Raw genomic sequence first — 57,205 nt, 5'->3', positions numbered from 1 at the left:
CAGCGCCTACGTCGAGGAGCACGACATCGAGGTCGTCATCCCGACCTTCGAGGAGGTCTTCTACCTCGCCGCCCGTGCGGCCGACCTGCCCCCGGGGGTGCGCCTGTACGCCGGAAGCTTCGGCGACCTCGCGCGCCTGCATGACAAGGCGAGCTTCCAGCGCCTCGCCCAGGGTGCCGGTGTGCCCATCCCCGAGACGGTCGTCGTGACCTCGCCCGACGAGCTGCGCACCGCCATCGCCGACTTCCCCCGGTACTTCGCCCGCGCGGCCTTCTCGCGCGGCGGCGTGGGTCTGTTGACCAACACGGGCCCTCTCGCGGGCAAGGTACCCGTCGAGGACTGCGTGCCGACCCCCGAGCAGCCGTGGCTCGTGCAGCCGTTCGTCGACGGCCCCATGGTCTGCACCTACAGCGTGGTGGTCGACGGCACGGTGCAGGCGCACACGACCTACCGGGCGGCCGAGCAGTGGGCGCACTCCACCGCGATCGCGTTTGTCGCCGTCGACAGCACCGACACCCTGCGCTACACGCAGCAGCTCGTCGCCGCCCTCGACCCGGGCTTCACGGGTCAGATCTCGTTCGACTTCGTCGACCACGGCACCGAGGCCGCCCCCGACTACAAGATCATCGAGTGCAACCCGCGCCCCACCAACGGCGTCATCCTGCTCGAGGCCGACGACGTGGCCAAGGCGATCCAGGGCGAGCTCGCCGAGCCGGTGGTCGCCATACCCGGTACCGAGAGGCAGATCACCCTCGCCGTGATCGCCGACGCGTTCACCGAGCCGCTGTCGCACCTGCCGAAGACCCTGCACGATCTGCTGCACGTGCGCGACGTCGGAGCCGGGTGGTGGGATGACGCCGCGATGCTCTGGAGCCCCGCGACGATCGCGCACGGAGCGAAGATCTCGCACGGCGACCGCAAAGAGGTGCTCGCCGCCCTCGGCGACGACATCGTATGGAACGGCGAGCCGATCGAGGGCATGAGCGAGACGGATGCCGCTGCGCTGGAGGCCGTGCACGCCGGACGCGTCTAACACCGCGGCATCCCCCGCATCTCTGTGGCGAGCGTCCAGAACACGCCGCACCGGCTCGGAGAGTGCGGCGTGTCCTGGACACTCGACGGCAGCGGCCGGCTCCACGTTGCGCGCGGGGCCGGCGGGGAGCGCGTCAGGTGCCGGGGCGCAGGACGACCTTGATGCAGCCGTCCTCCTTCTTCTGGAACGTCTCGTACAGGCCGGGGGCGTCTTCGAGCGGCGCGTGGTGGGTGACCAGATCCATGACGCCCAGCGGGTCGGCGGGGTCCTCGACGAGCGGGAGCAGATCGTCGATCCACCGCTTGACGTTGCACTGGCCCATGCGGAAGTTCAGCTGCTTGTCGAACATCGTCTTCATGGGCAGCACGTCTGCCTCGCCGGCATACACCCCGCTGAGCGACACGGTGCCCCCGCGGCGCACGAGGTCGATCGAGGCGTAGACGGCGGCGAGCCGGTCGAGCCCCGCCTTGTCCATGAGTTTCTGCGCGAGGGCGTCGGGGAGCAGCCCGACGGCGCTCTGCGCGAGGGCGATGCCGCGGTTGCCATGGGCCTCCATGCCGACGGCATCCACCACCGCATCGGCTCCACGGCCCTCGGTGAGGTCGACGAGCTCGTCGACGACCGTATCGGTGAGGTCGTAGGTGAGGACGCCGTGGCGCTCGGCCATCGCGCGGCGCTCCGGCTCGGGCTCGATGGCGAGCACGCGGTAGCCGAGGTGCACGCCGATGCGGGCGGCGAACTGACCGACCGGGCCGAGTCCCATCACCGCGAGCGTTCCCCCCTCGGGGACGCTCGCGTACTGCACGCCCTGCCACGCGGTCGGGACGATGTCGCTGAGGAAGAGGTAGCGGTCGTCGGGCAGGTCGTCGCCGACGCGGATGTGGTTGTAGTCGGCCAACGGCACGCGCAGGTACTCGGCCTGGCCGCCCGGCACCTGGCCGTAGAGCTTGGTGTAGCCGAAGAGTGCGGCACCGCTGCCGTACTCGCGCACCTGGGTCGTCTCGCACTGCGACTGCAGGCCGCGGCGGCACATGAAGCAATGCCCGCACGAGATGTTGAAGGGGACGACGATGCGGTCGCCCACCGCGAGGTTCGTCACGGCGGAGCCGACCTCGACCACGACGCCCATCGGCTCGTGCCCGAGCACGTCGCCCTTGTCGATAAACGGGCCGAACAGCTCGTACAGGTGCAGGTCGGAGCCGCAGATCGCCGTCGAGGTGATCTTCACGATGGCATCCGTCGGTTCGAGGATCTCGGGATCGGGTACCTCCTCGACGCTCACGTTGCGCTTGCCCTGCCAGGTCAGTGCCTTCATGTCGTGCCTCTCGTTCCGGGGACGCCCAGTGTGCGCCCCGAGGCGGCGGCGCGCCGAGGTGGTTGACGAGCCCCCGGTCGATGCGTCAGGCCCCGGGCGCGGCCAGCGAGGGAGCGTCGATCCAGGCGTGCACGCGCGCGAGGAACGCGGCGTATCCGGCGGGGGTGCGCCCGACGAGGCGGCCCGACGTCTCGACTTCGTGGACGTCGCTCGCGCGCTCGGTCGCACCGATCTCCCGGGCCGCGCGCACGAGGGCGACATCTTCGTGCGCGGCCAGATCCGGGATGCCACCGGCCTCGAGATACGTGCTCGCTCGAACGCCGAGATTGGCACCGTGGACGTTGCCGCGCGGGTGGCCGCGGTGGTGCGTCGCGCGCCAGTACGCGACGTGCCGGGCGCTGAGGTCGGCGAAGTCGGGGCGCACGGTTCCGAGGACGAGGTCGACGCCGACGTCGGCGAGATCGAGCTGATGGCTGATCCAGTCCGCGGGGACGACCGTGTCGGCATCCGTCATCGCGATCCAGGTGTCGTGCGGGCTCGCATCCAGCGTCGACAGGGCGTGCGCGACGCCGGTCCGACGGGCGGCGCCGACCCGGCGGGCGCTGATCTCGACGGCCTCGACCGGCCATCGTCCCACCTGCAGTCCGGTGCCGTCGGTGCACGCGTCGAGCACGACGACCACGACCGCGGCGAGGTCGGGGGTGCGCTCGCGCGCGTGCGACACCGCCCTCCCGACCGATGACAGACACCGCCCGATCAGGTCTTCTTCGTCGTGCGCGGGGATGACGACCGCCACCGCTCTCACGGCGCGAGCCCCGCCTCGGTCGCCACCGACCGCGCCCCGGGGCGCGCGAACACCTCGAGCACGAAGTCTTCTTCCTCGTGCCGGACCAGGCGCACCAGGTCGGCTCGTTCGGCGAGCGCATCGTGGACGCTGTCACCGGTGCGGGGGTACTCCGCGACCGGATGCCGCCAGTGGCAGGCCACGAGGTGACCGTCGGCGCTCAGTGAGGCGACGGCGGCGGTGAGCCCGCGATCCAGGTCGGCCCCCGCCCAGTAGTAGGCCACCTCCGACAGCACCACGAGGTCGAACTCGCCCGCGGGCCAGTCGTCGGGGAGGGTACCGCGGCGCAGCTCGACGTTCGCGTCGTCCGGCATCCGTCGGCGAGCGCGGTCGAGGGCGGCGGCGGCGAGGTCGACGGCGAGTACGCGATCGCTCCGGCCGGCCAGCTCCACCGTGAGCGCGCCCGTCGAGCAGCCCGCCTCGAACGTGGCCCGGTACCGGCGCCGCGGGAGGGCGGCGAGCAGCACGGCGCGCTTGCGCTCCTCGTACCAGCGCGAATCGAAGCCCCACGGATCGTCGTGCCGGGCGTAGATATCGTCGAAATACGCCTGGCCGACGGTGGATTCCGGGGCGGGCGCGGGCGCGGGCGCGAAGAACACCTCGGCATCCCGCTCGAAGTGCGCACGCATGAGCGCGTGCACCATCGGCTCGTCGCCGGGCGCCGGCGACAACGGCTGGAGCTGACTGGCGTGGACGTCGAGGGCGCGGGTCTTGGCATCCCGAATCTCCGCGTCGAGCACGAGACGCTCGGCGGCGTCCCACGGCACGTCGTCAGGTCCGCCCCAGTGCCACAACCAGATCGGGAACGCGCGCGAGCGTACGCCGCGGGCCCCGCACACCTCCTCGACGATCTCGCCGACGACGCGGTGGTCGCGGTGCCCGTCTCCGATCCAGGGCGACAGCACCAGCACGCGGTCGGAACCGGCCCGGTCGAGAGCGTCGCCGAGAGCTGTGGCGATGGCATCCCGATACTCGTCGGTCCCCCCGTCGGGGAGGCCGAGGAACAGCGGTTCGGCGCTGAGCCCGAGCGTCTCCACGGCGGAGCGCAACTCGCGACGGCGCAGCAGCGCGAGCGTGGCCGGTGAGTGCGTGGGCGAGGCGGGGTGCGACCGTTCGCCGTCGGTCACGACGATCAGCTCGACCCGGATGCCGCGAACGGCGGCCGTGGCCAGGATGCCCGCCGCCCCGAGGGTCTCGTCGTCGGGGTGCGCGGCGACGACGATCAGACGGTCGATGTCGAAGTCGAGCGCGGGGAGATCGCGGCGGAGGGCGGCGGTCCAGACGCCTTCGTCGGTACCCGGATCGCGGTGGTCGAAGCTCACCATGCTGCCCCTCCCCGTGCCACGTCGCCGCCGATCCTCGCGAGGTCGCGGTCGCCGTGGTGCTGCCGCACGTACACCTGCAGGTCGGAAACCCGCCGCGCGTGCGCCTCGTCGGCGACGAGGGGCGAGGGACCCAGGGCGTGGGCGGCCTGGGAGATCGTCGTCTCGACCGCGTCGGCCACGACGGTGCGCGCGCGGGCGGCGCGGAGTCCCTCGGATGCCGTGCCCCCGGCGTCGAACGCCCGCGCGGTCTCGACGAGCACGGCGCGGGCGGCCCAGAGAGCCGTGTCGGCTCGGCCGAGGTGCACGCGCGAGACCTGATCCGCGCGGTCTCTTGCGGCGGCGGCGGCGAGCGCTCCGCGCAGGGGCATCGCCCCGCCCCACCAGCACGCCGCGACCCCCACCCCGCCGTGGGCGAAGCCGGGCCGACGCAGATACCACCCGGCATCGCCCACCGGCACGGCTCGGGCACCCGCGACGTCGATTGGCGCGCTGACGACGCGGTCGAGTCCGCGGGCGTGCCACGGGCCCGGGCGCGCCGTCACGGTTGCGTCGCGCAGGTCGAGCGCGAAGAGCTGTCGTCGCTCATCGTCGATCCAGGCCGTGACGAGTGCGCGGTCGAGGTCGGCGGCGAGCGAGCACCACGGCTTGGTCCCGTGCAGCGTCCAGGTACCCGCGTCGAGTCGCGCCTCGAGCCGCATGCCCGGACCCTCGGCGGCGAAGACACCCCAGGTACCGGTCGCGTCGACCTCGATCGCGAAGCCCGACGCGGCGGCCTCGCCGAGGATGGTGAGCGCGTCGAGGTGCGGCTCGAGCACGCGGGCGGCGGCGACGTCGCGTGCCGCCACCGACGCGAGCAGCTCCCACGTCGCCGCGACCGAGGCCGGCCGGGCGATGTCCACCACCCACGCGAGGGTGGCGACGATGTCCGTGCCGAGGCCGTCGACGGCATCCGCCCGCTCCAGGGCGACACGAACGCCCGCGAGGCCGGGGGTGTCGTCGGGCACGAGGAGCGGGAAGGGGGGATGGTCGCCGTCGGTCACGTCGCCAGGATCCGCGCGCGCGCGTGTTTCGGGCAGATCCTTGACACCGACGTCCGGTCCCGACATGGGGCGGTCCGCACGGTCGCCGCATGGTACGGTCGGCGCAGGACGAGCCGGATTCGCCAGATGCGCGCTGTTCCGTCCTTCATGTGACACGGCGACGTTCTGATCTTCGCCCGCTCGAACCCGAACGGTGACCTTTCGTCGCCGAGAAGATCACCGTCATGCCGCCGCCATCGGCAGATCCACGGCGCCGATGGCCGGTGTTCTCGATCAAGACGCCCGCCTCGATCCTCGACACCCGATCACCACACTCATCACGGTTCTCCGACACCGCGAGTACGCGCATCCGGAGAACGTCACGGGGCGTCCAGCTGCTCGGCATCGCTCCCACCGGCACACTGCCGCAACCGGTCGAACGAACCGGCGGGATACGTCCGCACTCCCGGGAGCAGCCAGAACCCCCACGGACGCATCAGCTCGCGCGCCGACCGAACGGAGAGGCAGACATGACCGAGACGACCCCGGTGGAGGGTCCGGCGGGAGAAGCTGTGCCGGCTGTCGCACCGGCCGTGAGCCGGTCCGTCGTGTCCGACCCTGACGCCTCGGCGCGCACACCCGTCCACCCGCAAGAGGGTGTCCGCAGACGCGACCGGCGCGCGAATTCCACGCGCGTGGACGAAGCGACGCTGCTCCGCGTCGCAGCGTCGGTCCCCTTCGGAATCGCGGCGATCCTCTGCGCGGGCGCCGAATGGTGGTTCGCGACCGCCGCCATCGGCGTGACGGCGGTCGCGCTCCTCATCTCGACGTTCCGTGCCGCCGCGGCCGTCGTGCTCGTCGTCGGTGCAGCGCTCGTGATGCGGGCGATGGTGGCGTTCTTCTCGAAGCATGAGGGCCTGGCACGGGATCGATCGGATCGGGCGCACGGCTCACCGCGACGGCGACGGCGACGGTAGACGTCAGGCCAGGCGTCGCACGACGAGTGGGAGCGGCGCGCTGCGGGCGGGATGCCGCCGCGGGAATGACGTCTCAGCCCGGCCGGCTCATCGTGCCCGCACGCGGCGGCGCAGCACCGCGTCGAGATGCGCGACGTGCAGCAGCAGTCGAGGGAACGACGCCGACACCCCCTTTCGCGGCAACCGGTCGAGGGCCGCCTCGTCGCCGTGAAGCAGCGCCTGCTGCCCCCGCACGAGCCGCCGCGCCACGTTCAGCAGAGCGAGGGGGTGGGTGTCGAGGGCACTGTGTCCGTTGCGGATGCGAACCAGCGTGGCATCCGGAGCCGACGCCGCCACCCGCTCGGCGACCGCCGGAGGCGTGCGCAGATCCCGGTCGCCCGAGAGCACCACGAGCGGAAAGTCGAACGAGCCCACTGCCTCGACGAGATCGTACGGCTCACGGTCGAACGCCGGGAAGCCGGGCGCGAGCGGCAGGTACGTCGACGCCGGGTCGAGCGGGTGGCCGTCGGGCGTGCCGGCGTAGCCCAGCTCGCGGAACGCGATCGTTCCGACCAGATCGAATTCGTAGATCCCGGGGATGCGCGGAAGTCCCCCATCGCGCGTGGCGTAGGCACCGAGCGCACGCCACGTGAGGCCGGGCCGATGCCGCAGGAGCGGACGGACGAGGTCGGGGCCGCCCAGCTCGTACGCCGCGCGCACGATGTCGAGCACGACGCGCGGTGTGACGCCTCCCGCGATGAGGCGCCTCACACCGCGGGACATGTCGTCGTCGGCATCCCAGAACAGCTCCCGCAGGCGCACACGCTCCAGGCCGACGTCGCGGGTGGACTGCAGAGCCGAGTCGAGCAGCATGGATCTCACGCGCTCCGGATGCCGCACCCCGAACGCCATCGAGAGGTAGCTGCCGTACGAGGAACCGACGACCACCGCGCGGTCGATCCCCTCCGCGTCGAGCACGGCCGCGAGGTCGTCGAGCACCGCGGTGATGCGCATCGCCTCGGGCGGCAGGGGCCGGCCGTCGAGATCACGGCGTGAGCGGCCGACACCGCGGTGCTCGACCATGACCACGTCGAGGCCGCCGCTCGCCGCCCACCGCCGGAGACCCCGATACGGCAGCACCGACGCGAGCCCCGGTCCTCCCGGGATGACCAGCACGGGCGTCGCCCCCCGGGGACCTGAGCGCACGTACCCGAGATCGAACGCCGGCGCCCCTCCGGCCGCGGGGCGGCGGAGGGACCGCAGGATCTCGGGCATGCCAGCACGCTACTCGCGTGCGGGGGCAGCAGGGCGGGGGGCACGGGGTTCCGGTTGGCTGTGAGTTCTGACGCGGACGGCCCCGGCCGGGCCCGGCATCCATAGGCTCCGTTCGTGCCCTCCGCCTCCGTTCGAACCCGCGACCTGCCTGCCGCCGTCGCCGCCGTCGGCGCGACCGCCCTCGGCGCCGGGCTCGGCGAACTCGTCGCGGCCCTCGTCGCCCCCACCGCGAGCCCTTTCGCGGTCATCGGCGGCGGAATGATCGACATCGCCCCCGCGTGGGCGAAGAACCTCGCCATCAGCCTCTTCGGCACCGGCGACAAGGCGGCGCTCCTCGTCGGCATCGCGGTACTGCTGCTCGCGGTGGCGGGTGCGGCCGGAGTGCTCGAGTGGCACCGGCCCCCGTGGGGCCGCGTGGTCCTCGGCGCGCTGGGTGTCGTGGGCGCGATCGTGGCGCTGACCCGCTCCGACGCGGGCATGCTGTCGCCCGTACCCTCGATCGTCGCGGCCGGCGTGGCCTCGGCGGCGACGGCGTGGCTCATCGGACGCCTGCGTCGAGGGCCGCGCTCCGGGCTCGCGGCCGACGAGGGACTGACCCGCCGGAGCGTGCTCGCGCTCTCGGGCATCGCGGTCGCGGCCGGGGCGCTCGCCGCCGCCGGCTCGTTCGCGCTGAGCTCCGGCGCTCGCGCGGTGAGCGCCGTGCGCGCGGCCCTGCGCCTTCCGACACCGACGACGACGACGGACGTGCCGGCGGCGGCGGAACTCGGCATCGACGGCCTCTCGCCGGTCATCACCCCCACGGCCGACTTCTACCGCATCGACACCGCCCTCGTCGTGCCCCAGGTCGACCCCGCCGACTGGACCCTGCGCGTGCACGGACTCGTCGAACAGGAGGTCGTGCTGCGCTGGGACGACCTGCTCGACCTCGCCCCGAAGGAGACCGTCGCCACCTTGACCTGCGTCTCGAACGAGGTGGGCGGGTCGCTCATCGGAACCGCCCGCTGGCTCGGCGTGCCGCTGCGGGAGGTTCTCGCCCGCGCACGGCCGACCGCCGAGGCCGACATGGTGCTGTCGCGCTCGATCGACGGGTTCACGGCATCCAGTCCTCTCGAAGCACTCACCGACGACCGTGACGCGCTCCTCGCCATCGGCATGAACGGCGAGCCACTGCCGATCGAGCACGGCTTCCCGGTGCGCATGGTCGTCCCGGGCCTGTACGGGTATGTCTCCGCCACCAAATGGGTGACCGAGCTCGAGGTCACCCGCTACGACCGGGCCGAGGGGTACTGGACCCCGCGCGGCTGGTCGGAGCGCGGCCCCGTGAAACTCCAGTCGCGCATCGACGTCCCGCGGGCCGGCGCCCGCGTCGAGGCGGGCGCCGCCGTGATCGCGGGCGTCGCCTGGCAGACCCACGTGGGCGTGTCCGGGGTCGAGGTGCAGATCGACGACGGGGCGTGGCAACCGGCGACCCTCGCCGCGGCCATCTCGGCCGACACCTGGGTGCAGTGGAGCCTGGCGTGGGAGGCGACGAGCGGCTCGCACACCGTGCGCTGCCGCGCCATATCGGCCGACGGTCAGACGCAGACCGACGCGCCGGCGCCGCCCGCCCCCGACGGCGCGACGGGATGGCACGAGCTCACCGTGACGGTGGCCTGACCGCCGTCGCGCCGGGGCGTGAGGGGTCGGTTCCTGTCGCCGAGCGTGGGCGGAAGCGACAGGTACTGACCCCTCACTCCGCTCAGGCCGACAGCACGTGCCGGAGCTGTTCGACCGCCCAGTCCAGCTCGGTCGCACGGATCGTCAGCGGAGGGGCGATGCGGATCGTCTGGCCGTGCGTGTCCTTCACGAGCACCCCGCGCGTCAGCAGCTTCTCGGCGACCTCGCGGCCGGTGCCGTAGGCGGGGTCGATGTCGACTCCGGCCCACAGTCCGGCGATGCGCACGGCGGTCACGCCGTGGCCGATGAGCGCCTGCAGTGCGGGCTCGAGGTGCACTCCCAGCGCCTTCGCCCGGGTCTGGAATTCTCCGGATGCCAGCATCTCGACCACGCGCAGACCCACGGCCGCGGCCAGAGGGTTGCCGCCGAACGTCGAGCCGTGCTCACCGGCGCGGATGACGCCGAGCACGTCCTCGTTCGCCACGACGGCCGACAGCGGGAGGATGCCGCCGCCGAGCGCCTTGCCGAGGAGGTACACGTCGGGCACGACGCCCTCGCGATCGCACGCGAACGTCTCGCCCACGCGGCCGAGGCCCGACTGGATCTCGTCGGCGATGAAGAGCACGTCGTTCTGCGTGCAGATCTCGCGCACCCGCTGCAGGAACCCCTCGGGGGGCAGGACGACCCCGGCCTCGCCCTGGATGGGCTCGAGCAGCACCGCGGCGGTGTTCTCGTCGATCGCCGCGGCGATGGCATCCGCATCTCCGTACGGCACGTGCACGAAACCGGGCGCGTAGGGACCGAAGTCGTCGTGGGCTGCGGGGTCGTCGCTGAAACCGACGATCGTCGTCGTGCGCCCGTGGAAGTTGCCGTTCGCGACGATGATGGTCGCCGCGTCGGCGGCGATGCCCTTCGTGCGGTAACCCCAGGCGCGCGCGACCTTGATCCCGGTCTCGACGGCCTCGGCACCGGTGTTCATCGGCAGCACCATGTCTTTGCCGCACAGCTGCGACAGCGCCGTGGCGAACGGGCCGAGACGGTCGTTGTGGTACGCCCGGCTGGTCAGCGTCACACGAGCGAGCTGCTCGCGGGCGGCGGCGAGGATCGCGGGGTGCCCGTGGCCGAAGTTCAACGCCGAGTACGCCGACAGCAGGTCGAGGTAGCGCTTGCCCTCGACGTCGGTGACCCACACGCCCTCGGCCCGCGAGACGATGACCGGCAGCGGGTGGTAGTTGTGGGCGAGGTGGGCGCCCTCTTCGGCGATGAGGCGCTCGCCGAGCGCGTCGACGGTGGTACTCATCGGGCACCGCCGCGGAGCTCGAGCGTGCAGCATTTGATGCCGCCGCCGCCGAGCAGCAGCTCCGACAGGTCGACCATCACGGGGGTGTATCCGCGCTCGCGCAGCTGCGCCTCGAAGCCCACGGCACGGGGCGAGATGATGACGTTCTTGCCGTCGCTGGCGGAGTTGAGACCGAAGACGGAGCCGTCGCTGTCGGACACGCGGATGGCGTCCGGGTAGCGCTCGCGCAGGATCGCCTGACTGCGCTCATCGAACGCGGTGGGCAGGTAGGCGATGTTGGCCTTCTCGACGCCGCCGGGGCCCTCGACCGGGTCGAGCACGGCGATCGCCGTGTCGAGGTGGTAGAAGCGCGGGTCGACGAGCGTCAGGGAGACGACCTCGCGCGCGAACACCTCGCCCACCTCGCGGTGGCTGTCACCGGTCGAGCGGAAGCCCGTGCCGGCGAGGATGGTGTCGCCCACGAGCAGGAAATCGCCCTCGCCCTCGTTGACCTCGACCGGTTCGGCGACCTCGAAGCCGGACGCTGCGAACCAGTCGATGAACGCCGGCGCCTCGGCCGCGCGCTCACGGAAGCGGAACTTCGGACCGTACGCGACACCGTCGATGACGAAGCCGCCGTTGGCGGTGTAGACCATGTCGGGCAGACCCTCGACCGGGTCGATCAGTTCGATCTCGTGCCCGAGCGAGGTGTACGTGTCGTACAACGACTGCCACTGCTGCAGGGCGAGGTTCGTGTCGGTGGGGCGCGAGGGCTCCATCCACGGGTTGATGCTGTAGCTCACCGTGAAGTGCACGGGCCGGCACATCAGGTACCGGCGGTGCTGCTGCACGCGCTCGGTGGAGGTGGCCTCGGCGGTGGTGGCGGTAGGGGTGGCGGACATCTGTGCTCCTCGGAGAAAGGTGCGGCGGACGCTGTCCTGGGGCCCGGTGGCCCTTCGAACCCGGCGGCGCCGTGGCGCCGTGCGGGGAAAGGTCGGTCCGAGCACGCCGTGGCCATTCTGCCACGCGTGCGCGCGCGGACGCGAGTGGGCGCTCACGCGGCACACCCTCAGCGATCCGCACGAAGTCAGCGGCATCCAGCCCGATTCGACCGGGATCGCGCGAATCGCGGAGCTTCCGCACGCGCCCGCCCGACCGCCGACACGACCTCAGCGATCCGCGCCTCCGCGCGCCGGATGCCGCCTCACACGGCGCCGCGAACGCCCTCCGCCCGCAGCCGCGCCACGTCGGCCGCCGAGTGCAGCCCCGCGTCGGAGCCCAGGCCCGTGGCGACGAGGCTGCCGCACGCGAGCCCGCGCTCCGCGGCCTCGGCGACGTCGGCGCCGCTCACCAGACCCTCGATGAACCCGGCGCTGAACGCGTCACCGCAGCCCGTCGTGTCCACCACGTCGACGGAATATGCCGCCCGTCGCACATCGCGGGATTCGCGGGTGCTGATGCTGACCCCCGCCGCGCCGCGGGTGATCACGAGGGTTCCGACGCCGGCACCCAGATAGAACGTGATCGCCTCGTCGAGCGTCGCCGCCCCGGCGAACGAGAGGGCGTCCTCCTCGCTGGGGAAGAGGTAGTCGACGAAGGGCAGGCACGGCAGCACGGCATCGCGATCGCCGGCGCCGCCGGTGGGGATGAAGTCCATCGTCGTCACCACCCCGGCGTCGCGGGCGCGGCGCAGCAGGTCCACGCTGGGCGCGCCGTCGATGCCCGGCAGCAGGCAGGTGCCACCGAGGTGGAGCACCGCGACATCGCTCATATCGATGGATGCCAGGTCCTCCGGCGCGATCGCCGCGTTGGACCCGATGACGTGCAGCGCCGGACGGCTCCCGTCACGGCGGATGGGCAGCATCGTCGCGGAGGTGGGCCGCTCGCGGCGCACGGCGAGGCCGGTCACGTCGACCCCCTCGTCGGCCATCGTGGAGCGCAGAAACACGCCCAGTGCGTCGGCGCCGACGGCGCCCACCGTCGCCACGGGAACGCCGAGGCGTGCGAGGTCGACGGCGGTCGCGGCGGCGGTGCCGGCCACGGTCAGGCGGATCTCGTCCAGCAGCGCGAGACCCTGCCCGGGCGGGATGGCGTCGACGTAACGACCGAGCACGTCGGCGACATGGAGGCCGACGGTGACGACGCGACGAGCGGGGTGCGACATGGATCTCCTGCGGTGAGGGCGGGCCGGTACGGGACCGGCGGTTCGAGAGGGCGGTGTTCGGTCGGGGCGCGGGACGGGCCGCTGCGGGAACGGGCGAAGCATACTGAGCGGCTCACCCGCGATGACTTCATTTCACCGTGTGACGCTCGAGTCGAACGTCGTCCGACCCCTCCCTACGATTCGAGTGACTGCTTTCCGGCGTCATCCCACACAGCATCCGCGGCGACGCGCGCACCGACGCGAGCGCCCACCGGCCCCACAGGAGCCCACCGTGAGAAAGTCCCTCTTCGCCCTTCCGGCGATCGTCGTCGCTGCCGGCCTCGCCCTCGCCGGCTGCAGCACCGTCTCGTCAGACGCGGCCGCGCCGAACGGCGAGGGCGTCGACGCCTCTCAGCCGCTCGCGGGCAAGACCATCGGCATCGCCGTCGTGGGCACGCAGCACTTCTGGGACCGCGAGGCCTTCCAGGGCGCGGTCGACGAGGTCACCCGGCTCGGCGGCACGCCGCTGACCACCGACGGCAACCGCGACAACACCCTGCACGCGCAGAACCACGACATCTTCCTCGCCCAGAACGTCGATGCCGTCATCACGATCCTCGGCGACGCGTCGGTCGACCCGAAGCTGCAGCAGCTGCACGACGCCGGCATCCCCGTCTTCGGCGTCGACCACGCCTCGGAGTGGGCGGTCAACAACGCTCAGTCCGACAACGAGGTGGGCGGCACGGCCCTCGGCAAGATCACCGGCGACGCCCTCGGCGGTACGGGCAACGTGGCCGTCTTCAACGCCTTCGGGACGAGCCTGTCGTTCTGCGGCGAGCGCTACGACGCGTGGAAGAACGAGCTCTCGACCGACTACCCGGGCATCAAGCTGATCGAGCCCGAGCTGGCCGAGCAGTTCGCCAACGCCCCCGACGACGCGCGTCAGCAGACGCTCGCGCTGCTGGAGAAGTACCCGGCCGGCACCATCCAGGGCATCCACGTGGCGTGCTGGGACCAGCCGGCCATCGGCGTGGTGCAGGCGATCGAAGACTCCGGTCGCACCGACGTGAAGGTCACCGCCTTCGACGCCGGCCCCGACACCCTCGAGATCATGAGCGAGCCGAACAGCCCGTTCGTCGGCAACATCGCCCAGCTGCCGCGCAAGATCGCCACGATCTCGGCCGACAACGTCGGCAAGTACTTCCTCGGCGAAGAGATCGAGAAGGTCAGCTACGTCGACACCATCCCGGTCGCCGGTCCCGACGAGGCGACCGCGGTCGCGAAGGAGCTGGGCTACACCCAGTGACCATCAGTTCCTCCCCCCTCGTGACGCCGGTGCTTCGCATGACCGGCGTCACGAAGGCGTTCGCGGGCGTCCCGGCTCTCCGGGGCGCCTCGATCGACGTGCGCCCGGGCGAGGTGCACGGCCTCGTCGGCGAGAACGGCGCGGGCAAGTCCACGCTCATCAAGATCCTCGCCGGCATCTACGAGCGCGACGGCGGCACGGTCGTCATCGGGGGGACGGATGCCGGTCGGCTCACTCCCGCCGACGCCCACGCGGCCGGCATCCGGTTCGTGCATCAAGAACTGCAGCTCGTGCCCGACATGACCGTCGCCGAGAACGTCTGGCTCGGCAACGAGCAGAGCGCCGGCGGCGTGCTGCGCGGCCGCGCCATGAAGGCCCGCGTGACCGAGGTGCTGCACGACGTGCTGGGCATCCGACTCTCCCCCACCCGGCTCGTCCGCGACCTCGGCCCCGCCGAGCGCAAGCTCGTGCAGGTGGCCCGCGCGCTGGTCGACGACGACACGCGTGTCATCGTCTTCGACGAGCCCACGGCCCCGCTCGCCAGTGCCGAGGCCGAACAGCTGCTCGGCATCATCGGACGCCTCCGCGAACGCGGCATCTCCAGCCTCTACATCTCGCACTACCTCGGCGAGGTCACACGGATCTGCGACCGCGTGACCATCCTGCGCGGCGGTCTCGACGTGGGCCGTATCGAGGCGGTGGGGCCCGACAGCGGTCGCGAGATGGTCCGCCTGATGATCGGGCGCGAGATCGACGACCTCTACCCCCCGCGTCGTCCCGTCGCCACGGCCGAACCGGTGCTGCGCGCCCGGGGCCTCCGCGTCGGCGCGGTCGTGCACGGCGTCGACCTCGACGTGCGCCCGGGCGAGATCCTGGGGCTCACCGGCCTGCTCGGCTCCGGAGCGTCCGAACTCGCCGAGGCCCTCGTGGGCCTGCACCGCCACACGGGGGAACTGTCGCTTTCGGCTCGCCGGTTCCGTCCGTCGAGCCCGGCCGCCGCCCTCGAGGCCGGCGTCGTGCTCGTGCCCCGCGACCGCCGCCACGACGGCGTCGTGCTCGACTTCTCGACCCAGCGCAACCTCACCCTCTCGACCCTCGCCGAAGGCACCCGCGCGGGACTCCTCGACGATGCCGCGTCGCGGACGCGCGCCGAGGGCCTCGCCGAGCGCCTCGACATCCGCCCGCGCGACACGAGCGTGCAGACCCGCCTGCTCAGCGGAGGGAACCAGCAGAAGGTGGTGCTCGGCCGCAGCCTCGCCGCCGGCGCCCGGGTGATCGTGCTCGACGAACCCACGGTGGGCGTCGACATCGGCGCGAAGCAGGAGATCTACCGCCTGCTGGCGGAGCTCGCGGCATCCGGAACCGCGGTCGTGATCGTCTCGACCGACCCCGCCGAGGTGCTCGGGCTCAGCGACCGCGTCGTCGTGCTCGAACGCGGACGCGTCGCGCACGAGGTGACGACCGATGGTCTGACCCTCGAGCACCTGAGCGCGTTGGTCACCGGGAGCGCCGGCGGCTCCACGGCCGACGCCACCGCCCCCGAACGAACCGAAGGGGATGCCGCATGAGCGCCCTGACCGTGGAGCGCACGACGCTCGCCCCGCGTCTGCGCAGCCTGCTGGCACGGCGGGGGCCGCTGCTGGTCGTGCTCGCGATGACCGTGTACCTCGCCGTCACGGCGAGGGGCTTCCTCGGCATCGCCAACGTCACCGCGAGCCTCACCCAGGCAGCCCCCGTCGCGTTGGTCGCGATGGGCCTCGCCATCGTCGTGATCGGCGGCGGCGACGACGTGGTCGTCGGCGGCATCGACCTGTCGATCCCCGCCACCGCGGCGCTCGCCACCGCCATCGTGAGCGATCAGCTCACCACCTACGGCACCCCGTTCGCCGTCGCCTTCGCCCTCGGCATCCTGGTCACCACCGTGTTCGGTCTGCTCAACGCGGTCCTCGTGGGGTGGGTCGGGCTGTCGTCGATCCTCGCCACCCTCGCCGTGTACGTCGCCGTCGTCGGCATCACGCGCGTGGTCAGCGGCAACCGCCGCATCGATGTGACCGACCCGCTCATCGTCGCCGTCCGCGACACGCGTATCGCCGGCATCCCGCTCGCCGCCGTCCTCATGCTCCTCGTCGCGGCGGTGCTCGTCTTCGTCATGGCCCGCACCCCGTACGGCCGGCGTCTGCAGGCCGTCGGCGGAAACCGGGATGCCGCGACCTTCGCCGGCATCCCGACGCAGCGTTACATCATGTCGACGTTCGTCATCGCCGGTGTCGTCGCGGGCCTCAGCGCGCTTCTCCTCGTCGCGCGCGGCTCGGGTAGCAGCCCGGGGATCGACGAGCGCCTCATGGTCGACATGGTGCTGGCGACCTTCCTGGGAGCTGCTTTCACCCGCCGCGGCACGGTCACCATCTTCGGCTCCGTGCTGGGCGCGGTGTTCGTGGCGCTGCTGTCGAACGGCCTGATCCTCTCGCGCGTCGCCAACGCGTGGGTCGACGGGTTCAAGGGCGTCCTGATCCTGCTCGTCGTGGCCGCAGCCGCTGCCCGCAAGAACGAGGAGGCCCGCGCGTGAGCACCACCACCACCCGCACCCGCTGGTCGGGGGTCGCCGGTTCCGCCGCCTCGACCGTCACCCGCTACGGCTTCGTCGCCGCCTTCGCGCTGCTGGTCGTGTTCTTCTCGTTCGCCAGCGACGCGTTCCTGCGTCCGAGCAATCTGCTGAACGTGCTCGACGGCGTCGCGATCCTGCTGTTGGTCGCCCTCGCCCTGACGGTGGTGGTGTCCTCCGGAGGCATCGATCTGTCGGCCGCCGTCGCCGTCGACTTCGGCGCGTGGTTCGCGATCGTATCGATGATGTCGTTCGGGATGCCGTGGCCCGTCGCCGTCCTGCTCGGACTGCTCGGCGGCGCGCTCATCGGCGCGCTCAACGCCTTCCTGATCGTGGGCCTCGGTGTGACGCCCTTCCTCGCGACCCTCGGCACCTTCTTCATCGGCCGCAGCGCCCAGCAGATCGGCACGAACGGCGGGGCGAGCGTCAGCTTCCGCGCCGCCCCCGAGGGCTTCACCTTCCTCGGCTCGGGCGACGTGCTGGGCGTCGGCATCCCGGTGATCATCGCCGCGGTCGCGGCCGTCGGCGTCGGCATCCTGCTGCACCGCACCCCCGCGGGCGTGCGCATCCAGGCGATGGGCCTGCAGGATCGCGCGGCGGTCGTCGCGGGTCTTCGCACCCGCCGCATCCGCGTGCTCGTCTACGTCGGCGCCGGCGTGCTGTGCGCGGCGGGCGGCGTGCTGCTCAGCGCCTCGCTGCGGCTGTACACCCCCCTCGCGGGCTTCAGCTACCTGCTGGATGCCATCGCCGCGGTGTTCATCGGCGCATCGATGCACCCGCGCTCTCGACCCAACGTGCCCGGCACGGTCGTCGGCGTGCTGTTCCTGGGCGTCCTGGCGAACGGCCTCGACCTGCTCGGTCTCGACTTCAACGTCAAGGCCGCGGTGCAGGGCGTCGTGCTGCTCGTCGCCCTCGTGCTGGCGTACACCGTCGCTCAGCGCGCGCGGGCGGCGGCGGAGCGCAAGCCCGCGGCGAAGGGCGCAGGGTCGAGCGCCCCGGCGCCGACCGGCCCGGCCGCACCCGCCGTCGCCGCGACCGATGACGCTGCCTCGAACGGGCGACGCGCGACGACGACCCCGCCGAGTGACACCACCCCGGGCGGCCCCGTATGACCCCCGCCGTGCTCGGCATCGACGCCGGAACCACCGCGGTCAAGGCCGTGCTGTACTCGCTCGAGGGCGAGACGCTCGCCGCCGGTCACCGCGCGGTCACGGTCGTGCGCACCCCCGACGGCGCGGCCGAGAGCGACATCGACCTCGTGTGGGAGGCCGTCGTCGGCGCCGTCCGCCAGGCCCTGTCCCAGGCCCGCAGCGCGGGGCCCGACGTCGTCGCGATCGGTGTCACCGGCCAGGGCGACGGGGCGTGGCTCATCGACGCCGACGGACGCCCGGTCCGCCCGGCCGCCCTGTGGCTCGACGGGCGGGGCGCCGACCGCGTGACCGCGTGGCAGCGCGACGGGCGGGATGCCGCGGTGATCGCCGCCACCGGTTCGGCGAGCTTCCCGGGGACGCTCCCCGTGCTGCTCGACGGCTTCGCCGAGACCGAGCCCGAGACCCTCGCCCGCGCGGCCCACCACCTCAACTGCAAGGACGCGGTGCGTCACCGCCTCACCGGCGAGGTCGCCACCGATCCCTCCGAGGCGTCGCGCACGTACCTGGATCCGGCGACGCTCGCCTACTCCGACGAGATGATCGACGCGCTCGGGCACCGCCGCTTCGCGCACCTGCTCGCCCCCGTGCGCGCGCCCCACGAGAGCGCCGGCACCCTCACCGACGACGCCGCCGCCGAGCTGGGCCTGCGAGCCGGCGTGCCCGTCGCCACGGGGCTGGTCGACTCCGCAGCCTGCCCCGTCGGGCTCGGCGCCCTCGCCGATCAGGACGGCTGGGTGGTTCTCGGCACGACCGCCACCGTCGCCGTCAACCGCGTCGACCGTGCCGCCGCCGACAGCGGGATCGGCATCCTCATCCCCACCGGCCGAGGGACCCAGGTGCTCGAGGCCCTGTCGTCGATGGTCGGTACGCCCAACCTCGACTGGGTGCGCGACACCCTGGGCCTCGCCGACCGCGGATGGAGCGACCTCGAACGCCTCGCGCGCACCGCGCCGGCCGGCAGCGGCGGGGTGGTCTACCTGCCCTACGGCTCGCCCAGCGGCGAGCGCGCACCGTTCGTGGATGCCGCCGCCTCGGCATCGTGGGTGGGCATGAACGTCACGACGACCCCGGCGCAGCTGCTGCGCAGCGTCTTCGAGGGCCTCGCGTTCTCGGTCGCCGAGTGCCTCGATCTGCTGGAGGCGGCCGAGCGCGTGCCCGTGTGCGGCGGCGGCGCACGCAGCGACCTGCTCTGCCAACTGCTGGCCGACGTGTCGGGGCGCACGATCGTGCGCACCACCGACCCCGAGGTCGGAGCACGGGGAGCGGCGACCGTCGCCCTGGTGGCCGCGGGGCTCGCCGTCGACCTGGATGCCGCGGTGCGGGTCTTCCCCGCCGACGCGGTCGAGTTCGCCCCGCGCCCCTCCCCCGCACTGTCGTCGGCGCGAGAGGTGTTCGCGCGCGTGCGCGCGGCGCTGCGGCCGGAGTGGCCGGCGCTGCGCGCGCTCGGTCGCCGGACACCGGATGCCGACGCCCCCGGCCTCGACGCCGCGTCCGCCGGTGCGACCCCGGGCGATGACCGCGCCGAGGCGGAGCGCACCGCCGCCGGCGCCCCGGCCGCGCACCTCGATGAGCCCGCTCCCGACGTCCCCACCCCCGAGAGGACCCCCGCGTGACCCGCATCGTCGTCACCGCCCCCTTCGACGCGCGCACCGCCGCCGAGCTCCCGGGCGAGGTGTTCACGGCATCCGATGTGGAGACCGGCCAGTCGCTCGGTGCGCGCGCCGCCGCCGATGCCGTGTTCGCGGAGGCTCTGGCCTCAGCCGACGTCGTGATCGCGGAGCTCGACCGCGTCGACGACGACGCCCTCGCGGCCGCGCCCCGCCTGTCGTTGGTCGTCGCCTGCCGAGCGAACCCCGCGAACGTCGATCTCGCCGCGTGCGCCGCGCGCGGCGTCGAGGTGCGCACGACCCCGGGTCGCAACGCCGACGTGACCGCCGACTTCACCCTCGCCCTTCTGCTCGCGACCGTGCGCCACGTGCCCGCGGCGTCGGCGTGGCTGCGGGAGGGCAACTGGAGCACCGCCGACGTCTTCGAGCCCTATGCGCGGTTCCGCGGCATCGGCCTCTCGGGCCGGCAGCTCGGTGTCGTCGGTGGCGGAGCGGTCGGCCGGCGCGTCGTGCGCCGCGCGCAGGGGTTCGGCATGCGCGTCGCCGTCTACGACCCCTTCCTCGCCCCCGGTGCCCTGGGCTCCGACGTGACGCACCTCGAGCTCGACGACCTGCTCGCTTCCAGCGACATCGTCACCCTGCACGTGCCGCTGACCCCCGCGACCACCGGGCTGATCGGTGCGCGTGAGCTCGCGCTGCTGCGTCCCGACGCGTATCTGATCAACGCCGGCCGGGCCGCACTCGTCGACCGCGACGCCCTCCTCGCGGTGCTGCGCGAGACCCGCATCGCCGGCGCCGGCTTCGACGTGTTCCACGACGAACCGCTCACCCCCGGCGACGAACTGCTGCGACTGCCGAACGTCACGCTCACTCCGCACATCGCCGGGGCGTCGGACGACGTGGTCGTCGAGCACTCCCGCCTGGCGGCCGCCGCCGTGGCATCCTTCATCGACACGAAAGAGAAATCATGACCGTCTCCGCCACCGCCGACGCGGTCGTGCTCGACATCGAGGGCACCACGTCCGCCGCCGGGTTCATCCTCGGCGACCTGTACGACTACGCCCGCCCGCGTCTCGAAGAGGTGCTCGGGCGCGACGACGACACCGTCCGCACCGCCCGCGTCGACGCGATCGCCGAGACGGGCCTGGATGCCGATGCCTCCGACGCCGAGATCGCCGATGCGCTGCGCGGTCTGATGGCGAAGGACGTGAAGTCCACCCCGCTGAAGACGCTGCAGGGGATCATCTGGGCCGAGGGCTTCGCCGCGGGCGAGATCCACTCGCAGTTCTTCGACGACGTGCCGCAGCGATTGCACGCGTGGCACGAGGACGGCATCCGTCTCGCCGTGTACTCCTCGGGCTCGGTCGCCTCGCAGGTGCCGTGGTTCCGTCACGCGCCGCAGGGCGACCTGACCCCGCTCGTCGAGGACTTCTTCGACACGGTCAAGGCCGGGCCGAAGAAGGAGCGCACGTCGTTCGACGCGATCGCCGCCGCCCTCGACGTCGCCCCCGAGCGCGCGCTGTTCCTCACCGACCACCCCGACGAGGTGACGGCGGCCCTCGCGGCCGGCTGGCAGGTGGTCGCCCTCGACCGCGCCGGCGAACCGTGGGCCGGAACCGCATTCGCCTCCCCCGCCGTGGCATCCTTCGACGAGATCGAGGTGACCCGATGACCGTCCTCCCCTCCCGCGACCTCGTGCACGCCGCCGGCGCCGCCCTCGCGGCCGAGGCCTCGCGCTTCTCGGGCTACGGCTGGATGCGCGGAACCTCGGGCAACCTCTCGGTCGTCGTCGACCGCGACCCGCTCGTCCTCGCCGTCACCGCGTCGGGCCTCGACAAGTCGCTGCTCACCGACGCCGACGTCGTGCTGATCGACGCGAACGGCGAGGCGATCGACCCCGACGATCAGCGTCCCCCGTCGGCGGAGTCGGGCCTGCACGCCCACATCGCCGCACGCACGGGCGCGAACGCGGTGTTCCACGTGCACGCGTTCGACGCCGTCGTCGCCGGACACCGGTGGCCGGGCGGCGTCGAGATCCGCGACATGGAGATGCTCAAGGGCATCGGCCACCTCGCCGACGACGAGACGGTCACCGTTCCCGTCATCCGCAACCACCAGGACATGACCGTCGAAGCCGGCTGGTTCGACGAGGTCTACCGTCCCGCCACCGCCGAGGTGCCCGAGGTCCCCGCACTGATCGTGGCGAACCACGGCATGTACGCCTGGGGCAGCGACGTGGCCGCGGCCCGTCGTCACCTCGAGATCACCGAGTGGCTGCTGCGCTTCGCCGTCGCGACGCGCTGAGCCACCGGCATCCATCCTCCCCACCCCCAACGAAAGGAGCGGCCATGACCCTGCTGACCGTCTGGAAAGAAACCGACCCGAGCACGCCCGTGCTCGAGACCACCGAAGAGAGCGAGATCCGCGAGGCCCTCGCCGAGCTCGGCGCCCGCTTCTCGCGCTGGGAGGTCAAGGACGTCGCCACCGGCGCCTCGCAGGACGAGGTTCTCGCCCTGTACGCCGACGAGATCGGCGAGGTGAAGGACCGTGAGGGCTACACCCTCGTCGACGTCGTCGCGCTCGACCCCGCGCAGGCCGACTACGACGAGGTGAAGACGCCGTTCCGCGAGAAATTCCTCTCGGAGCACGCGCACGACGACGACGAGGACCGCTACTTCGCCAAGGGTGCCGGCGTGTTCTACCTGCACGCGAACGAGAAGGTGCACGCGGTCTACTGCGAGGCGGGCGACCTGATCTCGGTGCCGGCGAACACCACGCACTGGTTCGACATGGGCACCTCGCCCCACTACGTGAGCGTGCGCTTCTTCCACGACGACGACGGCTGGGTCGGTCACTTCACCGGCAGCCCGATCGCGGAGTCCTTCGCCTCGTTCGACCAGCTGGCGGAGCGTCGCGCGCAGCTCGCCTGATCCCGCTTCTCCCGAACGCCCGTCCCCGTCGCATCATCCGGATGCCGTGGGGGCGGGCGTTCCGCGTGGGTGGGCCGGCTGCCGCGCGCGAACACCAGCGCTTGCGGGGGCGTCGCGCGCCGCAATACCGTCGGTGTCGTCCGTGAACGCGGTGAGAGGGTCGGGCCCATGGTGACGATCGTGATGCTGCTGTCGGTCACGTGCCTCGTCGCGACCGGCGTCCTGCTGCTCGTGGGTCTCCTCCTGGTCGGGCGGGACGGCTCGACCGGCGCCTCGCTGCAGTACGCGACGATCGCCGGCGTGGCCGAGGTGAGCGCATCGGCGATGTACCTCGTGTGGATCAACGTCGGCGGGTCAGCGGCGTTCGCCGCCGCCAACGCGCTGATGGTGCTCGGACCGGCGATCATCCCGTTCGCGTTCCACGCGCTGAGCCCCGCGCGGGGGAACCGCTGGTTCATGCTCATCGCGGCGGCCGGCGTGGTCGCCGTCGCCGTGACGTCGCTGGTCTTGCCGGTCGACGAGGCCGCCATCGTGCGGGCAGCGACCTTCGCGGTGGTCGGTGTCTGCGGTGCGCTGGCGGCCCTCCGATCCCGTCACGCGCACCGCGCCTCGATCCGTCTGCTCGCGGGAGCACTGGGGGTCTTCGCGCTGTACTGCACGGCGCGGGCGATCGTGCTCGGCGCCGCCGGCGGGGCCGACGGCGGTCCCGCCGGAGTGTTCTCCGACACCGGCGCCGTCGCGGTGGGCATCGTCATCATCGTCGTGACCACCGCAGCGACCTCGGTGTTCTGGATCGCCGTCGGCCGCGAGACCCTGCTGGCGGCCGCGGGGGCGTCCGCCGTGCTCGTGATCGTGCCCGGCCGCCAACCCGGCGACACGGGGCGGCTGCCGCGGTTCCGCGAACTCGTCGATGACGTGCGCGAAGCCGCCACCGCGATCGATTCCGACGCGGTGGCGGTGTTCGGCGGCGCGGGGCTGTCGCGGCCCGGAGCGGCGACGGCGCTCAAGGACACCCTGCGTATCGACCACGGGTGGACGGAGGAGGAGATCGCCCTGCTCACGCAGACCACGGTCGCGCACTGACCACGGCGGTGCGGCGCGGACGGGGCTCGGGTCAGATGATCTCGGCCGACCAGGGGTCGGGGAGGCCGTAGCGGTGTGCGGCGATCGACACCGCCTGCTCGCGCAGGAACGGCAGCAGCTCCAGGCGGCCGGCGGTGGTGACCTCGTCGGCGTACACCGTCAGCGACAGGTCGGCCCCCGCGGTCTCGGCGACCGCCGCGCGAAGGGCGACGACAGTGTCGGCCGGGCCCACCAGACGGATCCGCTGCGGCCGCACCGGCGTGATGACGGCATCGGCCGCGTCGGCATCCGGGATGCCACTCGCCAGGCGCTGCAACCACTCCGCGTCGCTCTCGACCGAGACCGCGACGTTCGCCTCGCCGAGCAGGTGACGCACCGCCGCGGGGAGCCCCACGGGCGTGCTGAGCGTGAACGTCGAGCCCGACCGCACCGCCGCGACGAGAACGCGCAGCACCGCCTGCCAGGCCGCGTCGCCGGTGGCGCGTATCGCGACGTCGGCCGGACGATACCGGCGGAGGTTGCGCTCGACCCCCAGGCGTGAGACGTCGGTGACCCGGCCGAACTCACGGTCCCACGCCACGGCATCCGACAACGCTCCGCGACGGAGCCACTCGAACGCCTCGTACGACAGGGTCGGCTGCGCCGCCTCGATGAGGGCCGTGATGCGGCTGTCGAGCCCGCGCAGGTGCAGCGTCGACGACGACGCACCGCCCGACGACGGCCGCCACGAGCCGAGGGTGACCAGGCGGTTCGGCCCGCCCGACATCGCGCCGGTGCCCACCGACGCCTCACCCCAGCCGCCCAGCGGCTCCCGCTGCACGACCCCGCCCGTCGAGGGGCGGTTGACGCGCAGCACCGCGGCCTCGGCCGTGTCGAGCCACAGCTCGAGGTCGCCGATGTCGCGCGTGTGCAGTCCCGCCACGAAACCGGAGCCGATGGCGTTCTGCAGCTCGATCGCGCGGGTCACGGTGGGCGCGTGCAGGATGCCGAGCACGGGAGCGGCGACGGCCGCCCGGGTGAGGTGCGAACCCGCGGTGACCCCCGTACGAACGCCCGGCGACCAGAAGCGACCGGCCGTATCGGCACCCAGGTCGAGTTCGCGCGGTTCGACGAGCCAGCGCTCGCCCTCTCCCCGCACGGTCAGGGCCCGGCGAACCTCGCCCGTGGGCTCCTCCACGAGCGGACCGATGTCCGACAGCGGGTCGTCGGCGGGTCCGACCCGCAGCGACGAGACGGTGTCGGCGAGCTGCTCGAGGAACGCCGCCGACCGGCCGACGGCTCCCACCAGGATGACGAGCGACACGGCGGTCGCCGCCTGCCCCGCCCGCGCGAAGGCTCCCGCCACGATGTCGGACACGGCGGCGTCCAGGTCGGCGGAAGGTGCGACGATGGCGGCGTTGCGCCCGGCGGTGAACGCCTGCACCTTCGCAGCCGGGCGCCAGGCGGCGAAGCGTTCGGCGGTCGCGCGAGCCCCCGCGAGCAGCACACGATCGACGCCGGGATGCACGATCAGCGCGCGGCCCGACGCCTCCTCGTTCAGGTCGACGTAGACGAGGAGGTCGCGCGGGACCCCCGCGGCCCACAGCGCCTCCGCGACGACGGCTCCCGCGCGCCGAGCGCGGGGCGACGGCGTGAGCAGCACGCCCGACCCCGCAGCGAGCGCGGCGAGGGTCTCGGCAGCGCACAGACCCACCGGGGCGTTCCACCTCGGGGCGACGACGCTCACCCGGTCGGGGACGAAGACGGCTCCCGGCACCCGGTCGAGCTCCTTCGCGGTCGCGGCGTAGTACGCGGCGGCATCCACCGCCTGGCTCACCTCGGCGTCGGCCTCGGCCAGCAGCGCCCCACCCTCGGCGGCGAGCACCTCCACGAGCTCGGCGCGGCGGGCGGCGAGGGTCCGGGCCGCGCTCTGCAGCACCGAAGCACGGTCGGCCGCCGCCAGCGCGCCCCAGGGTTCGGCGGCGGCGCGCACACGCCGCACGGCGGCATCGAGGCCGTGTTCGTCGTCGATGCGGCCGGCCGCGGCCGTCGCATCCCCCGCGGTCGATACGGCCACGCGCGCGAGCACGTCGGCCGCCCACGCGCGGTCGTCCGCGACGGTCGGGTCGGTGTCGGCGACGTTGCGGAAGCCGGGCGCTCCGCCGACGGGCTCGGCGCTCTCTCGGGCCGAGAACACCGCGGTGTCGACGAAGGCCTGACCACCGAAGAGCATCTGCTGCACGTCGGGCCCGAGCGATGATGTGTCACCGGATGCCGCCGCCTCGCGCGCGATGCCGAGCACCGCTTGCGTGAGCCCGGGCTCGGATGCGTCGTCGGCCGCGCGCTCGCGGAGGATCGCGGGGTCGTCCTCGCCGCCGCGCTGCGGGCCGCGAACCGCCGGGATCGACGCGTCGGCGGCGGCGAGGGCCCGCCGCACCCGCGCCGACACGGCGACCGTCTCGGGAAGCTCCTGTTCGTCGATGTCGGACTCCGCGTCCGCGTCGGCGTCGACGTGCGCATCGGCGTCGACTGCTCCCCGCTCGTCATCCGCGTCAGCGGCCCGGTCGGGCGTCGCGAGGGGGAGAGCGGGGGCCGCGGCGACCGCGGAGGCGTACTGCGCGGTCAGGCGCCCGGCGACGGCATCCAGATCATCGGGGTGCACCGCGGCCGTGGCGACGACGTACTCGTCGTCGGGTGCCCAGGGCGCCGCCCTCGGGAGCACCAGACGCAGGGTGGCCTCCGCCTCTGCGGCGAGGGCGAGGGCGAGGGCGGCTCGCTCGGGGTCGGCGGTGGCGACCTCGAGGCTCAGTCCCTCGACCCCCCGAGACGTGACCGCTTCGCGGACGGTCCGCACCAGCGCCGCATCGACCTCTTCGCGGGTCGTGACCGCGGGGGCGGTCCATCCGTGATGGGCGGCGTCCACCACGTCGGCGGTGTCGATCGCCTCGTCGCTGAGGCGCAGGGTCACGCGTCCACCGTCCTGCGCGACGCGTACCCGGGCCCACGCGGCGAGCTCGCGAACGGCGTCGAGCGTTTCGGCGACGCCGATCGGCAGGGCGATGCCGGCGCGGGCCGCGAGGAGCCGCGGCTCCTCCAGCACGCGCGTCAGCACCGCCACGGTGGCATCCAGGTCATCGCGACCGGAGGCGACGAGTGTGACGTGCGTGCCCGCAGCCTCAGCGGCCAGCAGCACCGGCAGCACCCGCTCCGCGGCGTGCTCCACGTCGGCGGCGAACGCCCACCGGTTCCGCCGCACCACGATGTCGGAGAGGGAGAACGAGACACGAGCGACGTCGTCGCGTGAGACGAGGGTGCGGATGCCGTCGACGCGGCGCCGGGCGCCCGTCTCACCCCGCACCGCCGGCCCGATCAGGCGCACGTCGAGGATCGCTCCGTTCTCGGCGGCGGCACTGAGCTCGGCCGCGAGTCGCTCGGGACGGGCGTCGAGGGAGAGAAGACCGAGCAGGTCGCGCAGCGCGCGGCGCACGATCGGCACCGCCGGCGTCGGCAGCACCGGCGCGACGGCCGCGCCGATCTGCAGGGCCCCCCTCACGAACCACGGCAGCGTCGACGGGATGTCGGCGGCAAGGCGGTGCAGCGCCACGGCGGCCGCCGTCAGACTCTCGGGTCGCACGACGCCGTCGCTCACCCGGGCGACGAAGGACGCGGCATCCGGATCGGTCGGAAGGATGCCACGGCGCGGGGAGGAGGGCACCTCCGCCCGCGGACGGAACGTCCGAGCCGCGGCGGCGGCGCGCGAGGCGAGGTCGGAAGAGAGCGCTGGACCGGTGGCGCGAGGGTCGTTCGTGCTCATGCCCGTCAGCCTAAACACCGCGCGCGTGCCACCTCGGCGGCCCGCCGCGCAAGTCGAGGATCGGGCCCGCGGGACGGGACGACGGCCGTGTCCCCCGAATGGCGGACAATTATTGGACGGAAACCATAAATTGCAGGAATTCCTTCGCATTTCGGCCGTCTCGTGTTTGCATAGCCGTGGGTACCCCACCATTTATCCCCCCTGGATGGAAGGTCACTCCACGTGAACCGTTTCTCGAAGACGATCGTCGGCGCTGCCGCGATCGGCCTGTTCCTGACCACCGCCGCCAGTGCCCCCGCTCTGGCGCAGACCCCCACCTCGTCACCCGACGCGGCCGTCGACGGCGTCGACGCGCAGCTGCTCGAGGCGATGGCGGCCGACCTCGGCACCGACGTCTCGGGCGCACAGGACGTGCTGCGTTTCCAGGCCGACGCGGCCGGGACCACCGACGAGGTCGCCGGCGTCGCCGGTGACGCCTTCGCCGGCACCTGGCTCGACGAGTCCACGCAGACGGTGTACGCCGCGGCGACCACCGACACCGCTCTGGACGCCGCCGCCGACGCGGGCGCCGTGCCCGTCGCCGCCGAGTACTCGCTCGCCGAGCTCGAGGCCATCACCGCGCAGATCGAGGCGAGCCCCGTTCCTGACACGATCCCCTCCTGGTGGATCGACGTTGCGGCGAACGACGTCGTCGTCGACGTCGTGGCCGGCGGCGAACAGGCCGCGAGCGAGTTCGTGGCGAGCCTCGGCGCACCCGCCGACGCGGTGCGCCTCGAGACGGGCGTCGAGGCGCCCGAGACCTTCGCGACCATCCGCGGCGGCATCTCGTACCTCATCAACAACGCCGGCCGCTGCTCGGTCGGCTTCGCGGTGCAGGGCGGCTTCGTCACCGCCGGACACTGCGGCGTGACGGGCGACAGCACCACCTACGGCACGTTCCGCGGGTCGTCGTTCCCCGGCAACGACTACGCGTGGGTCGCGACCCCGAACCACACCCCCGTGGGCCAGGTGTCGGACTACAGCGGCGGTGCCGTCGCCGTGAAGGGCTCCACCACGGCTGCCGTCGGCGCGACGGTCTGCCGCTCGGGCTCGACGACCGGATGGCACTGCGGTCGCATCCAGGGCTACAACTCCACCGTGCGCTACGCGGAGGGCTCGGTGACGGGCCTCATCCGCACGAGCGTCTGCGCCGAGCCGGGCGACTCGGGCGGATCGCTGCTCGCCGGCAACCAGGCGCAGGGCGTCACCTCCGGTGGCTCCGGCGACTGCACCACGGGTGGCACGACCTACTTCCAGCCCGTCAACGAGATCCTGCAGGCCTACAACCTGCGTCTTCTCACCAGCTAGTCCCCACCGCGGGTACCCGAAGCCCCGGTCGCCTCTGGCGGCCGGGGCTTCATCGTGGTGGCGAGCGACCCGCCGGACTCGCCGCTGCAGCGAGTCCACGGATCGGCGGATGCCGCGGGCGCGCGCAGTCAAGCGTCCGCGGTCGACCGCCCCCGCCCGCGAAACTGACGCCATGCGAGTTCTGCACATCATCTCCTCCCCCCGGCACGACGGTGCATCGGTCACAGCGACCTCCTCCCTGATCGACGCACTGCGCGAACGGCATCCCGATCTCGACGTCGACACGCTCGACGTCTGGCACGAGGATCTGCCGGAGTTCGACGAGCGCGTCATCCGTGCGAAGTACAAGTGGGTCGACGGTGACGACCTCGACGACGCCGAGTCCCGCGCCTGGACGAAGATCGAGTCCCTCGCGCGTCGCTTCCGCGAGGCCGACCGCATCGTGCTGGGCGTGCCGATGTGGAACTGGTCCATCCCCTACAAGCTGAAGCAGCTCATCGACCTCGCCGCACAGCGCAACCTCCTCTTCACCTACGACGGCGTGCACTTCGGACCCGCCGTCGATGTCGCCCGGGCCGACGTCGTCTTCGTTCGCGGGCAGTACTACGGCGAGGACGGACCCACCCCCGGGTCGATCTTCGACCACCAGGTCGCGTTCGTGGAGTTCTTCCTGCGGACGATCGGCGTACGCGACGTGCGGTCGCTCATCATCGACCGCACCTGGGATCCCGCCGCGGCGGAGGCGATCGCCGACGGCGTCGCGCGGGCGCGGGAGCTCGCTGCGTCGGACTGAGCCTCGCCGCGTCCGCCCCGGCGGGCGCCGCGAGACCGCACAGCCGCATCCCCCGGCCGCTACTGTCGATGTCCATGGCCGTGACCTTCACCGACATGCCGATCGAGTCGCTGCGCGCATATCGCCCCGGTCTCGCCGAACCCGCCGGACTCGACGCGTTCTGGACCGAGACGCTGCGCGAGGCGCGGGCCGCAGCCGGCCCCACCCGCGTGACGCCCGTCGACGCCCCGATGCGTGCGCTCAGCATCTCCGACCTGACCTTCACCGGCTTCGACGGCGACGAGATCCGCGGCTGGGTCGTGCGTCCGCACGGCGACGAGGCGCTCCCCGCGGTCATCGAGTACATCGGATACGGCGGCGGACGGGGCCTTCCCGGCGAGCGCACGAACTGGGCCGCGGCCGGCTACGTGCACGTCATCATGGACACGCGCGGCCAGGGCTCGACGTGGAGCGTGGGAGCCACACCCGATCCGCACGGATCGGCCGCCGCCCACCCGGGCGTCATGACGCGCGGCATCCTGGATCCCCAGGAGTACTACTACCGCCGGCTCATCACCGACGCGGTCCGTCTCGTCGACGAGGTGCGGGCGCTGCCGGGAGTGGATGCCGACCGGATAGCCGTCACCGGCGGAAGCCAGGGCGGCGGGCTCGCGATCGCGGCGGCCGCTCTCTCGGGTGACGCGACGGCGGCGGTCATGCCCGACGTGCCCTTCCTCTGCGACTTCCCGAACGCCATCGTGCGTACGCCCTCGCCGCCGTTCACCGAGATCACGCGCTTCCTCTCGGTGCACCGCGACGAAGCCGACCGCGTGCTGCACACGCTGTCGCACGTCGACGGCGCGGTGCTCGCGCGCCGGATCAGCGTGCCGGCGTACTTCTCAGTCGCCCTGATGGACGACGTCGTGCTGCCGTCGGGGGTGTTCGCGGCGTTCCACGCGCTGGCGTCCGACGACGCCGCGATCGAGGAGTACCCCTACAACGGCCACGAGGGCGGCGGATACCGTCACTTGATGAAGCAGGTCGCCTGGCTCGACGCCCGCTTCGGTCGCTGATCCGGCGCGGTCATTCCCAGACGCTGGGGGCCGGACGCTTCGTCGACGGCAGTGCCGAGCCCGCGGCCCACTCCAGCACCCACGGCTCGATGTCGGGAAGCCCCTCGGGTCGTCCGACGGCGGCGAACAACTCGTCGTGGGGAACCGTGCCGCCCGTGCGGCGGAGGATCCGCGCGCGGATGATCGCGCGCGCGTAGATCTCCTCGCCGACGAGGGCGCGGTGCTCGAGGTACACGGCCCGGTCGTCGTGGCCGATGAGGCGCGTCTCGAGATCGAACCGCTGCCACAGCTCGAGCGATCGGCGGAAGGTGATCGTCTCGGCGGCGACGACGGCGTACCAGCCCTCCTTCGTCATCGCCGCCACGAGTCCGGACCGGGTGAGAAGGTCCCACCGCCCCAGGTCGAACAACGACAGATAGCGACCGTTGTTCAGGTGGCGCAGTACGTCGATGTCGGTGGGCAGCACCCGCAGGCGCAGGCGCGTCACCGTGTGGGGGTCGAGGGGACCCTCGCGACGGAGGCGGCGGCGGGCACGGAAGAGCACGAGGAGGGTGCGCCAGAGGACGTTCACGAGGGGCGAGCGTAGCGATCCGACGACGAATCGGCCATTGCGTTGTGCTCACTCGACAAACCCGTCGACCGGGAGTCCCCGGATCGAGCACGCGCACGTGCCACGGCGACATCGAATGTCCAGAACACGCCGTTGCGTTCCTCTCGATACGGCGTGTTGTGGACACTCGACGGACCCTGACACGGCGGCTCGTGATGCACTCCCCTACCCCATCGCGAGGGGGCCCACGGCGGATTTCACCCTGGCCGATCCCGCGCGTAGAGTCGCGCCATGACTGCGGAAACCCGAACCGACATCGTCGTCCGTCCGGTGCGTGATGTGGATGCCGAGGCCCTGGGCCGCGTGCACGCCACCTGCTGGCACGAGACGTACGACCACCTGATCAGCAAGGCGGCCCTCGAGGCCGTCTCGCCCCGCCGCATGGCCGAGCTCTGGACCCACTGGGCCTCCCAGGGCGACGACTATCGCATGCACGCCGCGCTCGTGAACGGCGAGATCGTCGGCTTCGTCGGCTCGGGTCCCGCCCGCGACGACGATGCCCCGCGGGAGCGCGAGCTGTACTTCATCTACCTGCTCGACGCGCATCACGGCACGGGGATCGGCCAGCAGCTGTTCGACGCCGCGGTCGCAGACGGCGAAGGCCTGTACCTCTGGGTCGCCGACGACAACCCCCGCGCCCACCGCTTCTACGTGCGCAACGGCTTCACGCTCGACGGCGCATCGCAGACGCAGCCCTTCCTCGGCGAGGAGCTCACCGAGGTCCGTTTCGTCCGCTGACGTGCTGCAGGTCTGGGCCCTCGACGGCATCCGTGAGATCACCCCGGGAGACGATCTCGTCGGGGTGATCCTCGGTGCCCTGGCCGCCCCCCTGCAGGACGGCGACATCGTCGTCGTCACGAGCAAGATCGTGTCGAAGGCCGAGGGTCGGATCATCCACGCCGCGGACCGCGAAGACGCGATCACGCGAGAGACCGTGCGCCTCGTGGCATCCCGCACCTCCCCCACCGGACACGTCACGCGCATCGTCGAGAACCCCCTCGGCATCGTCTCGGCCGCCGCCGGCGTCGATGCCAGCAACACTCCCGAGGGCACCGTGCTGCTGTTGCCCGTCGATCCCGACGCGTCGGCCCGGCGCCTGGCGGAGGGTCTCCGCACGGTCGCCCGTGTCGGCGTGATCATCACCGACACGCTCGGCCGCGCCTGGCGCGAGGGTCAGACCGACCACGCCATCGGGGCCGCCGGCATCCACGTCTTCGAAGACCTCCGCGGCACGACGGATGCCGAGGGCCGCCCCCTCGTGGTGACCCTGCCGTGCGTGGCCGACGAGATCGCCGCCGCCACCGACCTCGTCAAGGGCAAGGCCTCGCGTCGCCCCGTCGCGGTCGTGCGCGGACGCGGCGACCTGGTGGGAGGCCTCGACCTCCCCGGGGCACGATCGATCGTGCGCGACCCCGCCCGCGACATGTTCCGCCAGGGCGCCGACGAGGCGTACGCGGACGGATTCGCAGCGGGGCACGCGGCGCGCGACTGACGTGCCATGCCGCTCAGGCGACGTGGGTTCTTCCGAAGAGAGCCTCCTGGATGCGGGTCATCGGATGCCGCGGGCGGCGAGGGCATCTCCGAGATCGTCGGCGTGACGCAGGGCGAGGATGAGCAGCGGCAACGCGCCGCGCGCGAGGGAGGGACGGAGGCCCCGCGCACGCTGGGCGTCGCGCACCTCGGCGGTCAGGCGCGCGAGCACGGGAATCGTCGTGAGTGAGATCGTCAGCAGCAGAGCGGCGCGCTCGGCGTCGACGCCGATCCGGCGAAGGGGTCGCAGCCCCCGCTCGATCGCATCGAGCACGGCCCCGACGGGAGTCGTCAACGGTACGAGCCCGGCCACGACCAACGTCGCAGCGACCCGTGCGGTGTTGGCTGCGGCGGCCTCGGGCCCGAGGAAGAGCAGCTGCCCTCCCGCGGTGACGAAGACGATCCAGCGCACCGCCCACGCCTGTCGGGCGAGCATCCGAATCCCCATCGGCACCCCCATGCCGCTGCCGGCATACAGCCCGCATGCCACCCCGACGGCGACGGGCACACTCCCCCAGGCGGACGGCAATGCCGCGAGCGCCACCGCCACGAACGCGATCCCCGCGAGCTGGGGACCCGCCGGCATCCGGTGCATCCACCCCTCACCGGGGCGGTACAGGCTCAACACGCCACGGCCGCAGCGTAGCCGTCGACGACCTCGTCGGAGGGTCCGGATGCCACGACCCGCCCCTCGGCGAAGAGCACGGCCCGTTCGCAGCGGCGCGCCAGGGCGAGGTCGTGGGTGACGACGAGCAGCGCGTGTCCGGCGTCGGCGAGCAGGTGGTCGGCGACGAGGCGGGCGTTGCGGGCATCGAGGAAGGCGGTGGGTTCATCGGCGACGACCAGGTGCGGCGCGCGGACGAAGGCGCCGCACAGGGCGAGGAGCTGCTTCTGTCCACCCGAGAGATCGTGCGAGGGACGGTCGGCGAGGTCGGCGAGCCCGAAACGTCCGAGCGCGGCGGCGACCCGGCGATCGCGCACCCCGCGCGGCAGGCTCTCCGCCCTCAGCGACAGCGCGACGTCGTCGGCGACGGTCGGCATGACGATCTGCGCGTCGGGGTTGCTCAGCACGAGCGCGACGCGGCGGCGGAGCTCAGCAGCATCCCGCTGCGGGTCGAGTCCGAGCACCCGCAGGTCGCCTGCCGAGGGGCGGACGAGGCCGGCGACGAGTCGGGCGAAGGTCGATTTGCCCGATCCGTTGTCGCCGATGACCGCGACCGTCCGCGCGTCGAGGTCGAGGGTCAGGCCCCGGAGCACCTCGCGCTGGCCGAGGCGCACACCGATGCCCGCGCAGCGGATCACGCGTCGACCGCGACCTCGGCCGGTCGCCGTCCGGTGACCGGCGCGTACCACTCGCGGCGGAAGCCCCGCGGGTACGCCCTGACCAGCGTCGTCACGACGATCGTGGCGACCGCCGCCTTCAGCAGATCACCGGGCACGAAGACGAGGCTGGTGAGGGCGGTCTCGGCAAGCGGGAGACGTGTGACGAGACTCTGGACCGGGATGCCGAGGGCGTAGATCGCGCCGATCCCCCCGGCGAGCATCGCCAGCGCGGTGCGCCAGACAACGGGGCGACGTCCGCCCGCGTGCACGATCAGCCCGATGACGATCGCGCCGAGGATCCAGCCGAGGGCGTAACCCGCCGTGGGGCCGAAGAAGACGGCGATGCCCCCTCGTCCGCCGGCCAGGACCGGCAGTCCCATCGCCGCCAGGGCCAGGAGGACGGTGACCGACAGGGCACCGAACCAGGGGCCGAGGATCGCGCCGGCGAGCATCACTCCGAGGGTCTGCGCCGTGATCGGCACCCCTCCGAACACCGGGAAACTGCCGGGGAGCCCGAGTACCGCGATGAGCGCGGCGAAGACGGCGATGCGGGCGAGGTCGGTGGCGTCGGGTGTGCGCATGATGATCCTTCCTGAACATTGTTCACTTGAACGGCGTTCACTATACTCACACCATGGCTCCCCGCGGACACTCCGCCGACGACGTGGCGCGCACAGCGTTGCGGATCCTCGACGATCACGGCCTCCCCGACCTCACGATGCGGCGCCTCGCGACCGCCCTCGAGGTGCAGCCCAGCGCGCTGTACTGGCACTACCCCAACAAGCAGACCCTGCTCGCCGAGCTGTCCGACCGGATCGTGCAGCGCATGGCATCCGACACGGGGACCGACCTCCGCACCGAGGCCCACGCCCTCCGGGATGCGCTCCTCACCTACCGCGACGGCGCGGAGGTGGTGTCGAGCACCCTGGCGCTCGGCCTCGGCGCACCGCTCGCGCACGACCGACTGACGGCCGCGGTCGTGGCCGACGGGTTCGACGTCGAGACCGCCAGCCGCGCCGCGACGACGGTGCTGCACTACGTGCTCGGCTTCGCCTGGCACGAGCAACAGCGCGTGCAGTACGACAGCGTCGGAGTGCGCGGCGGCGGTGCCGGTACGGCGGACGCTGGGCCGGTGGGCGACACCAGCGCGGGTGAGACGGGCGCGGGAGATGCCGACGCGGTCGGGGACGACCCCGTGGGTCTCGCGACCGACGACTTCGCCTTCGGCCTCGACCTCATCGCGGCGGGCCTGCGGGCGCGCGGTCGGGTCTGACCGATGATCCCTCGCCGAGATCACACCATCCGCTCGAGATGACACGCGACTCGACGGGAGATCGGGTCATCTCGCGCGGTCAACCCGGCGCGACGGCACCGGCATCCGATGCGCTCCGGGAGGGGGCGGCGGACCTGCGGGGCGGGTCAGCGCTGCTTGACCTCGCCGAAGAGGCGGGCGATCGGCACGAGCACCGCGGGACGCGCCGCACCCCAGCCGACGGCCATCACCAGCAGGGATGCCGCGAAGATCAACAGACCCGTCGGGTCACTGCTGAAGGCGGCCGGGTCGACCGAGCCGCGGGCGGCGTACATGTGGTTGAGGTTGCGCAGGGCGCCGGTGGCCAGCACGAGCGCGACGTGGATCACGATGAACACGACGAAGAACAACATGACGGGGAAGTGCACCTTCCGCGCCCACTCGACCGGGTAGAGCCGGTTGAGCCTCTCGGCATCCTTGGGCCACACGCCCGACAGCCGCACGCCGCTCACGATGGCGAGAGGGGCGGCGAGGAAGGTGATCGCGAAGTACGACAGCTGCTGCAAGCTGTTGTAGTTCACCCACCCGTTCTCGGTGGGCCAGTCGAGAGAGACGTACTGCAGTGCCGCCGACAGTGCGTGGGGGAAGACCTCCCACGAGGTCGGCACGATCCGCATCCATTGCCCCGTGACGAAGAGCAGCACGACGAAGACGACGCCGTTCGCGATCCACAGGATGTCGATGGCCTGATGGAACCACAGCGTCAGGCTGATACGTCGACGCTTGTTCTTCCGCGGCGACCAGAAGGCCGCGGGGCGCTTCTCGTTCCGCACCTGCCAGCCCGTGCGGATGATGAACAGCAGGAAGAAACTGTTGAGGAAGTGCGACCAGTTGAGCCACGCGGGGATGCCGACCGGCGCGGACTCGGGCAGGTGGTACTCGCCCGGGTAGGCGGCGAGGAACTCCTGACCCGGTCCGAGGGCGAGGAGGAACCGCGCGACCAGTACCGTGATGCCCGCGAGAGCGAGGGCGAAGACGCCGAGCACCGCGGTCGAGCCGAGCCACTGCAACGGCGTGTAGGGGCCGATGCGTTTCGCGTCCGTCCTCGCGGGCCGCTCGGCGGAGGCCGCGGCCCCCGGCCAGACGGTCCGCCGCACGGTCAGCGGCGCGCGCGGGGCGGTGGGCACGTGATGAGACGGCGGGTCGGACGGTTCGGCGTCGATCTGCACGGTCGGGGGCGCCTCCGGCGAGGGTGTCGATGCCACGGGCCGAGGATCCGCCGAGGACGATTCGGGGCCGGAGGCCGCGGCCCCCGATGTCGGCTCGTCGGCGATCGGCGACGAGCCGGATGCCACGGCCTCGGGCTTCGGAGCGTCGGCGGCCGCACCCGGGCGGGGCGAACCGGCACCGGACTCGGGCGCGGGCGGCCAGGGCTCCCCGCCGGGAACCCGCGGCAGACCGCGGCGAACCGTCGTCACGCCCCGTGCGCCGACGGCATCCGGGTCTTCCGCGTCATCGGGCTCCGAACCCGCGGCGGAGCGGGGCGAGAGGTCACGGTCGGCGTCGGTCGGCGACACAGCCGCGGATGCCAGGGCCGACGACCCCTCACCCGCAGGGGACGCCGCCATCGGTCGGGATTCGGCGACGTCGCTCGCACGCGTCGCACCCGGCACCGTCTGCACGGCTCCCGCGAGATCGCCCGCACGCGTCGCCCCCGGGCCCGCCGTCGCGTCGGACCCCTCGGGCACGTCGGACCCCTCGGGCGCGCCGGACCCCTCGGGCACGCCGGACCCCTCGGGCGCGCCGGAGACCGCGGGCGGCCAGGGCTCCCCGCCGGGGACGCGCGGCAGCCCGCGACGCGGGGTGCGTGGTGTGGACGCCATCTACTTCTTGTGGGCCTCGAGCGCGCTGATGAGTTGCGGGACGACGGTGAACAGATCTCCGACGATACCGAAATCGGCGATGTCGAAGATCGGCGCGTCGGAATTCTTGTCGATTGCGACGATCGTGCCCGCCGTCTGCATCCCCGCGCGGTGCTGGATCGCCCCCGAGATACCGAGCGCGATGTACAGGCGCGGCGACACCGATACTCCGGTCTGACCCACCTGTGCGCTCGCGGGGACGTAGCCGGCATCGACCGCGGCACGCGAGGCGCCCACCGCCGCGCCGAGCGCGTCGGCGAGACGTTCGACGAGGGCGAAGTCCTCGCGCGAGCCGATGCCCCGCCCGCCCGCGACCACCGCTTTGGCCCCGCGGAGTTCCGGGCGTGACGAGGGCGCGGCGGTCTCGGCGAAGCCGTCGACGCGGGCGGCGCGGACCCCGGATGCCGCCACCTCGAGCTCCTCGCCGACGACCGGCTGCGCGTCGAGACGGACGTCGACGGCTCCCGGCCGCAGTGTGGCCAGCAGCGGACCGAAGGTGGGCGCACCGTCGACGGCGAACGCACCGCCGAGGACCGAGTGATGCGCCACGATGCCGATCTCATCTCGATCGACTCCGACGACGTCGACGGCCACGGGCAGCCGGCGACGCGCGGCGAGTCGGGCCAACGCATCGCGCGATTCGACGGCGTTCGATGCCAGCACGAGGTCGGGGCGCTCACGGTCGACGGCCGCGGCGAGCGCGTCGACGACCGGGACCGTCAGGACGTCGGGCGCCGTCGCCGCCGTCAGGACACGGACGGCGCCCAGACCGGCCGCTTCGGCCGCAGCCCCGGCGAGGGCGTCGTGGGCGGCGACGACGAGGGCGACCGGGTCGCCCACCCGCGCAGCGGCGGCCAGCAGGCCCGGCGCCGACGCCGCGAGCGCGCCGCTCGGAAGCACCTCGAGCAGAACCAGTGCGACGGCCATCACGCGACCCCCTCGGCCACGAGGAACGCGGCGAGCTTCTCTCCGGCATCGCCCTCGTCGACGATCTTCGTGCCGGCCGTCCGCGGGGGCCGCTCGGCGACGGAGAGCATGATGTAGCGCGCGGTCCCCGGGTCGTCGGGCTCGAGGCTGAGAGAGGCGGCATCCACGGTCTCGTACGGCTTCTTCTTCGCGGCCATGATGCCCTTGAAGGTGGTGAAGCGCCCCTCGGGCAGCGCCTCGGTGATCGAGACCACCGCGGGGAGCTCGGCCGAGACCCGCATCGTGCCCGCATCGCTCACGCGCTGACCCGACACCGCACCGTCGGACAGCTCGAGGGCCGCGAGCCCGGTCAGCTGCGGCACACCGAGCAGTTCCGCGACCATCGCCGCGATCACGCCTCCGCCTCCGTCGGTCGACAGGTTGCCCGCGACGACGAGGTCGTAATCGGCGCGCCGCACGGCGGCGGCGAGCACCTCGGCGGTCAGCAGCAGGTCGGCCCCGCGCAGCGCGTCGTCGACGATGTGCACGGCCGAGGTCGCACCCATCGCGAGCGCCTTGCGGATCGTCGCCGTGGCCGACGCGGGCGCCATCGACACGACCGTCACCTCGGTGCCCGGGTGCGCGTCGGCGTGGGCGAGAGCGACCTCGACCGCTCGCTCGTCGATCTCGTCGAGCACGGGCGACGACGCGGCGCGGTCGACGAGTCCGGTCTCGAGGTCGAGTCGACGCTCGCCCCACGTGTCGGGCACTTCTTTGATCAGGACCACGATCTTCATCGATGCGTCTCCTTCGTCGGGGGGAGGGATGCCACGGCGGCGGCGCTGCCGCGGGGTTCGGGACGCGATTGCGTCAACAGGCGCAGCCCTCGCCCCGCACTCCCGGCGATTGAGAGGGCCGAGGGGGCCGGACGTCGCATCGAGCCCCACCGCCGGGCGCGGGCGTCGCGCGAGCGGTACCGTGAAGGCGGAGGAGGACCGATGACGCGACGACTGCCGGTCGACCCGATCGCCGAGGCCAAGCGCCAGTGGCTGGCGCACGGGTGGCACGATGCCGCCGACGGCATGACGGTCGTGACCTCGGTGATCCGGGCGCACCAGTTGCTCATGGCATCCATCGACCGGGCGCTCAAGCCGTGCGACCTGTCGTTCTCGCGCTTCGAGATGCTCCGGCTGCTCGCCTTCACCCGCGATGGACGGATGCCGATGGCCAGCGCCATCACGCGATTGCAGGTGCATCCCACCAGCGTCACGAACACCGTCGAGCGTCTGACCCGCGACGGGCTGATCTCGCGCGAACCGCATCCGACCGACGGTCGTGCGGCGCTGCTCGTGCTGAGCGATGCCGGTCGACGCCGGGTCGACGAGGCGACGGAGGCGTTGAACGCGGTGTTCGCCGATCTGGGTCTCGACGACGACGACGCAACCGCACTGGTGCGCATCATCGCGCGCTTCCGCAAGGGGGCCGGCGACTTCGCCGACCCGGCGCCCGTGCCCGACCCGCTCTGACGTCGCAGAGCACCCGCGCCGAACTCGGCGCGCGGCGACCGCCCGCTCCGGGCACGAACGCCCGCCACGAGGTCACGCCGCGCCGCGCCGTTCATCGGTGCGTGAAGGACGGCGGACGCTTCTCGCGGAACGCCGCCATCCCCTCTTTCTGATCGGCGGTGTCGAAGAGGCCGGCGAAGGCCTGCCGTTCGAAACGCACTCCCTCGGCGAGCGTCGACTCCAGGGCCACGTCGAGCGCCGCTTTCGCCGCGTACAGCGCGGGCAGGGGCTTCTCGGCGATCGTGCGCGCGACGGCGTCGGCCTCGTCGAGCAGCTCGGCGGCCGGCACCACGCGCGACACCAACCCCGCGCGCTCGGCTTCGGCGGCGTCGATCATGCGGCCCGTGAGCACGAGCTCGGCGGCTTTGTAGTACCCGAGGGCACGCACGAGTCGCTGAGTGCCGCCCATGCCGGGGATGACGCCCAGCTGCACCTCGGGCTGACCGAACTTCGCCCGGTCGGATGCCAGGATCACGTCGCACATGAGGGCGAGTTCGCACCCGCCACCCAAGGCGTACCCCGACACGGCGGCGATCACGGGCGTGCGCACGGCGGCGAAACGCGCCCACGCGCCGAAGTGGTCGGTGAGCATCATGTCGAGACCCGACTTCTGCTCCATCTCTTTGATGTCGGCGCCGGCGGCGAACGCCTTCTCGCTGCCGGTGACCACGATCGCTCCGACACCCGTGTCGGCGTCGAAGGCCTTGGCGGCGGCGACCACCTCGCGCATCGTCTGCGTGTTGAGGGCGTTCAGCGCCTCGGGGCGGTCGAGCGTGATCCACCCGACGCGACCGCGCTGCTCGACGCGGATGGTCTGGTGCCCGGCATCGTGCTCCGTCATGGTGACTCCCGTCGTCTCATTCATGGGGCGGTGCGGACATTCCCGCCCCCGCATGTTCGCACGCACCCCCGACATCTATCGAGGGGTTTCCCGCCGGCCCGGCAGCGGCCTGGATGGGTTCGGCGCGCCGACGGCGACCCGGACGGGTTCGGGGCGCGATCGGCACCTCGGGGCGCGAAAGACCCGCCCCACACGGCGGAACCCGCCCCAAACCGCCGCGGACTCCGGGGCGAAACCGGCCGCGGACCCGACCCGAAGGGCGACGCCCGCCGGGAGCAGCGCACGCGCTCACGCGGCGAGGACACTCCGGCCGACGATCAACCGCATGATCTCGTTCGTGCCCTCGAGGATCTGGTGCACCCGCAGATCGCGCACGACCTTCTCGATGCCGTAGTCCTGCAGATACCCGTAGCCGCCGTGCAGCTGCAGCGACTCGTTGGCCACGCGGAAGCCGACGTCGGTCGCGAAGCGCTTCGCCATCGCGCAGCGGGTGGCGGTGTCGGGAGTCCCGGCGTCGAGAGCGAGGGCCGCGTCGCGCACGAGCAGCCGTGCGGCCTCGAGATCGGTGGCCATGTCGGCCACGGCGAACACCACCGACTGCTTCTCGGCGAGCGGCTCGCCGAACGTGAAACGTTCGTGCACGTACGCGACCGCGCGATCGAGCGCCCAGCGCGCCCCGCCCAGGGAGCAGGTGGCGATGTTCAGCCGTCCGCCGTTCAGCGCGGTCATGGCGATCGAGAAGCCGCGGCCCTCCCCGCCGAGCAGGTTGTCGGCCGGCACGCGCACCTCGTCGAGGACGACGGCGCGTGTCGGTTGCGCGTTCCAGCCCATCTTCTTCTCGTTCGGCCCGAACGACAGCCCCGCGGCATCGGCGGGCACGAGGAACGCGCTGATCCCGCGTGCCCCCGGTTCGCCCGTCCGCGCCATGACGACGTAGACGGATGCCTCGCCGGCACCCGAGATGAACTGCTTGACGCCGGTGAGCACGTAGGTGTCGCCGTGACGGATGGCGGAGGTGGTGATGGCCGCGGCATCCGATCCCGCGCCCGGTTCGGTCAGGCAGTAGGCGCCGAGATCCTCCATCGCCACGAGACCGGGCAGCCAGCGCTCGCGCTGCGATGCAGTGCCGTAGGCGTCGATCATCCAGGCCACCATGTTGTGGATCGTGATGTAGGCCGTGACGGTGGGGTCGCCGTAGGCGAGCTCCTCGAAGATCGCGACCGCATCGGCTCGTGTCAGCCCGGCGCCGCCGACGTCGTCTTTGACGTAGACGCCGCCGAGGCCCAGCTCCCCCGCGCGACGGAGGACGTCGCGGGGGAAGTGCTTCTCGGCATCCCATTCGAGGGTGTGCGGAGCGAGTTCGGTCGCGGCGAAATCGCGGACGGCGTCGAGGATGGCGGCGCGTTCGTCGGCCGAGAGGGTTCCGGCGGACGGGGCGTCGAGCGCGGGAGCAGGGATGGTGTCCATGCGGCTCTCCTTCGTGAGGGCGACGGCGTCGTCGCGTTCCTTAGATTACCCGGACGTCCTACTAATTAATAGGGGGAGCGAACACTCCTCACGCGACGCGCACCACCGAGAAACGCCCTGCCGTGCAAGAAACACGTCGACAAGGCGTTTCTTCCGCGCGAGAGCGTTTCTCGCGCGACCGGAGCGCGCCTCGCGACCGGAGCCCGGTTCTACGCGGATGCCACGCCGAACAGCGTCCCCACGAGGTAGGTCGCGCCGAGGGCCAGCGCCCCGCCGATCACGGTCCGCAGGATCGCCCGGCCACGCCGCGCGCCGCCGATCCACGCGGCGAGGTAGCCGGTGCCTGCGAGGGCGATCAGCACCGCCGCGAAGGTGAGGGCGACGCGCACCTCGACGGGCGCGAGCAGGATCGTGAGCAGCGGCAGGACCGCTCCGACGGTGAACGCCACGGCGGAGGCCAGCGCCGCCGTCCACGGACTCACCACATCGTCGACGTCGAGATGCAGCTCGACCGTGAGGTGGGCCTTGAGGGCATCGGATGCCGTGAGTTCGGTCGCCACGCGCGTCGCGGTGTCGCGCGAGAGCCCCTGGGCCTCGTACAGGCCCACGAGCTCGGCGAACTCGGCACCCGGGTCTTCCGCGAGTTCGCGGCGCTCCTTCTGGATGAGCGCGTGCTCGCTGTCGCGCTGACTCGACACCGAGATGTACTCCCCCAGCGCCATCGAGATCGCGCCGCCCACCAGAGCGGCGAGGCCGGCCACGAGCACCGGTCCGGTCGCAGTGGTCGCCCCCGCGACGCCGACCACGACCGCCGCGGTCGACACGATGCCGTCGTTGGCACCGAGGACTCCGGCGCGCAGCCCGTTGAGGCGCTGCGACAGCCCCTGACGGTGGGGTTCGTCGGCGTGGGCTCCGGGCGGCGGTCCGCCGGCGGCATCCTGGCTCATGCGACGAGCGTACGACCGCCACGGTCCGCGCGGGCCGCGGGTTTCGCGACGGCGGGGATGCGGGGCCAGCGGGCGCCCCGTTCGCCCCCCGTTCACCGGGGCGTCACGCGATCCAGGCAAAATCCACAAGATCGCGCCGCCCGCGCGGATCGCATCCCCACCCGAATCCGAGGACACAGCCATGCCTTCGACCTTCCTTCGCCGCGCCGCCGCGTTCACCGCGACGACCGCGGCGGTGTGCGCGCTCGCCCTGTCGAGCGCCACCGCGGCATCCGCCGCGATCGTCCCCGAACCTGTTCGCGACGCCCCCGCCGACAGCGCGGTGAGCCTGCGCCCGCTCGGCACGTACGAGACCGGCGTCTTCGACCAATCGGCCGCCGAGATCGTGCACGCCTACAAGAACCGCCTGTTCGTCGTGAACGCGCAGGCCGGCGCCGTCGACGTGCTCGACAACAGCAACCCCGCCGCCCCGACGAAGTTGTACTCGATTGCCGGCACGGGCGTGGCCAACTCCCTCGCCGTCCGCTCTGACGGCCTCGGCGTGATCGCTCTCGAAGACGCCGACAAGACCGCGCCCGGCCGCCTGGTGTTCTTCGACGCGGATGCCGCTCAGCCCACCGTCCTGGGGACGGTCACCGTGGGCGCCCTGCCGGACATGGTGACCATCTCCGACGACGGCACGTTCGCGGTCGTCGCCAACGAGGGCGAGCCCGCCGACGACTTCTCGATCGACCCCGAGGGATCGGTCGGCGTCGTCTCGCTCCCCACCGCGAAGGCCGCTCCGGGCCAGGACGCCGTGCGCACCGCCGGCTTCGCCGCGTTCGAGCAGGGCGGCTCGAAGCCGCTCGATCCCGCCGTCCGCGTCTTCGGACCCGACGTCGCCGCCCCCGACCAGGGCAGCACGCCCCTCGCCGCCAACCGCGTGAGCCGCAACCTCGAGCCGGAGTTCGTCGCCGTCGCCGGAGGCACCGCCTACGTGACGCTGCAGGAGGCCAACGCCCTCGCCGTCGTCGACCTCGCGTCGGCCGCGGTCACCGGCATCCGCCCCCTCGGCTTCAAGGACTACGGCGTCGAGACGCTCGACGCGAGCGACCGCGACCCCGAGGACGCGCCGACCTACGCCCAGAGGAGTCACCCGGGCCTGTTCGGCATGTACATGCCCGATGGCATCCAGGCCTACGAGGCGAACGGCGAAACCTACCTCGTCACCGCCAACGAGGGCGACGGCCGCGAGTGGGGCGACTTCACCGACACCGCCCGCGTGAAGGACCTCGGCGACGACGGCCTCGCGCCGGTCTGCGCCGACAGCCCGCTCGCCGGTTCGCTCGACGATGCCGACCTCGGTCGCCTCAACGTCGCCACCGACATGGGCCTGAATGCCGACGGAACCTGCTACTCGGAGCTGTACACCTTCGGCGGTCGCGGGTTCTCGGTGTGGGACGCCGAGGGCGACCTCGTCTTCGACTCCGGATCGGACTTCGAGCGCATCACACATGACGCCAACCCCGACTTCTTCAACTCGAACCATTCCGAGTCCACCCTCGAGGGCCGCAGCGACGACAAGGGTCCCGAGCCCGAGAACCTCGCCATCGGACAGGTCGACGGGCGCACCTACGCCTTCATCGGTCTGGAGCGCGTGGGCGGCGTGATGACCTACGACATCACCGACCCGTCGAACCCGAACTACGCGGGATACGTCAACAACCGCGACTTCTCGGTCTCGGTGGAGGACGAGCTGACCGATGACGAGGCGGCGAACCGCGAGCTGCTGTCGCAGGCCGGCGACCTCGGTCCGGAAGGCGTGGAGTTCATCCCCGCCGAGAGTTCGCCCACCGGTCGCCCGCTCGTCGCGGTGGGCAACGAGGTCTCGGGTACGACGACGGTCTTCGAGGTCACGAACCCGAACGTGAAGAACATCGACATCCTCACGATCAACGACTTCCACGGCCGCCTGGAGGCGGGCACGCAGGGTGAGGCCGGAGCCGCCGTCATCGCCGGTGCGGTGAAGGCGAAGGAGACCGCGAACCCGAACACGCTGTTCGTCTCGGCCGGTGACAACATCGGTGCGTCGACGTTCACGTCGCTCATCCAGGACGATCTGCCGACCGTCGACACGCTGAAAGCGTCGGGCCTCGACGTCTCGGCCGTGGGCAACCATGAGTTCGACCGCGGCTTCGCCGACCTCACCGACCGTGTGCTCCCCGAGTACGGCGGTGGCGAGTTCGGACTCGGCGCCAACGTGTACAAGAAGGGCACGAAGGAGCCGGAGCTCGACGAGTACGCGATCAAGATCGTCGACGGCGTGCGCGTCGCCTTCATCGGCACCGTCACGCCCGACACCGCGACCATGGTCGACCCCGCCGGTATCGCCGGCCTCGAGTTCGGCGACCAGCTCGACGCCGCGAACCGCGTGGCCGATGAGCTCACGGCCGGCGACCTCGCCGACGTCATCGTGCTGCTCACCCACTCCGGAGCCGCCACGTCCAACGACTGCGCCGCCCTGGCGGCCGATCAGGCCGGCTTCGGCAACCTCGCGACCAACGCCTCGCCCGAGATCGACGCGATCGTGTCGGCGCACACGCACCAGACGTACGCGTGCGACGTCGCTGTAGCCGGCACCGACCGCACCCGCCCGGTGATCCAGGCGTCGGAGTACGGCAAGGCGATGGGTCAACTCTCGCTCGCGTGGAACACCCGCACCGACTCCCTGGCATCCGTTTCGGGCACCACGTTCCCGCTCGCGGGCGCGTTCGCCCCCGACGCGGCCATCGCGGCGCAGGTCGCCGACTACGTCGCGCAGGCCGATGTGATCGGCGCCGAGCCGGTCGGCATGATCAGCGGCGACATCCTTCGCGGGGGTACTCCGACGGGCTCGGACCGCGGCGTCGAGTCGTCGATGGGCAACTGGGTGGCCGACGTCTACCTGTGGGCGACGTCGGAGAACCCCGAGTTCGCCGGAACCCCGGCCCAGATCGCGCTCATGAACCCGGGTGGCCTCCGCGCCGACCTGCTCGAGGGCGAGGACGGCGTGGTCACCTACAAGGAAGCAGCGCTCGTGCAGCCGTTCGCCAACACCCTGGTGACGGTGACGCTGACGGGTGACCAGATCCGCGGCATCCTGAACGAGCAGTGGAAGGCCACGGGCGACCGCCCGAAGCTGCACCTCGGCGTCTCGGACGGCTTCACCTACGAGTACCGGCAGGATGCGGTCAATGCGCGCGCGGGCAGCGTCGTCTCGATGTCGTACCAGGGCGAGCCGATCGCAGCAACCGACACGTTCACGGTCGTGACGAACTCGTTCCTCGCGAACGGCGGAGACGGCTTCGCGACCTTCGCAAAGGGCACCGACCGCACTGACACCGGTCAGGTCGACCTCGACGCGACCCTGGCGTACTTCGAGTCGACCTCCGTGGTCGACCCGGCCCCGCTCGGGCGTGCCGTGCTCACGAACGACCAGACGCCCGCGCCCGTTCAGCCCGGCGACCCCGGCGTGCAGCCCGGTCAGCCGGGCGCTCAGCCCGTCGGCGCCGGGACTCGCCCCGGCAGTGGTCTCGCCGTCACCGGCGCCGAGATGCCGTGGGGCATCGCCCTCGCGGGCGGGTTCCTCGTGGTCGCGGGAGGCCTCGCCGCCGCGATTCGCTGCCGCCGCGTCTGACACCGGCTACAGCAACGGCCCTCACCCCTCGGGGTGGGGGCCGTTGCCGTTCGTCCTCGCCGCGCCCTCACGGACGAGAACCGCGGCGACGCGCCGAGAGCGTGCACCGCCGGGGTGGCCGTGCTGCGCACCACCGCGGACCCGCCGCCGACAGGGCGCACGCCCCGCCCCCGCCGGCGTGTCGCCTGCGGCATCCGCCGTTGTGCACGGCGAGAGCCGGAGTCAGTACCGCCGCAGCAGGGCCGCCAGCGCCTGTCCGCCTCCGATGCACATCGTCACGACCGCGTACTCGAGGTCGCGGCGCTGCAGGTCGAGGGCGGCGCGCACGGTCAGGATCGCGCCCGTGGCGCCGACCGGGTGCCCCAGCGCGATCGCTCCGCCGTACGGATTGACCTTCTCGGGGTCGAGTCCGCCGTCGCGGATCACCGCGACCGCCTGAGCGGCGAACGCCTCGTTCAACTCGATCACGTCGACGTCGGCCGGACGCAGTCCCGTCTGCTCCCACAGCCGCTGCAACGCGAGGACGGGGGCGTACCCCATGATCTCGGGGTCGACACCCGCGGTGGTCACGGCCTCGAGGGTCGCGAGCCCGGTCAGCCCGCGCTCGCGGACGTCGTCCTCGCGCATGAGCACCGTCGCGGCGGCGCCGTCGTTGATCCCCGAGGAATTGCCGGCGGTGACCGATCCGTCCTTCTCGAACGCCGGTCGAAGCCCGGCCAGCACGTCGAGAGTCGTGTCGGGTCGCGGATGCTCGTCGACCGAGACCTCGACCGGCCGCTTCCCGCCGGTGGTCACGGGCACGATCTCGTCCGCGAAGGCCGCGCGCGCGGCATCCGTCGCCGCCCTCCGCTGGCTCTCGAGCGCGAAGGCGTCCTGCTCGTCGCGCGAGACGGAGTATCGGGATGCCACGACCTCGGCCGTCGTGCCCATGTGCCGGCCACTGAACGGGTCGGTGAGGATCGCGAGCGTGCCGTCGAGGAGCGTGCGGTCGCCGAGCCGCGCGTTGCCGCGGGCGCCGTAGTCGAGGAAGGGCGTGCGCGACATGCTCTCGTCGCCGCCGGCCACCGCGACGTCGATGCCGCCCCAGCGCAGTTCCTGCGCCGCCGACCAGATGGCCTGCAGGCCGGAGCCGCACAGCCGGTTGACCGTGAAGGCGGGAACACGGGTCGGAAGTCCCGCGGCGAGCGCGACGCGACGGGCGTTGTACGCGTCGGGGCCGTTCTGGGCGATGCAGCCCATGACGACCTCGTCGACGTCTTCCTTCGCGACGCCCGCGCGGCGCAGTGCCTCGGTCACCGCGACCGCCCCGAGTTCGTACGCGTCCACGCCGGACAGCGCGCCCCCGAAGGAGCCGATGGGCGTGCGGGCGCCCGCGACGATGACGATCCGCGGCTCGGACATCAGCCCGCCGCCTCCTCGGGGCGTTCCTGCGCGTCGACGTCCGCGGCGTCCGGAACGTACCCCTCGACGTGTCGCTCGTCGGGGCCGACGTAGGCCGACAGCGGACGGATGAGGGCGTTCGAGGCCTGCTGCTCCCGGACGTGGGCGGTCCAGCCGGTCACCCGCGCCGCCACGAAGAGCGGCGTGAAGGTGAGGGTGTCGAAACCCATCAGGTCGTACGCCGGACCGGAGGGGTAGTCGAGGTTGGGGTAGATGCCCTTCCGCTCGACGAACTGCGCCTCCAGGGCGTCGTACAGCGCGGCGACGTCGGGGCGGTCGTAGTGCGCGACGAGCGTGTCGAGCGCCGCCTTCATCGTCGGTACGCGCGAGTCGCCGCGCTTGTACACGCGGTGGCCGAAGCCCATGATCTTTCGCTTCTCGGCGAGGGCTGCATCGAGCCAGGATCCGACGTCGGCGGCCGAGCCGATCTCGGTGAACACGTGCAGGACGGCCTCGTTCGCGCCGCCGTGCAGCGGTCCCTTCAGCGCGCCGATCGCGCCGACCACCGCCGAGTACAGGTCGCTGAGCGTCGAGGCGATGACGCGGGCGGTGAAGGTCGAGGCGTTGAACGAGTGCTCGGCGTACAGGATCATCGACCGGTTGAACGCGTCGACGACGACGGCATCCGCCACCTCGCCGAAGGTCATCCAGAGGAAGTTCGCGGAGTAATCGAGGTCGTCGCGGGGCTCGACGAGCTCGTCGCCGCGGCGGCGGCGCTGACCGTACGCCACGACCGCGGGCAGCTGCGCCCACAGACGCACGGAGCGCTCGAGATTCCCTTCGGGGGTGCCCACGGCATCCATCACGTTCGAGATGCCCGCCGTCTCCCGCGCCCCGATGACGCTCACGGCGGTGCGGACCTCGTCCATGGGGTGGGCGGACGTCGGCAGCAGATCGATCGCGGCGCGGACGTCGTCGGTCAGCGCCCGGTGCGCGCGCTCGACCTGTCGCAGCTCGGCGAGCTGTGCGCCGTTCGGAAGCTCCCCGTTCCACAGCAGGTACGCGACCGCCTCGAAGGGCTGGGTGGCGGCGAGCTCCTGCACGGGGTATCCGCGGTAGAGCAGGCTGTTGGTTTCGGGGTTCACCTTGCTGACGGCGGTCTCGTCGACCGTGACGCCGGCGAGGCCCTTCTTGATGTCGGTCATCGTCTCTCCCTCGAGTCGTGCTCGGTTCTACTCTGTCTCACACCGGCCGCCCCACGGCGACTTGCCGGGTCCCGCTTCGTGCAGAAGACAGGCGCTGAACCTGCACGAAGGGGGACACGCCGGCGCACCCGACCACGCCGGAATGCCGCCCATGTCCCACTCGGCGCAGAGAACAGGCGCTGAACCTGCACGAAGGGGACACGGCGGCCGGCCCGCGTCAGCGCTCGACGGTGAAGTCGAACACGTCGGCGTCGAAGCGCGTATAGCCCTCGTAGTCGATGAGGTCGTACAGGTCGGCGCGGTGCTGCATCTCGCCGAGCTGATCGCGCAGATGCCCCTCGGATGCCAGGGCGTCCAGGCCCCGACCGGCAGCACCCATCGCGAGTCGCAGAAGCGACACCGGCCAGATGACCAGGTTCACCCCGGCGTCCTGCAGCTGGGCGGTGGAGAACAGCTCCGACTTCCCGAACTCGGTCATGTTCGCCAGGATCGGCACATCCAGTGCGGTGCGCATCGCCTCGAACTCGCCGAGATCGCGCATCGCCTCGGGGAAGATCGCGTCGGCGCCGGCGTCGACCAGGGCCTTCGCACGGTCGATCGCCGCGGGAAGGCCCTCGACGGCCCGCACGTCGGTGCGCGCCATGATGAGGAAGTCGGGATCCCGCCGGGCATCGACGGCCGCGCGGATGCGCTTGATCGCGGTGTCGGCATCCACGACGCTCTTGCCGTCGAGATGGCCGCAGCGTTTCGGGTTCACCTGGTCTTCGATGTGGGTGCCGGAGAGCCCCGCGTCCTCGAGGGTCTGGATGGTGCGTGCGACGTTCATCGGCTCGCCGAATCCGGTGTCGGCGTCGATGATCGCCGGCAGCTCCGTCATGCGCGCGATCTGCTGCCCGCGGCCGGCGACCTCGGTGAGGGTCGTGAGGCCGATGTCGGGCAGGCCGAGGTCGGCCGAGATCACGGCGCCCGAGATGTAGACGCCGTCGAAGCCCTTGCGCTCGATGAGCCGGGCCGACAGCGGGTTGAAAGCCCCGGGCATCCGCACGAGTTCTCCGGATGCCAGCTTCTCGCGCAGCGCGCGACGCTTCTGCTGCGGCGTGGTCTGGGCGTACAGCATCAGCGGCCCCCTTCCTGTGCGACCGACGTGGCCGTGCGCCGCAGACCCGCGACACAACGCAGGAGTTCTGTCGACCGCATCGAAGCCTGCGGCTGCAATGTCGGGGGTGCGATGACGCGAGGCAGGCAGATCTCCTGCGTTGTGTCCGAGCGGCGCCGACGATCGGATGTGCCGCCGGCTGCGGCGTGCCGGGAGCGGTCCGCGACCCGAGCAGAACACAACGCAGGAGATCCACGGTGAGCCCGGGCACCGACCCGCGTGTTCTCGCGGTCCGCGGCATCCGTCACTCCCGGAACCCCTGCGTTGTGTACGCGCGGAGCAGCTCCGCCCCACGCACGCACGGGCGGCTCGGGCTTGACGGGCGCGCACCCGCCCCCGCGCATCAGAACAGCCCCTTCGGCGCGGGCGCCAGGGCCAGCACGCCGGGCTTGGCCACGATCGAGAGCTGCATCACCTCGGCCGGCGTCAGCTCGGGCAGGCGCTGCACGAGCTCGAGGAAGCGTTCGACCTCCTCGGGCTGCAGCACCGGCTCCGCCAGCAGGCGGAACTTGCGCACGTAGTCCTCGCGCGCGAACGGACGGGCGCCCAGCGGGTGGGCGTCGGCGACGGCGATCTCGTCGTCGACCGTCGTGCCGTCGGTCAGGGTGATGACCACGCGGCCCCCGAACGCCTTCTCGTTCGGGTCCTCCGAGTGATAGCGGCGCGTCCACTCTGCATCCTCCGCGGTCGTGACTTTGTGCCACAGGGCGACGGTGTCCTCGCGGCCCGCTCGCTCGGGCGTGTACGAGTCGACGTGGTGCCACGCGCCGTCCTGCAGGGCGACGGCGAAGATGTACGGGATCGAGTGGTCGAGCGTCTCCCGCGACGCGGTGGGGTCGTATTTCTGCGGGTCGTTCGCGCCCGAACCGATCACGTAGTGCGTGTGGTGGCTGGTGTGCAGGACGATGGATGCCACATTCTCGGGGTCGCGAAGATCCGGACGCTCCGTGCCGAGGCGGCGGGCGAGGTCGATCCAGGCCTGCGCCTGGTATTCGGCCGAGTGCTCCTTCGTGTACGAGTCGAGGATGCCGCGCTTGCTCTCGCCCTCGGCGGGAAGCGGGACGTCGTAGGACGCGTCGGGGCCGTCGAGCATCCACGCGATGACGCCGTCTTCGCCCTCGTAGATCGGCGACGGGCTGGTCTCTCCGCGCATCGCCCGGTCGACGGCCTCGATCGCCATCTTGCCGGCGAAGGCCGGGGCGTGCGCCTTCCAGGTCGAGATCTCGCCCTTGCGCGACTGCCGCGTGGCGGTGGTGGTGTGCAGTGCCTGACCGATGGCCTGGTAGATGGTCTCCTGGTCGAGGTCGAGGAGGGTGCCGATGCCGGCGGCCGCGGCAGGGCCGAGGTGGGCGACGTGGTCGATCTTGTGTCTGTGCAGCGAGATCGCGCGCACCAGATCGATCTGGATCTCGTAGGCCGTGGCGAGTGCCCGCACGAGCGCGGCGCCGTCGCGGCCCGTGTGCTGGGCGACCGCGAGCACGGGCGGGATGTTGTCGCCCGGGTGCGAGTAGTCGGCCGCGAGGAACGTGTCGTGGTAATCGAGTTCGCGCACGGCGACGCCGTTGGCCCACGCCGCCCACTCGGGACTCGTGCGCCGCTCGAGCAGGCAGCCGAAGACCGTGGCGCCGGGACCGCCGATCGACACGGCGTGGTCGAGGGCCTGCTGACGTGCCGCGCTGACCGGCGGACGCGAGATCGACGCCGCGGCGACGGCGGCGTTGTCGATGAGGCGGTTGACGATCATGTCGACCACGTCGTCGTCGACGCCCACCGGGTCGACCGCGACGCGAGCGAGGGCCCAGGCGAGCTGGCCCTCGCGGGCGAGGTTCTCATCGCTGCGGTGCACGCGCACGTGATGGGTGATCGTCATGAGGGGTCCTCCGTGAGGGCTTCGAGGATGGTGGTGAGGGCGTTGTGCAGATGCACGTGGGTGGCGTGGACGGCGAGTTCGGGGTCGCCGGCGCCGATCGCTCGCGCGATCAATCCATGCTCCCCGGCGGATGCCGAGAGGCGAAGGGGGTTGAAGCGGGCCATGCGCCGCACCCGCACGAGGTGGGTGCGGACGCTGCGCAGGGCCGAAGAGAGGTAGGCGTTGTCGACGGCGATGTCGATCGCGGCGTCGAAGCGCGAGATGAGGGCGTAGTACGCGTCGGCATCCGCGAGGTCGACCGCCGCGAATTCGCGGGCGAGGGTGTCGAAGACCCGCGGATCGCCGCGGCGGGCCGCCGCTCGCGCCGCTTCGCTCTCGAGGGCCCTCCGCAGCTCGAACAGCGCGCGGATGTCGTCGGCGTCGATCCCGGCGACGACCGTCACCCGCGCCGATGCCTGCGCGACGAGACCATCGGATGCCAGGCGGCGCAGCGCCTCGCGAAGGGGGGTGCGACTGACGCCGAGGCGCGTGGACTGCTCGACCTCGCCGAGCACGGTTCCCGGGGGGAGGGCACCCGTCTGGATCTCGTCGAGGAGGGTCGCGTACGCGCGCTCACCGGCTCGCATGCCGCTCCCTCGCCATCATGCAACCAGTGTATGCATTCGCGGACCAGAATGGGGATCCCCGCCCGCGCGGAGGCGGCCTGCGTATACACAGCGCGGATGAGGTCACCCCTCGGGGAGCACAGCCCCCCGCCACCCCGCGCGCGAGGCGCCACGATCCGCCGCTTCGGCCGCCTTCCCGACGACAGGATCCGTCGACCCACGCGGCGGCATCAGGGCCGGGCCCAGGACTCCAGGGTCGTCGGGATGGATGCCAGCGTCGCCAGCGACGCGTCGCGATCGGCGCGAGCGAGGGTGAGCCCCGCCACCACGAGCGACGCGCAGACCGCGGCGAGGGCGTCGACGGCATCCGGGGCCAGGTCGGGTCGGCGGTCGGCGACGGCGGAGCGGATGGCGGCGCGCATCTCCGCGGCGTATCCCGAGACGAGCGCACGCACGTCGGCGTCATCGCTGGCCAAGGGGGACGACCCGGCATTCAGCAGGAGGCAGCCGAGCCGGGCACGCGGCGCGTCCTCGGCGATCGCGGTGCGCATCTCGTCGACGTAGGCCTCGAGCGCGCCGGCGTCTCCCCCGCCGAGCGGGCGCAGGCGCGTGCGCACGACGTCATCGAGGTAGGCGGCCAGTACCGCGTCGAACAGACCGCGTTTGCTGCCGAAGGCGTGGTAGATGCTCGAACGCGTGAGACCGGTCGCCTCTTCGAGCTCGGCGATGCCGGCCTCGGCGTAGCCTCGCTGCCAGAACACGTCTCGCGCGGCGTCGACGACGACGGAGCGGTCGAAGCTCGGCATCCTGCCCATGCGTTCTCCCTTCTTCTCCACGGCTGATCCCGCTCAGCACGTCGGGTCGCCGTCGCGCCTCACGACGATGCTCCGGGGCCTCCCTGTTGCGCCGGCGGGCCCAAGGTCTATATTAGACCGGTCGTTACAAAATAACCACGGGAGGCATTCCATGCGCGCAGTCATCCACCACGAGTTCGGCGAACCGGCCGACGTCCTCGGCGTCGAAGAGGTCGAGACCCCGACCCCCGGCCCCGGGGAGGTGCGCCTGCGCGTCCTCCTCTCGCCCATCCACAATCACGACCTGTGGACCATCCGCGGCACCTACGGCTTCACGCCCGAACTACCCGCTCGCGCCGGCACCGAGGCCGTCGGGGTCGTGGACGCCGTCGGCGAGGGCGTCTCGCTCGAGGTCGGTCAGCGCGTCGCGACCGGCGGCACCTTCGGCGTGTGGTCGGAGTACGTCGTCACCCGCGCCGCAGGCCTCATCCCCGTCTCCGACGCCCTGTCCGACGAAATGGCCGCGCAACTCGTCGCGATGCCTTTCAGCGCCATCAGCCTGCTGCACTCGCTCGACCTCGAGCCCGGCGACTGGATCGTGCAGAACACCGCCAACGGCGCGGTCGGCCGCATGGTCGCGCAAATCGCGAAGGCCCGCGGCATCCACGTGATCGGTCTGGTCCGTCGAGACAGCGCCGTCGCCGAACTCGCCGAGCAGGGGATCGACAACGTCGTGTCGACCGACGCCGACGACTGGCGCGATAAGGCCGTCGCCCTCGCCGACGGTGCGAAGATCGTCGCGGGCGTCGACTCGGTCGGCGGCTCGGCGAGCAATGACGTGCTGTCGCTGCTGAGCGAGAACGGCACGCTCGTGATCTTCGGCTCGATGGGCGCGGGCACGCTCGAGCTCTCGGCCGGCGACATCATCTTCCGCCAGGCCACTGTGAAGGGCTTCTGGGGCAGCGTCGTCAGCAAGACGATGGATGCCGACACCCGCGGCGCCCTCTTCGGCGAACTGTCGCGCTACCTCGCCGACGGGACCGTGACCCTCCCCGTCGCCGCCACCTTCGGCCTCGGCGACATCGTCGACGCCGTCACCGCGAGCGACTCGCCCCGCGTGGGCAAGGTGCTGCTGCGCCCGTGAGCGCGTCGCGCCGCGGGGCTCCCGCTCCGCGGCGCGGCTCCCGTCCCGCCGCGCGCGCCCCGTCCCCTCGACCGGGGCCGGAAACCCCGTCGAGTGTCCAAGACACGCCGCGTGGCGAGCAGGGAAGCGGCGTGTCTTGGACGCTCAACAGCTCGTACCTGCGGCACTCAGCGACACGGGGGGACGCGGCGTTTAGTGGACAGCCAACCGCCTGGGCCCGCTGGCGCCGCGCGCGAGGCTGCCTCCGGACGCGCCGGTCGCCTGTCACGGCCCACAGCCCCCTCGAGTGTCCAAGACACGCCGCGCGGCGAGGCAGGACGCGGCGTGTTTTGGACGCTCAACGGACTCCCCCGCGCAGGGAGGGGGAGCGGGAGGGTCAGGAGCCGGGCAGCTCCTGGAGCGCGGCGGCGAGCGCGTCGATGGCGGGGCGCTGGCCCTTCACGAGCGCGTCGCGCGCGGCATCCAGATCGGTCCACTCGGCGCGGTCGACCTCGGGGAACGACGCGGTGCGACCGGAGCGCGGCGGCCATTCCATCTCGAAGGTGCCGTACGTGAAGTCGGATGCCGTGAACCCGGCCCCGTCCCCCACGAACACCACGACCTTCTTGCCGCTCGAGGACGAGAAGGTCCCCAGCTCGGCCCAGTCGACGTCCGGCGGTTCGACGCCGAGCTCTTCACGGAATTCGCGGTGGGCGGCATCCAGAGCCCCCTCGGAGTCGGGGTCGAACTCGCCCTTCGGGATCGACCAGGCTCCCTCGTTCTTCTTCGCCCAGAACGGTCCGCCCATGTGGGCGATGAGCACCTGGGGCGCGGGGGCGAGGCGGTACAGCAGCAGCCCCGCGCTCCAGGCGACCATCAGGTCACCGCCGCCGGCATCCGGTTGGCTTCATCGGCGATGATGTCGGCACGCTTGCGGTAGGTGCGGGCAGACACCCGGTCGAGGGCGATCTGGCCGCGCATCTTCTCGGCCTTCTCGTACAGCGACGGACCGCCGAAGCTGGTGAGCACCTTCACGATCACCGGCAGCAGCTCGATCATGAAGAACAGCGCGGCGATGAGGTAGTGCGCCCACCGCAGTACCGGCTCGCGATCCGACAGGCGTTCGAGCGCGGTGATCTGGCTCAGCAGACCGACCGCCCCCGCGTTGCCGTCGGCGACGGACTCGGCCCGTGCGTTGTAGGCCGCGAGCGCCGACTCGTACTGCGTGCGGGCGGCGGGCAGTTGATCCTCGGCCTGCTGCTTGTTGGCCTCGGCGGTGGATGCCGCAGCCTCGGTGCCCGCGGTGTTGGCGGCCGCGAGCGTGGACTGCGCCTGCTGCAGCTGCGTCGACAGGGAGTCGTACGCCGACTGCGCCTGGGCGAGCTGCGCCTGCGCCGCGTCGGAGCTCGCGCCACCGCCGGCGACACCGGTGCAGCCGGGAACGGTTCCGGCACCCTGGCCGGTGAGCTCGCACTGATACACGGCGCGTGCCTGATCGATCACGCTCTGCTGCGCCGCGAGCTGTTGCGTGAGCTGATCGACGGTCTGCTGCGCGGCGGCCGACTCGGCCGATGTCGCCGACGTCCCCGTCACGATGCCCGTCGCCGCCTGGTTCTCGAGCGCCGACACCTGCGCGCTCGCGGCGTCGAGCGCCTGTTTCTCGGGGCCGCCGGTCACGGCATCCTGATCCGTCAGCGCCTGCGTGACGTTGGTGGAGTTCACCTCGCGCACGATGTCGTTCTGGAACACCTGGAGCACCAGGGGCTCCGCCACCACGATGCCGATCAGCGCGGCCATGATCACGCGCGGGAACGCGAGCCCGAGCAGCCGGAAGATGTTCTTGGTCGACCGCATCGTGGAGGTGAGGAAGCGGTCGAGGTTGAAGATGATGAGACCCCACACGATCGCGAGGGGGATCGCGAGGAGGATGCTGACGCGCACGCCCGTCATCAGCGCGAACATCATCGACAGCGCCGAGACGAGGGCCGTGCCCGCGAGAACGAGGAACATCTGCACGAAACGGGGAACCTCTTCGGGCACCTCGTCGAGTACGTCGTTGTCGGCGCCGCCGAGCACGGCCATGCGGCGGATCAGCGACAGGCGCGGGCGTCGCGGGTCGTGTCGGCGCAGACGCGGCTGGCGGGGTTCGGACGCCAGCGGGCTCGGTGCCGCTTCGGGCCGCGGCGCCGGGGTGTCGGGAGCGACCTCGACCGGCTCGTGGTCGAGGCGGAGGGTGTCGTCGTCGGGAGCGGATGCCGTGGGCTCGCGGTCGAGGCGGAGGGTGTCGTCGTCGGGAGCGGATGCCGTGGGCTCGCGGTCGAGGCGGAGGGTGTCGTCGTCGACGAACGGTTGGCGCGGCTCATCGTCGGCAGGGGGCGCGCCCCATGGTTCGGAAGTGTGGTCGCGCGTCGCGGCGTCGGGCATCGCCGCGTTCTGTGCGGCGAGGATGTCGTCGAGATACTGCTCGCGTTCCTCGTCCGTCGTGAACTCGATGCGGCCGTCGGAGCCGAAGCGGCCGGGCCGGTGAGCGGAAAAGGACATTCGC

Annotated in this window: 49 protein-coding genes (1 of these 49 cut by a window edge); 22 read left to right on the top strand and 27 right to left on the bottom strand. The window is 72.1% G+C overall.

Going from position 1 to position 57,205, the window contains the following annotated elements:
- Window positions 1-1,033, top strand: partial view of an ATP-grasp domain-containing protein gene (locus tag FHS07_RS08095; RefSeq protein WP_183419313.1) — the 3' portion only. The gene continues 191 nt to the left of window position 1, outside the view; the window shows 1,033 of its 1,224 coding nt (coding positions 192-1,224); its start codon lies beyond the left edge, outside the window; it ends in the stop codon at window positions 1,031-1,033.
- A 133-nt stretch (window positions 1,034-1,166) separates the two neighbouring features.
- Here the strand turns inward: FHS07_RS08095 and FHS07_RS08090 are convergent, their stop codons facing one another.
- From FHS07_RS08090 to FHS07_RS08075, 4 genes are all read right to left on the bottom strand, one after another.
- A complete protein-coding gene (locus FHS07_RS08090) occupies window positions 1,167-2,348 on the bottom strand; it encodes a zinc-dependent alcohol dehydrogenase (RefSeq protein ID WP_183419312.1) in 1,182 nt (393 codons plus the stop codon).
- 85 nt (window positions 2,349-2,433) lie between these two features.
- Window positions 2,434-3,153, bottom strand: coding sequence for a glycosyltransferase (locus FHS07_RS08085; protein WP_183419311.1), 720 nt, complete (start codon window positions 3,151-3,153; stop codon window positions 2,434-2,436).
- Window positions 3,150-4,517, bottom strand: coding sequence for a bifunctional PIG-L family deacetylase/class I SAM-dependent methyltransferase (locus FHS07_RS08080; protein ID WP_183419310.1), 1,368 nt, complete (start codon window positions 4,515-4,517; stop codon window positions 3,150-3,152). Before FHS07_RS08080 ends, FHS07_RS08085 begins: the two co-directional genes overlap by 4 nt.
- Window positions 4,511-5,557: an acyl-CoA dehydrogenase family protein gene (locus tag FHS07_RS08075; RefSeq protein ID WP_343054645.1), complete on the bottom strand. Its 1,047-nt coding sequence runs from the start codon at window positions 5,555-5,557 to the stop codon at window positions 4,511-4,513. Before FHS07_RS08075 ends, FHS07_RS08080 begins: the two co-directional genes overlap by 7 nt.
- A gap of 509 nt (window positions 5,558-6,066) precedes the next feature.
- Here FHS07_RS08075 and FHS07_RS08070 point away from each other — a divergent pair.
- Window positions 6,067-6,513 carry a hypothetical protein gene (locus FHS07_RS08070; protein ID WP_183419309.1) on the top strand — a complete coding sequence of 149 codons (447 nt, stop codon included), beginning with the start codon at window positions 6,067-6,069 and terminating at the stop codon, window positions 6,511-6,513.
- 87 nt (window positions 6,514-6,600) lie between these two features.
- On the opposite strand, the gene FHS07_RS08065 is transcribed toward FHS07_RS08070, so the two are convergent.
- The gene (locus tag FHS07_RS08065; protein ID WP_183419308.1) at window positions 6,601-7,767 is read right to left on the bottom strand and encodes an alpha/beta fold hydrolase; all 1,167 of its coding nucleotides are present in this window, start codon (window positions 7,765-7,767) and stop codon (window positions 6,601-6,603) included.
- 114 nt (window positions 7,768-7,881) lie between these two features.
- Between FHS07_RS08065 and FHS07_RS08060 the strand changes: the two genes are divergently transcribed.
- A complete protein-coding gene (locus tag FHS07_RS08060; RefSeq protein ID WP_183419307.1) occupies window positions 7,882-9,423 on the top strand; it encodes a molybdopterin-dependent oxidoreductase in 1,542 nt (513 codons plus the stop codon).
- 82 nt (window positions 9,424-9,505) lie between these two features.
- On the opposite strand, the gene rocD is transcribed toward FHS07_RS08060, so the two are convergent.
- From rocD to FHS07_RS08045, 3 genes are all read right to left on the bottom strand, one after another.
- Entirely contained in the window at window positions 9,506-10,723 is a 1,218-nt protein-coding gene (gene rocD / locus FHS07_RS08055) for an ornithine--oxo-acid transaminase (RefSeq protein ID WP_183419306.1), read from the bottom strand.
- Window positions 10,720-11,604 (bottom strand): dimethylargininase, encoded by an 885-nt coding sequence (ddaH, locus tag FHS07_RS08050; protein ID WP_183419305.1) that lies wholly within the window; start codon window positions 11,602-11,604, stop codon window positions 10,720-10,722. Before ddaH ends, rocD begins: the two co-directional genes overlap by 4 nt.
- A 302-nt stretch (window positions 11,605-11,906) precedes the next feature.
- A complete protein-coding gene (locus FHS07_RS08045) occupies window positions 11,907-12,866 on the bottom strand; it encodes a carbohydrate kinase family protein (RefSeq protein WP_183419304.1) in 960 nt (319 codons plus the stop codon).
- Between the two features lie 271 nt (window positions 12,867-13,137).
- Here FHS07_RS08045 and FHS07_RS08040 point away from each other — a divergent pair, with 271 nt between their 5' ends.
- From FHS07_RS08040 to FHS07_RS07995, 10 genes are all read left to right on the top strand, one after another.
- Window positions 13,138-14,151 (top strand): sugar ABC transporter substrate-binding protein, encoded by a 1,014-nt coding sequence (locus FHS07_RS08040; RefSeq protein ID WP_221189146.1) that lies wholly within the window; start codon window positions 13,138-13,140, stop codon window positions 14,149-14,151.
- Window positions 14,148-15,719: an ATP-binding cassette domain-containing protein gene (locus FHS07_RS08035; RefSeq protein ID WP_221189145.1), complete on the top strand. Its 1,572-nt coding sequence runs from the start codon at window positions 14,148-14,150 to the stop codon at window positions 15,717-15,719. The genes FHS07_RS08040 and FHS07_RS08035 overlap by 4 nt, the downstream gene beginning before the upstream one ends.
- Complete coding sequence (locus FHS07_RS08030) at window positions 15,716-16,717, top strand: ABC transporter permease (protein WP_183419302.1); 1,002 nt, start codon at window positions 15,716-15,718, stop codon at window positions 16,715-16,717. The genes FHS07_RS08035 and FHS07_RS08030 overlap by 4 nt, the downstream gene beginning before the upstream one ends.
- Window positions 16,714-17,865, top strand: coding sequence for an ABC transporter permease subunit (locus tag FHS07_RS08025; protein ID WP_183419301.1), 1,152 nt, complete (start codon window positions 16,714-16,716; stop codon window positions 17,863-17,865). The genes FHS07_RS08030 and FHS07_RS08025 overlap by 4 nt, the downstream gene beginning before the upstream one ends.
- Window positions 17,862-19,517 (top strand): FGGY-family carbohydrate kinase, encoded by a 1,656-nt coding sequence (locus tag FHS07_RS08020; protein ID WP_183419300.1) that lies wholly within the window; start codon window positions 17,862-17,864, stop codon window positions 19,515-19,517. The genes FHS07_RS08025 and FHS07_RS08020 overlap by 4 nt, the downstream gene beginning before the upstream one ends.
- Entirely contained in the window at window positions 19,514-20,482 is a 969-nt protein-coding gene (locus FHS07_RS08015; RefSeq protein ID WP_183419299.1) for an NAD(P)-dependent oxidoreductase, read from the top strand. Before FHS07_RS08020 ends, FHS07_RS08015 begins: the two co-directional genes overlap by 4 nt.
- Window positions 20,479-21,183 carry an acireductone synthase gene (mtnC, locus tag FHS07_RS08010; RefSeq protein WP_183419298.1) on the top strand — a complete coding sequence of 235 codons (705 nt, stop codon included), beginning with the start codon at window positions 20,479-20,481 and terminating at the stop codon, window positions 21,181-21,183. The genes FHS07_RS08015 and mtnC overlap by 4 nt, the downstream gene beginning before the upstream one ends.
- Entirely contained in the window at window positions 21,180-21,815 is a 636-nt protein-coding gene (gene mtnB, locus FHS07_RS08005; protein WP_183419297.1) for a methylthioribulose 1-phosphate dehydratase, read from the top strand. Before mtnC ends, mtnB begins: the two co-directional genes overlap by 4 nt.
- A 44-nt stretch (window positions 21,816-21,859) precedes the next feature.
- Window positions 21,860-22,441, top strand: a complete 582-nt coding sequence (locus tag FHS07_RS08000; RefSeq protein WP_183419296.1) for a 1,2-dihydroxy-3-keto-5-methylthiopentene dioxygenase — start codon at window positions 21,860-21,862, stop codon at window positions 22,439-22,441.
- Window positions 22,442-22,609: 168 nt separating this feature from the next.
- Window positions 22,610-23,524, top strand: a complete 915-nt coding sequence (locus FHS07_RS07995) for a hypothetical protein (protein ID WP_183419295.1) — start codon at window positions 22,610-22,612, stop codon at window positions 23,522-23,524.
- A gap of 31 nt (window positions 23,525-23,555) precedes the next feature.
- Here FHS07_RS07995 and FHS07_RS07990 read toward each other — a convergent pair whose 3' ends face one another.
- The gene (locus FHS07_RS07990) at window positions 23,556-27,317 is read right to left on the bottom strand and encodes a proline dehydrogenase family protein (RefSeq protein WP_183419294.1); all 3,762 of its coding nucleotides are present in this window, start codon (window positions 27,315-27,317) and stop codon (window positions 23,556-23,558) included.
- A gap of 222 nt (window positions 27,318-27,539) precedes the next feature.
- Between FHS07_RS07990 and FHS07_RS07985 the strand changes: the two genes are divergently transcribed.
- From FHS07_RS07985 to FHS07_RS07975, 3 genes are all read left to right on the top strand, one after another.
- Complete coding sequence (locus FHS07_RS07985) at window positions 27,540-28,664, top strand: S1 family peptidase (protein WP_343054644.1); 1,125 nt, start codon at window positions 27,540-27,542, stop codon at window positions 28,662-28,664.
- A 172-nt stretch (window positions 28,665-28,836) separates the two neighbouring features.
- Complete coding sequence (locus tag FHS07_RS07980; protein WP_183419293.1) at window positions 28,837-29,457, top strand: FMN-dependent NADH-azoreductase; 621 nt, start codon at window positions 28,837-28,839, stop codon at window positions 29,455-29,457.
- A 74-nt stretch (window positions 29,458-29,531) separates the two neighbouring features.
- The gene (locus FHS07_RS07975; protein ID WP_183419292.1) at window positions 29,532-30,509 is read left to right on the top strand and encodes an acetylxylan esterase; all 978 of its coding nucleotides are present in this window, start codon (window positions 29,532-29,534) and stop codon (window positions 30,507-30,509) included.
- A 10-nt stretch (window positions 30,510-30,519) separates the two neighbouring features.
- Here FHS07_RS07975 and FHS07_RS07970 read toward each other — a convergent pair whose 3' ends face one another.
- The gene (locus FHS07_RS07970; protein WP_183419291.1) at window positions 30,520-31,080 is read right to left on the bottom strand and encodes a thioesterase family protein; all 561 of its coding nucleotides are present in this window, start codon (window positions 31,078-31,080) and stop codon (window positions 30,520-30,522) included.
- A 270-nt stretch (window positions 31,081-31,350) separates the two neighbouring features.
- Between FHS07_RS07970 and FHS07_RS07965 the strand changes: the two genes are divergently transcribed.
- The gene (locus tag FHS07_RS07965; RefSeq protein WP_183419290.1) at window positions 31,351-31,857 is read left to right on the top strand and encodes a GNAT family N-acetyltransferase; all 507 of its coding nucleotides are present in this window, start codon (window positions 31,351-31,353) and stop codon (window positions 31,855-31,857) included.
- Window position 31,858: 1 nt separating this feature from the next.
- Complete coding sequence (gene cofE, locus FHS07_RS07960; RefSeq protein ID WP_183419289.1) at window positions 31,859-32,611, top strand: coenzyme F420-0:L-glutamate ligase; 753 nt, start codon at window positions 31,859-31,861, stop codon at window positions 32,609-32,611.
- A 57-nt stretch (window positions 32,612-32,668) separates the two neighbouring features.
- Here the strand turns inward: cofE and FHS07_RS07955 are convergent, their stop codons facing one another.
- The 3 genes from FHS07_RS07955 to FHS07_RS07945 are packed head-to-tail and all read right to left on the bottom strand — an operon-like array spanning window position 32,669 to window position 34,553.
- Entirely contained in the window at window positions 32,669-33,277 is a 609-nt protein-coding gene (locus FHS07_RS07955) for a CbiQ family ECF transporter T component (RefSeq protein WP_183419288.1), read from the bottom strand.
- Window positions 33,271-33,951: an ATP-binding cassette domain-containing protein gene (locus tag FHS07_RS07950; RefSeq protein ID WP_183419287.1), complete on the bottom strand. Its 681-nt coding sequence runs from the start codon at window positions 33,949-33,951 to the stop codon at window positions 33,271-33,273. The genes FHS07_RS07955 and FHS07_RS07950 overlap by 7 nt, the downstream gene beginning before the upstream one ends.
- The gene (locus FHS07_RS07945) at window positions 33,948-34,553 is read right to left on the bottom strand and encodes a biotin transporter BioY (protein WP_183419286.1); all 606 of its coding nucleotides are present in this window, start codon (window positions 34,551-34,553) and stop codon (window positions 33,948-33,950) included. Before FHS07_RS07945 ends, FHS07_RS07950 begins: the two co-directional genes overlap by 4 nt.
- 53 nt (window positions 34,554-34,606) lie before the next feature.
- Here FHS07_RS07945 and FHS07_RS07940 point away from each other — a divergent pair, with 53 nt between their 5' ends.
- Window positions 34,607-35,245, top strand: a complete 639-nt coding sequence (locus tag FHS07_RS07940) for a TetR/AcrR family transcriptional regulator C-terminal domain-containing protein (protein ID WP_183419285.1) — start codon at window positions 34,607-34,609, stop codon at window positions 35,243-35,245.
- 146 nt (window positions 35,246-35,391) lie between these two features.
- Here the strand turns inward: FHS07_RS07940 and FHS07_RS07935 are convergent, their stop codons facing one another.
- The 3 genes from FHS07_RS07935 to FHS07_RS07925 all read right to left on the bottom strand — a co-directional run bounded on the left by FHS07_RS07935 (window position 35,392) and on the right by FHS07_RS07925 (window position 38,849).
- Window positions 35,392-37,008 (bottom strand): cytochrome b/b6 domain-containing protein, encoded by a 1,617-nt coding sequence (locus tag FHS07_RS07935; protein WP_343054642.1) that lies wholly within the window; start codon window positions 37,006-37,008, stop codon window positions 35,392-35,394.
- Window positions 37,009-37,107: 99 nt separating this feature from the next.
- The gene (locus tag FHS07_RS07930; RefSeq protein ID WP_183419283.1) at window positions 37,108-38,073 is read right to left on the bottom strand and encodes an electron transfer flavoprotein subunit alpha/FixB family protein; all 966 of its coding nucleotides are present in this window, start codon (window positions 38,071-38,073) and stop codon (window positions 37,108-37,110) included.
- Window positions 38,073-38,849, bottom strand: coding sequence for an electron transfer flavoprotein subunit beta/FixA family protein (locus FHS07_RS07925; protein WP_183419282.1), 777 nt, complete (start codon window positions 38,847-38,849; stop codon window positions 38,073-38,075). Before FHS07_RS07925 ends, FHS07_RS07930 begins: the two co-directional genes overlap by 1 nt.
- Window positions 38,850-39,050: 201 nt before the next feature.
- Here FHS07_RS07925 and FHS07_RS07920 point away from each other — a divergent pair, with 201 nt between their 5' ends.
- Window positions 39,051-39,578 (top strand): MarR family winged helix-turn-helix transcriptional regulator, encoded by a 528-nt coding sequence (locus FHS07_RS07920; RefSeq protein ID WP_183419281.1) that lies wholly within the window; start codon window positions 39,051-39,053, stop codon window positions 39,576-39,578.
- A 91-nt stretch (window positions 39,579-39,669) separates the two neighbouring features.
- Here FHS07_RS07920 and FHS07_RS07915 read toward each other — a convergent pair whose 3' ends face one another.
- The 3 genes from FHS07_RS07915 to FHS07_RS07905 form a co-directional block, all read right to left on the bottom strand.
- On the bottom strand, window positions 39,670-40,458 hold the full coding sequence (locus FHS07_RS07915; protein ID WP_183419453.1) for an enoyl-CoA hydratase-related protein: 789 nt from the start codon (window positions 40,456-40,458) through the stop codon (window positions 39,670-39,672).
- A gap of 288 nt (window positions 40,459-40,746) precedes the next feature.
- Window positions 40,747-41,925 (bottom strand): acyl-CoA dehydrogenase family protein, encoded by a 1,179-nt coding sequence (locus FHS07_RS07910; protein WP_183419280.1) that lies wholly within the window; start codon window positions 41,923-41,925, stop codon window positions 40,747-40,749.
- 209 nt (window positions 41,926-42,134) lie between these two features.
- Window positions 42,135-42,872 carry a VIT1/CCC1 transporter family protein gene (locus FHS07_RS07905; protein WP_183419279.1) on the bottom strand — a complete coding sequence of 246 codons (738 nt, stop codon included), beginning with the start codon at window positions 42,870-42,872 and terminating at the stop codon, window positions 42,135-42,137.
- A gap of 181 nt (window positions 42,873-43,053) precedes the next feature.
- On the opposite strand from FHS07_RS07905, the gene FHS07_RS07900 reads away from it, so the two are divergent.
- Entirely contained in the window at window positions 43,054-46,527 is a 3,474-nt protein-coding gene (locus FHS07_RS07900; RefSeq protein WP_183419278.1) for a choice-of-anchor I family protein, read from the top strand.
- Window positions 46,528-46,749: 222 nt separating this feature from the next.
- Here the strand turns inward: FHS07_RS07900 and FHS07_RS07895 are convergent, their stop codons facing one another.
- The 6 genes from FHS07_RS07895 to FHS07_RS07870 all read right to left on the bottom strand — a co-directional run bounded on the left by FHS07_RS07895 (window position 46,750) and on the right by FHS07_RS07870 (window position 53,579).
- The gene (locus tag FHS07_RS07895; RefSeq protein ID WP_183419277.1) at window positions 46,750-47,928 is read right to left on the bottom strand and encodes a thiolase family protein; all 1,179 of its coding nucleotides are present in this window, start codon (window positions 47,926-47,928) and stop codon (window positions 46,750-46,752) included.
- On the bottom strand, window positions 47,928-49,112 hold the full coding sequence (locus FHS07_RS07890) for a bifunctional 2-methylcitrate synthase/citrate synthase (protein ID WP_183419276.1): 1,185 nt from the start codon (window positions 49,110-49,112) through the stop codon (window positions 47,928-47,930). Before FHS07_RS07890 ends, FHS07_RS07895 begins: the two co-directional genes overlap by 1 nt.
- 217 nt (window positions 49,113-49,329) lie before the next feature.
- Window positions 49,330-50,229 (bottom strand): methylisocitrate lyase, encoded by a 900-nt coding sequence (gene prpB, locus FHS07_RS07885; protein WP_183419275.1) that lies wholly within the window; start codon window positions 50,227-50,229, stop codon window positions 49,330-49,332.
- A gap of 382 nt (window positions 50,230-50,611) precedes the next feature.
- Window positions 50,612-52,138, bottom strand: a complete 1,527-nt coding sequence (locus FHS07_RS07880; protein ID WP_183419274.1) for an MmgE/PrpD family protein — start codon at window positions 52,136-52,138, stop codon at window positions 50,612-50,614.
- Window positions 52,135-52,764 (bottom strand): GntR family transcriptional regulator, encoded by a 630-nt coding sequence (locus tag FHS07_RS07875; RefSeq protein ID WP_183419273.1) that lies wholly within the window; start codon window positions 52,762-52,764, stop codon window positions 52,135-52,137. Before FHS07_RS07875 ends, FHS07_RS07880 begins: the two co-directional genes overlap by 4 nt.
- A gap of 209 nt (window positions 52,765-52,973) precedes the next feature.
- On the bottom strand, window positions 52,974-53,579 hold the full coding sequence (locus FHS07_RS07870; RefSeq protein ID WP_343054641.1) for a TetR/AcrR family transcriptional regulator: 606 nt from the start codon (window positions 53,577-53,579) through the stop codon (window positions 52,974-52,976).
- Window positions 53,580-53,709: 130 nt separating this feature from the next.
- Here FHS07_RS07870 and FHS07_RS07865 point away from each other — a divergent pair, with 130 nt between their 5' ends.
- Window positions 53,710-54,681, top strand: coding sequence for a zinc-binding dehydrogenase (locus FHS07_RS07865; RefSeq protein ID WP_183419272.1), 972 nt, complete (start codon window positions 53,710-53,712; stop codon window positions 54,679-54,681).
- 376 nt (window positions 54,682-55,057) lie between these two features.
- Here FHS07_RS07865 and FHS07_RS07860 read toward each other — a convergent pair whose 3' ends face one another.
- Entirely contained in the window at window positions 55,058-55,537 is a 480-nt protein-coding gene (locus tag FHS07_RS07860; RefSeq protein ID WP_183419271.1) for an NUDIX hydrolase, read from the bottom strand.
- A complete protein-coding gene (locus tag FHS07_RS07855; RefSeq protein ID WP_183419270.1) occupies window positions 55,537-57,201 on the bottom strand; it encodes a DUF4407 domain-containing protein in 1,665 nt (554 codons plus the stop codon). Before FHS07_RS07855 ends, FHS07_RS07860 begins: the two co-directional genes overlap by 1 nt.
- Between the last annotated feature and the right edge of the window lie 4 nt (window positions 57,202-57,205).

It is taken from the genome of Microbacterium proteolyticum, assembly GCF_014192415.1.
Taxonomy (GTDB): Bacteria; Actinomycetota; Actinomycetes; order Actinomycetales; family Microbacteriaceae; genus Microbacterium; species Microbacterium proteolyticum.
The sequence above is the reverse complement of the archived record's forward strand: the minus strand, read 5'-3'. Positions and strand labels throughout refer to the sequence as shown.

Coding starts and splice junctions, on each gene's coding strand:
- FHS07_RS08090 (WP_183419312.1), bottom strand. CDS start 2,348: ATGAAGGCACTGACCTGGCAGGGCAAGCGCAACGTGAGCGTCGAGGAG.
- FHS07_RS08080 (WP_183419310.1), bottom strand. CDS start 4,517: ATGGTGAGCTTCGACCACCGCGATCCGGGTACCGACGAAGGCGTCTGG.
- FHS07_RS08070 (WP_183419309.1), top strand. CDS start 6,067: ATGACCGAGACGACCCCGGTGGAGGGTCCGGCGGGAGAAGCTGTGCCG.
- FHS07_RS08065 (WP_183419308.1), bottom strand. CDS start 7,767: ATGCCCGAGATCCTGCGGTCCCTCCGCCGCCCCGCGGCCGGAGGGGCG.
- rocD (WP_183419306.1), bottom strand. CDS start 10,723: ATGAGTACCACCGTCGACGCGCTCGGCGAGCGCCTCATCGCCGAAGAG.
- ddaH (WP_183419305.1), bottom strand. CDS start 11,604: ATGTCCGCCACCCCTACCGCCACCACCGCCGAGGCCACCTCCACCGAG.
- FHS07_RS08045 (WP_183419304.1), bottom strand. CDS start 12,866: ATGTCGCACCCCGCTCGTCGCGTCGTCACCGTCGGCCTCCATGTCGCC.
- FHS07_RS08030 (WP_183419302.1), top strand. CDS start 15,716: ATGAGCGCCCTGACCGTGGAGCGCACGACGCTCGCCCCGCGTCTGCGC.
- FHS07_RS08020 (WP_183419300.1), top strand. CDS start 17,862: ATGACCCCCGCCGTGCTCGGCATCGACGCCGGAACCACCGCGGTCAAG.
- mtnC (WP_183419298.1), top strand. CDS start 20,479: ATGACCGTCTCCGCCACCGCCGACGCGGTCGTGCTCGACATCGAGGGC.
- mtnB (WP_183419297.1), top strand. CDS start 21,180: ATGACCGTCCTCCCCTCCCGCGACCTCGTGCACGCCGCCGGCGCCGCC.
- FHS07_RS08000 (WP_183419296.1), top strand. CDS start 21,860: ATGACCCTGCTGACCGTCTGGAAAGAAACCGACCCGAGCACGCCCGTG.
- FHS07_RS07995 (WP_183419295.1), top strand. CDS start 22,610: ATGGTGACGATCGTGATGCTGCTGTCGGTCACGTGCCTCGTCGCGACC.
- FHS07_RS07990 (WP_183419294.1), bottom strand. CDS start 27,317: ATGAGCACGAACGACCCTCGCGCCACCGGTCCAGCGCTCTCTTCCGAC.
- FHS07_RS07980 (WP_183419293.1), top strand. CDS start 28,837: ATGCGAGTTCTGCACATCATCTCCTCCCCCCGGCACGACGGTGCATCG.
- FHS07_RS07975 (WP_183419292.1), top strand. CDS start 29,532: ATGGCCGTGACCTTCACCGACATGCCGATCGAGTCGCTGCGCGCATAT.
- FHS07_RS07965 (WP_183419290.1), top strand. CDS start 31,351: ATGACTGCGGAAACCCGAACCGACATCGTCGTCCGTCCGGTGCGTGAT.
- FHS07_RS07945 (WP_183419286.1), bottom strand. CDS start 34,553: ATGCGCACACCCGACGCCACCGACCTCGCCCGCATCGCCGTCTTCGCC.
- FHS07_RS07940 (WP_183419285.1), top strand. CDS start 34,607: ATGGCTCCCCGCGGACACTCCGCCGACGACGTGGCGCGCACAGCGTTG.
- FHS07_RS07930 (WP_183419283.1), bottom strand. CDS start 38,073: ATGGCCGTCGCACTGGTTCTGCTCGAGGTGCTTCCGAGCGGCGCGCTC.
- FHS07_RS07925 (WP_183419282.1), bottom strand. CDS start 38,849: ATGAAGATCGTGGTCCTGATCAAAGAAGTGCCCGACACGTGGGGCGAG.
- FHS07_RS07920 (WP_183419281.1), top strand. CDS start 39,051: ATGACGCGACGACTGCCGGTCGACCCGATCGCCGAGGCCAAGCGCCAG.
- FHS07_RS07915 (WP_183419453.1), bottom strand. CDS start 40,458: ATGACGGAGCACGATGCCGGGCACCAGACCATCCGCGTCGAGCAGCGC.
- FHS07_RS07910 (WP_183419280.1), bottom strand. CDS start 41,925: ATGGACACCATCCCTGCTCCCGCGCTCGACGCCCCGTCCGCCGGAACC.
- FHS07_RS07905 (WP_183419279.1), bottom strand. CDS start 42,872: ATGAGCCAGGATGCCGCCGGCGGACCGCCGCCCGGAGCCCACGCCGAC.
- FHS07_RS07900 (WP_183419278.1), top strand. CDS start 43,054: ATGCCTTCGACCTTCCTTCGCCGCGCCGCCGCGTTCACCGCGACGACC.
- FHS07_RS07895 (WP_183419277.1), bottom strand. CDS start 47,928: ATGTCCGAGCCGCGGATCGTCATCGTCGCGGGCGCCCGCACGCCCATC.
- FHS07_RS07890 (WP_183419276.1), bottom strand. CDS start 49,112: ATGACCGACATCAAGAAGGGCCTCGCCGGCGTCACGGTCGACGAGACC.
- prpB (WP_183419275.1), bottom strand. CDS start 50,229: ATGCTGTACGCCCAGACCACGCCGCAGCAGAAGCGTCGCGCGCTGCGC.
- FHS07_RS07880 (WP_183419274.1), bottom strand. CDS start 52,138: ATGACGATCACCCATCACGTGCGCGTGCACCGCAGCGATGAGAACCTC.
- FHS07_RS07875 (WP_183419273.1), bottom strand. CDS start 52,764: ATGCGAGCCGGTGAGCGCGCGTACGCGACCCTCCTCGACGAGATCCAG.
- FHS07_RS07865 (WP_183419272.1), top strand. CDS start 53,710: ATGCGCGCAGTCATCCACCACGAGTTCGGCGAACCGGCCGACGTCCTC.
- FHS07_RS07860 (WP_183419271.1), bottom strand. CDS start 55,537: ATGGTCGCCTGGAGCGCGGGGCTGCTGCTGTACCGCCTCGCCCCCGCG.
- FHS07_RS07855 (WP_183419270.1), bottom strand. CDS start 57,201: ATGTCCTTTTCCGCTCACCGGCCCGGCCGCTTCGGCTCCGACGGCCGC.